Source organism: Actinacidiphila sp. DG2A-62 (assembly GCF_035825295.1).
GTDB lineage: Bacteria > Actinomycetota > Actinomycetes > Streptomycetales > Streptomycetaceae > Actinacidiphila.
The window spans coordinates 7632744-7690414 of sequence record NZ_JAYMGI010000002.1; the positions used below are offsets into that span (position 1 = coordinate 7632744).

Consider the following 57671-nt stretch of genomic DNA (forward strand, 5'->3'; position numbering starts at 1 on the left):
CCGCGACCGGCACCGCCCGCCGCGCCCGTACGCCGCGAGATCGCGCCCCGAGCACCCGCGCGGACGGCCCGGGCGCCACCAGGGACCGTTCGTCCGCTGCCAGAGACGGTTCGTCCCCCGCCCGGGACCGCCCGTCCGCCAGCCGGGAGCGCCCTCCACCGGCGGGTGAGCGGCCGAGCAGGGACGCGACCGGGCGCAGCACCAGGCGCTGCCCGGCGACCGCAAGCGGCAGCGGGACCAGGACGGCCAGGGCGCGACCCGCGGGCCCCGCCGCGGGCCACAGCGCGTCGAGCGTGACCACGACGGGCCAGTGCCAGAGGTAGAGGCCGTAGGAGTGGCGGCCGATCAGGCGCAGCGGCGCCGCGTCGAGCAGCCGGACCGGGGTGCCGGCCGCGCACCCGGCGCACACGACCGCGGTCGCCGCGGCCACCGCGGCGAACCCCCAGCCGTACATCGTCGCGTCGCCGGGCCCGGTCGCCGCGAACACCGCGAGCACGCCGAGCGCGAGGCAGAACGGCGTCAGCCCGCGCCGCGGCAGCCGGTCCGCGACCCGGCGAAGCGCCGGCAGCAGCAGGGCCGCCGCGCACCCCGCGAGCAGCGCCCCGCTGTGCGCGTCGGTGCCGAAGTACGCGCGCGACACCCCGCCCGCGCCGTGCCCGGCCAGGGCGTGCATCCGCCACAGCGAGGCCGCCGCGCCGCCCAGGGCCGCGACGCCGAGCGCCGCGGCCGGCCACGACCGCCGCCGCCCCCGGACCGGCCGGACCAGCCGCAGGCACAGCGCCAGCAGCACCGGCCACACCAGGTAGAACTGCTCCTCCACGCTCAGCGACCACAGGTGCTGGAGCAGCGGGGGAGTGCCCAGGTGGTGGAAGTAGTCGGCGCCCTGGTGGATCTGCCACCAGTTTCCGCAGAACAGCAGCGACGCCAGCGCGTCCCCGCGCAGCCCGTCGCCCAGCCCGGTGCCGCCCCCGCCGGCCAGCCGCGCGGTGACCGCGCAGGCCAGCAGCACCAGCAGCAGCTCCGGCAGCAGCCGCACCGCGCGCCGCCGCCAGAAGCCGCCCAGCGCGATCCGCCCCCGCCGCCCGTGCTCGGCGACCAGCAGATACGTGATCAGGAAGCCGCTGATGCCGAAGAAGACGTCGACCCCGAGGTAGCCGCCGGGCAGCCACGCGGCGTGCACGTGGTACGCGATCACCGCGCCGACCGCCAGTGCCCGCAGCCCGTCCAGCCCCGCGAGCCGCGCGCCCGCGCTCCCGCTCGCGCCCCGGGCCCCGCCCCCGCTCCGGCCGCCGGCCGCGGTCCCGCTCGCCTCCGCCGTCCGGTGGGCCGTCCGCGCGCGGTACGGTCGCGCGGGTCCGAGCCCGTACGCGGTCGGCGTCCCGTAACCGGTCCGGTTGCTCGTGCGATCCGCCTCAGCCACCCAAGACCTCCTCCTCGGCGCCCACGCCCCACCGTAGGAACGCGGGCTCCGGCCCCGCGCGCGGTGCTGGACCAAGCGAGTCAACGGACCGTCAGCCAGGCGGCCGGGCCGGATCGCTGCCGGGGCGTCAACCCCCCCGCCGCCGCGGACCCGTCGGCGAGCCGGACGCCGGACCCCGTGCCGGCGGGCGCGGCGGACCAGCCGGACCGCCCCCGGGGGCCGCCGGCCCGGAACCGGGTGCGCCACAGGACGTGCGGACCCCCGAGAACGGCCGGCCTCGACCGGCGCGGTCCCCGAACCGGCCGCCCCGGCGAGCTCAGCCGGCTCGCCCGCGCGGCTCGCGCAGCACCAGGTCCGCCGCGCCGGCCCCGCGGCGGATCGCCCGGCTGGTGTCCTCGTCGACGCCCTCGGTCTTGGCCCGGGCGCGCTCCGGTGCGAAGCCGTAGCGGACGTAGCGCGCGGCCAGGCGCCGGCGGCGGGCGGCGGGGTCGGCGTCGAGGAACCACGCCTCGGTGAGCAGGCCGCGGACCCGGTCCCACGGCGGGTCCTGCGCGAGCAGGAAGTTGCCGTCGACGATGACCAGGCGGTGCCGCGGCGCGACCTCGACGGCCCCCGCCACCGGCTCCTCGATCTCCCGGCGGAACTCCGGCCACCACACCGGCTGCCGCGTCTCCTCGCGGGTCCTGCGCAGCAGCGCGACGAAGCCGTGGGCGTCGAAGGTGTCGATCGCGCCCTTCGTCGCCGCCTTGCCCATGCGGTCCACGACGCGCTGCGCGAGGTGGAAGCCGTCCATGGAGACGGCCGCGGCCACGCCCGGCCGCAGCCGCTCGACCTCGGCGAGCAGCGCGTCCGCGACGGTGGACTTGCCCGCGCCCGGCTCCCCGACGACGCCGAGCACCGCCCGCCCCGACGCGGTCAGCGCCAGCGCGCGCCCGGCCAGTTCGCGCAGCGGCGGGTCCGGGTAGAGGAAGGGCGCCGCGGGGCCGGGCCCGGGGTCGGGGTCGCCCGGGCCGCTCAGGTCGCCCGGGCCGCTCAGGTCTCTCGGGCCGCCGGAGCCGCTCGGGTCGCCGGAGCCGCTTCGGCCGCCGGGGTCCGCCGCGCCGGGAAGGGTCATCGTCGGCCGCCGCGTCAGGACAGGGCGCCGACGTGCGCCAGCGCCTGCTTGAGCAGCACGCCCTGGCCGCCCGGCATCTCCTGCTGCAACTGCGCGGACGCGGCCTCGTTCGGCGTGAACCACACCAGGTCGAGCGCGTCCTGGCGGGGCCGGCAGTCCCCGGCGACCGGCACCACGTAGGCCAGCGACACGGCGTGCTGGCGCGGGTCGTGGTACGGCGTGACGCCCTGCGTCGGGAAGTACTCGGCGACGGTGAACGGCTGGAGCGAGGCGGGCACCCGCGGCAGCGCGACCGGGCCGAGGTCCTTCTCCAGGTGCCGGATCAGCGCGTCGCGCACCCGCTCGTGGTAGAGCACGCGGCCGGACACGAGCGTACGGCTGACCGTCCCGTCCGGGCCGATCCGCAGCAGCAGCCCGATGTGCGTGACCTCCCCGCTGTCGTCCACCCGCACGGGCACGGCGTCGACGTACAAGATCGGCATGTGCGCGCGGGTGCTCTCCAACTGTTCCGGGGAGAGCCAGCCGGGCGTGGTCTCGGTCATGTCAGCCATTGGCGCATCGTACGTGGCCCGCGGGTTGGGCCGGGCGGGCGATGCCGCGCCGGACCCCGCCGCACCGGCACCGGCCGCGCGGCTCACCGGCCGCCGGATTCGTACAGCGGGCCGGCCGCGGGCTTCGCGCGCATGGGCACGCCGCGCAGCGCCTGGACGAAGACGATCAGCGCGCCCGCGGACACGCACTGGTCGGCGAGGTTGAAGATGCCGGAGTGGCCGACCTGGATGAAGTCCAGCACCGCGCCGCGGCCGAAGCCCGGCGTGCGGAACAGCCGGTCGGCGAGGTTGCCCCCGGCGCCGGCGAAGATCAGCCCGAGCCCGGCGGCCCAGCCCGGCCGGGACACCGAGGGCGCCACCCGCACGATGAAGCCGAGCACCGCCAGCGCGAGCAGCGTGAACACGACGGTGGCGTGCGGCGCGAAGGAGCCGGCCGCGCCGGAGTTGCGGAACGCGGTGAAGGTCACCGCGCCGCCCAGCGCGTGGACGGGCTCGTGGCCCTCCACGCTCACCGCGGCGATCGCCTTCGTGGTCTGGTCCACCGCGAGGCCCGCGGCCGCCGTCGTCCACAGCACGTACTGGTGCCGCACTGCTCCACCTCCCCATCGCCGTCGGCCCGCCGGCCGCCGTCCGCTACGGTCCCGGTCCCGCTGTCGGTACGGCGTCCCATCCGGCCGCCCGGTCCGGCGGTCGTCCGCCCGCCGGCCCTCGTCGCCGTCCCGTATCACCGCCCGGCCACCCGTCCGGGGCGCGTCCCGGCCGGTCGTCCCGGTCACCGTTCCTGGTCACCGGGCTGATCGCAGGCCCGTTCCTCACCGAGCGTACGCGGCGCGCGGCGGCGGCGAGAGGCCGCACCGTGACAGTGCCCCGGGCGGCCCCGGATCAGTCACCGGCCGCGCGGGACCGCCGCCCGGCGGCCGGCCCCGCCCCGGACCCGGCGCGGCACTGACGTACCGCCGGACGAGGGGGGTAGCATCGCGCCGATCCCCGGTCAGGGGCCGCCGCTACCGCACAGCAGCAGGTCACCGACCGCTGCGGAGGGGGAGCATGTCCCAGCAGCCCGCCCGTCGTACCGCCCTTTCCCGCCTCACCCCGCAGCCGGACCGCACCGCGCTGAGCCGGCGCGGCGTCGTGCACGGCCTGGTCGCCGGAGTGGGGGTGATCGCGTTCGACCCGCTGACCCGGTCCTGGATCACCGCGGGCGCACGCTCGCCGCACCCGGACGCCCGCGCCGCCGACGCGCCGCGGCCGCACGACACGCCGGGCGCCTTCGCCCACGTGCCGCCGCTCGACGGGACGTTGCTGACCGACCCCGCGGCGCTGGACGCCGACGCCGACGACTTCGGCCACATCGTGCACCGCCGCCCGGCCGCCGTGCTGCGCCCCGGCTCGGTCGCCGACGTGGTCGCGATGGTCCGCTTCTGCAACGCCCACGGCATCCCGCTGGCCGCCCGCGGCCAGGGCCACGGCACCAACGGTCAGGCCCAGGTGGCCGGCGGGCTGATCATCGAGACCTCGCCGTTCGACTCCATCGGCCCGGTCACCGCGGACCCGGACGGCACCGGCAGCGTGACGGTCGGCGCCGGCGCGGTGTGGAGCGCGGTGGTCCGGGCCACCACCGGCCACGGCCTGACGCCACCGGTGTTCACCGACTACCTCGAACTGTCCGTCGGCGGCACCCTGTCGGTCGGCGGCCTCGGCGGCCAGAGCCATCTGCACGGCGCGCAGGTCGACAACGTTTCCTCGCTCACCGTCGTTACCGGCGCCGGCGACCTCGTCACCTGCTCGCCCACCCGCAGCGCCGACCTCTTCCACGCCGTGCTCGCCGGACTCGGCCAGTGCGCGGTCATCGTCTCCGCCACCCTGCGCCTGGTCACCGCGCCGGTGTCGGTGCGCCACTACCTGCTGCCGTACACCGACCTCGACGTCTTCCTCGACGACCAGCGGCGGCTGGCCGCCGACGACCGCTTCGCGTACGTGGAGGGCTCGGTCGGGACCGACGCCGGCGGCGCCTACACCGGCTACGTGCTGGAGGCGGTGGCGTACGGCCCGCCCGCCGGACCCGAGCCGGACGACGCGGCGCTGCTCAGCGGGCTGCGCTACGACGCCTCCGGCGCGGTCACCGCCGAGACGCTGCCCTACCTCGACTTCCTGGACCGGCTGGCCGCCGGTGTGGCCGCGCTCCAGCAGGCCGGCCTGTGGGCCTGGTCGCATCCGTGGCTCAACGTGCTGCTGCCCGGCGACCGGGCGGCCGCCCTGTCCCGCGGCATCCTCGACGGACTGGCCGGCCAGGAGATCGGACCCGGCGGCGTCGTGCTGCTCTACCCGCTGGTCCGCGCCCGGCTGCACGCCCCGCTGCTGCGGATGCCCGACGACCCGGTGCCGTACCTGCTCGCCGTGCTGTGGACGCTGGACCCGGCCGACCCCTCCGCGATCGCCGCGCGCACCGCCGCCAACCACCAGGTCTACGAGACGGTACGGGCGGCGGGCGGCACCCAGTACCCGGTCGGCAGCATCCCGATGAGCGCGGCCGACTGGCGGGCCCAGTACGGCCGGGCGTGGCCGTGGTTCGCCTCGGTGAAGCACCGCTACGACCCGAACGGGCTGCTCGCACCCGGGCAGAACGTCTTCCCGAGGGCCTGAGCGGGCGGGCGCGGGCGGGCGGACCGCGCGGGCCGGCGGCGCGGCTGCGGGCAGAGCCGTTCCGGGGCGGGCCTCACAGGTCGAGCGCGTGGCCCGTCGTCGCGTCGACGTGTGCCGGGACCTCGTCGTGGCGGTCGCCCACGGTGGCCGTCCCGGTGGGCTCGAACATCAGGATCGCCGCGCCGCCGGGCGCCGAGGGCCGGTGCTCGGCGCCGCGCGGCACGGTGAACACCGCGCCCGCCGGCAGCTCCACCGTGCGCTCGCCGCCGTCCGGCTCGCGCAGCGCGATGCGCAGCTCGCCGTCCAGCACCAGGAAGAACTCGTCGGTGTCGTCGTGGGCGTGCCACACGTGCTCGCCCTCCACCTTGGCGATCCGCACGTCGTAGTCGTTCACGCGGGTGACGATGCGGGGGCTCCACAGGGCGTCGAAGGAGGCCAGGGCGGCGTGGAGGGAGACGGGCTCGCGCCGCGCGCCGCCCGCGCCGGCGTTCGCTGCGGGGCGGGGTCCCGCGTCCCCTTCGGCGCGCGTGTCCGCGTCCGCCGCTGCGCCGGGGCTTTTTCCCACGCTCGCCGCGGCGCCCGGGCCCTTTCCCGCGCTCGCCCGTGCGTCCTGGCCGATGGTTTCGTGCGCGTGCGCGCGGTCGGTTTCGTGCGCGTGAGCGCGGTGTCCGGTGTCCATGACGCGATCCTCCGTGGTGGACGGGTCCCGCGGTGAGTGCTAGGAATCGCATATGGCGCAAGAATCCTCGCACGCCGCATCCGGGCCGCCGCCGCACCGGGTCGCGGTGATCGTCGACGAGAACTCCAACCCCTTCGAACTCGGCTGCGCCACCGAGGTGTTCGGCCTGCGCCGTCCCGAGATCGGCCGCGAGCTGTACGACTTCCGGCTGTGCTCGCCGGAGCCGCGCACCACGATGCGCGACGGGTTCTTCACGCTCGCCGGCGTCGCGGGCCTGGAGGCGGCCGACGCCGCGGACACCGTGATCGTGCCCAACCGGCCCGACGTCGCGACGCCCCGCCGCCCGGCCGTGCTCGACGCGGTACGGCGGGCGCACCGCCGCGGCGCCCGGCTGGTCGGCTTCTGCAGCGGCGCCTTCACCCTCGCGGAGGCCGGGGTGCTCGACGGCCGCCGGGCCACCGCGCACTGGCAGTGGGCGGACGACTTCCGGGCCCGCTTCCCCTCGGTGCGGCTGGAGGAGGACGTGCTGTTCGTGGACGACGGCGACATCCTCACCTCCGCGGGCAGCGCCGCCGCCCTCGACCTCGGCCTGCACCTCGTGCGCCGCGACCACGGCGCCGAGGTCGCCAACTCCGTCAGCCGGCGGCTGGTCTTCGCCGCTCACCGCGACGGCGGGCAGCGGCAGTTCATCGAGCGGCCGGTGCCGGACGCGCCCGACGAGTCCCTGGCCCCGCTGCTGGAGTGGGCACAGGCCCGGCTGGACACGCCGCTGGCGGTGACCGACCTCGCGGCGCGCGCCGCGGTCAGCCCCGCGACGCTGCACCGGCGCTTCCGGGCCCAGCTGGGCACCACGCCGCTGGCCTGGCTGACCGGTGAACGGCTCGCCCTGGCCTGCCGGTTGATCGAACGCGGCGAGTCCCGCTTCGAGATCGTCGCGCGCCGCAGCGGTCTCGGCACCGCGGCCAACCTCCGCGCCCTGATGCGCCGCACCACCGGCCTGACCCCCTCCGCGTACCGGGCCCGCTTCGGCGCCGGCCCCGACGCCCCGGCCGGCCGGGCGAGGTGACGGCGGGACACCGCCGCCGGGCCGGTGCGCGCCCGGCGGCGGCGCGGGCGCGCGGCACCGGCTTCCCGCGCCGGTGGGCCGCGGGTCTGGGCTAGGGTACGGACGGGTCCGGGCCTCGCGCGTGCGGGTGAGCGGACACCACGGACATCGAGGGGCGGCAGCTGTCCGTCCGGGCCTCGCGCGTGCGGGTGAGCGCGCGGTTCGGCGGATCGGACCGGCCGGCGCGGGAAACGGGGAGACACCGTGGGCGAGGACGTGGACGCGGCCGCTGCGGCCGGGCGTGCGGCAGCCGGCGCGGGCGGGTCCGGGGCGGCGGGCGGATCCGGTGACGCGGGTGCGTCGCGCGCGCCCGGCGGTTCGGGTGCCGCGGGCGGCCCGGGTTCGTCGGACGCCTCGGGTTCGTCGGGCTCGCTGGACGCGGTGGGTTCGTCGGACGCTTCGGGTTCGTCGGACGCTTCGGGTTCGTCGGGCTCGTCTGCCGCGGAGAACGCCCCGGCCCCTTCCGCGCTGACCTCCGTCGTGGTGCACGCGGCCGGCGCGGTGTGCACCCGGCGCGCCCGGGTCGACGTCCCGCCGGGGGACGGCGACGTCACCGTACGCGTCGGCGGGTTCCCCCTCACCCTGGTCGAACACTCCCTGCGCGGCCGGGTGGTGGCCGGCCCCGGCGGCTGGCACGTCGTCGGCATCCGAGCGGACCTGACCGCGACGCTGCGCCGCGCCAACCGGCTCCCCGCGGTGCGGCTCGACCTGGAGGACGCGGAGGACCGCTGCGCCGGGCTGCGCGACCGCAAGGAGCGGCTGGAGCAGGAGATCGCCGAGGTCGCCGAGCTGCGCGCCGAACCCCCGCAGTCGCGGCGCGGCGAGCCGCCGCGCTGGGCGCCGGTCGAGTCCTTCCTCGCGCTGGCCGGCTTCGTCGACAGCCGACTCGGCCTCCTGCAGGGGCGGTTGCGCGCCGTCGAGGACGAACTCGCCGACGCCGAGCACGCCGCCGACGTGCTGCGCGCCCGGCTCCACGAGGCGTCCACGGCGGTCGACACCGGCCGCGCGACGCCCGTGGTCACCGCGGTGCTCACCCTGGCCCGCACCTCCGGGGCTGCGGCCGGGGCGTCCGGGGACCGCCGGGCCCCCGAGGCCCCCTCCGGTCCCGACGCGCGGGCGCGGGACCGCACGGCGGCCGACCCCGGCGGCTCGGGCGACCCCGGGGGCTCCGGGGGTTCGAGCGGTTCCGGGGGTTCCGGCGGCGCGATCGACGTCATCGACGTCGACGTCGAGTACCACGTGCCCGGGGCGAGTTGGGTGCCCACCTACCAGCTGCGGATGGACGGGCGCAGCGGCGAGGGGACGCTGGTGCTGCGGGCGTGCGTCGCGCAGCGCACCGGCGAGGACTGGGACGGGGTGCGGCTGGGGTTGTCCACCGCCGATCTGCTGCGGCGCGCCGATCTGCCGCGGCTGCGCTCGCTGCGGATCGGGCGCAGCCAGCAGGAGCCCGCGGCTCCCGGATGGCGTGAACCGCCAGCAGGGCTCGCGGAGTTGTTCGCCGGGTACGACGCGGCCGCGCAGGACCTGCCGGCATTCGGGGCGGCGCGGGACGGCGCGCTCGGCGGTGTCGCCGAAGGCGTCGCCTCGGCCCCCTTCCCGTCGAGCGTGCCGCCGCCCGCGCCCGGCGCGGCGCCCGGCGTCGGCGACGCGGTGCACGAGCGCGCCCGCCGCAGCCGGTCCGCCGCGCCGATGGCCGCGAAGGCCATGGCCGTACGGCGGTCCGCGGCGTTCGGCGCGGCGCGGGAGGCCCCGGTGCACGACGCCCCGGCGCGAGACGTCTCCGCGCAGCCGCCGGGCCCCGCGTCCCCCGGCGCCGACCTGCTCGACTACGCGGCGCTGACCTTGGCCGGCCCCGACGCGCCCGACGCCCGCGGCACGCTGCGCCCGGCGCCCGCGGGGCTCGGCCGGGTCGGCGCGCAGCAGCGCCGCCGGGCGGCCGACGAGGTCGGCCGGCTGCCCCGGCCCGCGCACGCGGTGGACGTACGGGCCTCGGCCGGCTCGTTCGACTACCGCTTCGACACCGCCGCGCCCGCCGACGTCGCCTCCGACGGCCGGTGGCACGTCGTCCCGATCGGCGAGACGGCGGTGCTGACCGAGTCACGCCATGTGTGCGTCCCTGCCGTCGACAGCGCGGTCTTCGGCACCGTGCTGCTGACCAACACCTCGCCGCACGCGCTGCTCGCCGGACCCGTCGACGTGATGGTGGACGGGGACTTCGCGCTGACCGCGGCGCTGCCGACGCTCGCACCGGGCCAGCGCCAGTCGGTCGGCGTCGGGGTCGCGGAGAGCGTCCAGGTGGCCCGGCGCACCCGGATGCGCGAGTCGACCGCGGGGCTCAGGGGCGGCACCACCGTGCTCGACCACACGGTGGAGATCGAGGTCGCCAACCGGTTGCCGTACCCCGTCTCGCTGGAGGTCCGCGAGCGCGTCCCGGTGTCGGAGGAGAAGGACGTCCGCATCGAGGAGCACCGCGCGCAGCCGGCCTGGGAGCGCGCGGAGGAGCCGCTGGAGGGCCAGGACGGCAGGTACGTGCGCGGCGCGCGGGTCTGGCGGATCGACCTCGCGCCGGGCCGGACGGCCACCCTCACCGGGGGGTACGAGATCCGCGTCCCCGCGGGCAAGTCGCTCGTCGGCGGAAACCGGAGGAACTGAACCATGACCGTCGACACGCAGACGCCCGGCGCGCCGGACGCACCGTCCGGCGGGACCGGCGGCTCCGCCGCGGGCCCGCAGGGGTTCGGCCCCGACGGTCCGGGCTCCGGCGGCGACGCCGAGGGCGTGCCGGAGGCCCTCTTCCTGCCGGTCACCGCCGTCACCTGTCTGGAGGACCGGGCCCAGGTCGAGCGCACCGGTCCCGTCCGGCTCGCCGCGGGGGTCCAGCGGTTGCGGATCGGGCCGGTCACCGCCCTGACCGTGGACCGCTCGCTGCGCGCCGAGATCACCGCGCCGGAGGAGGCCGCCGCGCCTGACCAGATCACCGCGCCTGGCCAGATCGCCGCGTCCGACGAGACCGCCGCGCCGGACGGCGGCGACGCCCCGCGTGCCCCCGGCGCCTCCCGTGCCCGCGTGGTCGACGCCCGCGTGGTCCGCGCCTACACCCCCGCGCCGCCCGGCCGCCCCGGCCCCGACGCCTCGCGCCTGCGCCGCGAACTCGACGCGCTGGAACGCGAGTCGCGCGAGGTACGGCAACTGCGGCAGCGGGCGCAGAGCGCGCTCGCCGTGGTGCGCCAGGCCAAGGCCGACCTGCACCGGGACATCGCGCAGGGCGCGGGTGCGGGCGACGCCGACCCCGAGCGCTGGGCCGACCGGCTGGAGCGCGTCGACCGGGAGGCGGAGGCGCGCATCGCCGAACTGCACCGGCTCGGCCGCCGATCGCACGACGTGGAGGAGGAACTGGACGCCGCGCGGCTGGCGTTGGCCCGGACCGAGAACGAACCGCCGGTGCTCACCGCCTTCGTGGAACTGGTGGTGGACGCGCCGGAGGCCGGGCCGGGGCTGCTGCGCGTGGTCGGCCTCGTGCCCTGCGCGCTGTGGCGGCCCGCCTACCGGGCCCGGCTCGCCGACGACCGCGGCTCGGTGACGCTGGAGACCGACGCGTTCGTGTGGCAGCACACCGGCGAGGACTGGGACGGTGTGCGGCTGTCGCTGTCCACCGCGCGCCCGACGCTCGCCGCGTCGCCGCCCGACCTGGCCGAGGACCTCCTGGTGCTGCGCGACCGCACCGCCGAGGAGCGCCGGGTGATCGAGGTCGACCTGCGCGAGGAGGACATCGCCACCGTCGGCGGCGACTCCCCGGACGGCGCGGACGGCGCCGAGGACGGGGGCGCGGCCGGACCCGGAGCGGCCGGCGGCGCGCCGCTGCCCGGCCTGGACGACGGCGGCGCGGTGCGCGTCCTGACCGCGCCCCGGCCGGTCCGCGTCCCCTGCGACGGCCGGCCGTACCGCGTCGCGCTGTCGTCGTTCACCGCGCCCTGCGACACCGAGGACGCCTGCGCGCCGGAGCTGTCGCCGCTGGTCGTGACCACCGCGCGGTTCGCCAACTCCGCCGGGCACGTGCTGCTCGCCGGGCCGGTGGACCTGGTGCGCGGCAGCGGCAGCGCGGGCCGCGCCGCCGTGGACTTCGCCGGCGCGGGCGAGGAGGTCCGGCTCGGCTTCGGCAGCGAGGACGCCTTCCGCGTGGTCCGCCACGTCGAGGAGCGGCGCGACACCACCGGCCTGGCCGGCATCAACCAGCGCACCGTCGTCACCCGCACCGTGCGGCTGTTCGTCTCCCGGCTGGACGACCCCGGCGACGGCGCCGCGCGCGAGGTGGTGATCCGCGAACGGGTGCCCGTCTCCGAGGTCTCGGCCGTCGAGGTGCGCGTCCTCGCCGACGCCTGCCGCCCCGCACCGGACGAGATCGACGCCGACGGGATCGTGCGCTGGACCGCGCGGCTGGCGCCCGGTGAGCGCCGCGAGATCGTGCTCGTCCACGAGATGAGCGCGACGAGCGCGGTGACCGGCCTCTGACCACCGCCGCGGCCCTCGCGCGGCGGGTGAGGTGATGCGGCGTCAGAAATGCCCGGCGTCAGGAGTGTTCGGCGTCCAGTGCGTCCAGCGCGGCCATGGTGTCCGCGTCGAGCACGACCGCGCCCGCGGCGATGTTGGCCTCCAGGTGGCCCGCGTCGGCGGTCCCGGGGATGAGCAGGATGTTCGGTGCGTGGTGCAGCAGCCAGGCCAGGCCGATCTGCGCGGGGGTGCGGCCGAGCGCGCGGGCCGCCTCGGCCACCGCGGGGACCTCGGTCACCTTCGGCCAGCCCGGGAAGGCGCTGCCCAGCGGGAAGAACGGCATCCAGGCGATGCCCTCGCGCCGGCACAGCCGCAGCATGTCCTCGAACTCGCGCGAGATCACGTTGTAGGAGTTCTGCACGCAGACGATCCCGGCGGGCAGCGCCCGGCGCAGGTTCTCCGGCAGGACGCCGCTCAGCCCGATCGCGCCGATCTTGCCCTCGTCGCGCAGCGCCGTCATCACGGCGAGCTGGTCGTCGACGTCGACGATCTGGTCGCCCTCGGCCTGCAGGCCGGGCCGGGTGTCCAGCCGGCGCAGGTTCACCACCGGGATCCGGTCGAGCCCGAGGCTGCGCAGATTGGCCTCCACGCTCGCGCGCAGCTGCTCGGGCCGCTGCGCCGGCCGCAGCGGCCGCTCACCGCCGGGGTTCGGGTCGGCCCCGACCTTGCTGACCACCACCACGTCGTCCTCGGGCCGGAACGCCTCGCGGATCATCCGGTTGCAGAAGCCGTCGCCGTAGAACTCGGCGGTGTCGACGTGGTCGACGCCCAGTTCCCGGGCCCGGCGCAGGAGCGCGACCGCCGCGTCCGGATCGTCCCGCAGGCGTTCGAGCTGCATGACGCCGAACCCGACGCGGGAGACCGTGCGGTCGCCGAGCGTCCCGGCGCCGCCTGCCCGCGGGACGCCGGCGGCGGTGAGGGAGGGGGAGGGGGTGCTGCTCGTGCTCATGGGCGTGCCATCCTCGGGGGAGGGGACCGGCGGACGGCCGGCGCGGGAGCCGTGCCGAGACCGGCGACCGGTGCGGGTGGAATGCTCGTCACCGACGACGATGCCGCCCGCGTCGGGCCCGATCCAGGCACAGTCGATGCCAGGCTGGACGTGTCGCGGGCGCGGGCCCCGGTGCTCCGGCCCAGGTCACATGCCGTGGCCGGGCGCGGTGCGGCCCGCGATGCCGCCGCGGGGCGCGCGGCGGCGCAGAGAGGACGGTGGTGGGCATGGCGAGGGAGGAACTCGCGCGGTTCCTGCGCGACCGGCGGGAGCGGCTGCGCCCGGCCGACGTCGGGCTGCCGGACGGCCCGCGCCGCCGCACGCCCGGGCTGCGCCGCGAGGAGGTCGCCGCGCTGGCCGCGATGTCCCCGGAGTACTACGCACGGCTGGAGCAGGCCCGCGGCCCGCGCCCGTCGCCGCGCATCCTCGACGGCATCGGCGGCGCGCTGCGCCTCGACCGCGCCGAGCGCGGCCACCTCTTCCGGCTGGCCGGCGTGCCCCAGGCGGCGCCCGCGCGACCCGTCCGCACCCTGCGGCCCTACGTCGCCGGGCTGATGCACCGCATCCCCGACGCCGGAGTGGTCGTCACCGACGCCACGTATGACGTGATCGCCTGGAACCCGCTGGCGGGCGCGCTGATCGAGGGGCTGATCGGCGACCTCGGCGACGCGATGGGCGACGGCGGTGTGAGCGACGGCGGGAACGGCGGCGGGGACGGGGACGGCCGCGGGAACGGCCGCGGCGGGCGGCCGAACCTGGCCCGGCGGTACTTCCTGGAGTGCGGTCCACGCCGGGACGCCGGCGCCACCGCGGAGTTCGGCAGCATCGCCGTGTCCCGGCTGCGCGCCGCAGCCGCCCGCTACCCCGAGGACCCGTACCTCGCCCGGCTGCTCGCCGAACTGCGCGAGGGCAGCGAGGAGTTCGGCGACATCTGGGACACCCACCCGGTGCGGACGCCCGGACACCGCGCGAAGACCATCGACCACCCCGAGGCAGGGCCGCTGCGGGTGGACTGCGACGTGCTGGTCGTCCCCGACGACGACCAGCAGGTCGTCTTCATCACCGCCGACCCGGCCACGCCCACCGCCCGCGCCTTCCGCGAACTCGCCCGCAAGGCGGCCAGGAGCGGGGACCGCGGGTCCGACCGCGTCCCCGACCGTCCCGCCGACCGCGCGCCGGACCGCTCCCGCGGCAGGATCCGCCGGCGTACCGCCGCGGGAGCGGGACCCGCCCGCTGAGACCGCCCGGCGGGAGCGCGCAGGGCCGTCCGGGCCCCGGCGTGTGCGTCCGCCGCAGTCCAGCGCGCCCACAACGCCGCCGGCCCCGGTCCGCGCGTCCGCCGACGCGCCGCCCGGCCGGCCGCCTCCGCGCGCCTCCGGCGGCGGTGCGGCAGCGCTCACGGGCCGCGGTCGCGGTCGCGCCCCTGGTCGTCCGGGGAGCCGGACGGCGCGTGGTCCGGGCGGGACGGGGACGGCCGGGAGCGGGGGCCGGGCGCGGCCGTGCCGGCGACGCGGGTGCTCGCGCGGCGCGTGCCGGTCGTCGCGAACGGCGAGTAGCGCGGCACCCAGCGCAGCAGCGCCGCCGCCGCGACCAGGCCCACCGCGCCCATGGCCGAGATGCCGGCGGCCAGGCTGCCCAGCGCGGCGGCGGCCGAGACGACCAGCGGGCCGCCCGCCGAGCCGGAGTCCGCGCACAGCCGCCACACGCCGAGGAACTGCGAACGGGTGCGCGGCGGCGCGACGTCCGCGCCGAGCGTCATCAGGATGCCGCTGCCGATCCCGTTGCCGAAGCCCATCAGCATCGCGACCACGGTCAGTTCGACCAGCGTGTGGGTCAGCGGCAGCAGGGCCTGCGACAGGCCGAGCACCAGCATCGACGGCACGGCGATCCACAGCCGCCCGGCGCGGTCCATCACCTGGCCCGAGGGGTAGAAGGTCAGCGTGTCGACCAGCCCGGCGATGCCGAAGACCACGCTGGTCGACGACGGGCTCTGGCCGATGTGCTCGGCCCACAGCGGCAGCACCGTCTGGCGGGTGGCGCGCACCGAGCTGACCAGCAGCACCGCGACGCCGAGGGTCAAAAAGAGCCTGCGGTGTGCGCGCAGCACCGAGCGCACCGACGCGGGCTCGCGCTCGGCGGCCGAGGGCTCGGCGACCTCGGGTACGCCGAGCAGCACCGCCGCCGTGGCCGCCGTGCACAGCAGCGCCAGCCAGTAGACGTCGTGCACCGGCCGCCCGGCGAGCACCGCCGCGCCGAGGAACGGCCCGGCGAACGCGCCCACCCGCGACATGCCGCCCAGCGTCGACATCGCCCGCGCCCGCAGCCCCGGCGGCACCGCGTCGGTCAGGTACGACTGCCGGGCCAGCATGAACACCGCGTTCGACGCGCCGGTGACCGTCACGGCCGCAGCGAGCTGCCACACGCTGCGGGCGAGCGCGCACCCGGTGAGGGTGACCGCCGAGACGCCCGAGGCGACCAGCATCGCCTTGCGGTCGCCGAGCCTGGCCGCCAGCGCCCCCGCGGGCACGTCGCCGAGGATCTGTCCGACGCCCAGCAGCGCCAGCACCAGCCCGGCGGCGCCGACGCCCGCGCCGAGCGCCCGCCCGCTGAGCGCGAGCACCGGCGCGAGCGCGCCCATGCCGGTCTCGAAGATCAGCACCGGCAGGAAGACGGCGGGGATCAGGCTCGTCAGCGTGGCCGGGTGCTGCGGGCGCGGCGCGCCCGGCGGGGGCGGGGACGTCCTTCCGGCCTGCCTGCGCCGGCCCACGATCCCCACCGCTGCGTGCCTCCCTGTCCGTGCCGGCCCCCGGCCGTACCGCCTCGGACACTGTATACGTGGTGGCTTTGCGGCGAATTGCCGGGTTTGAGTGCTTTGTTGGGGGGTGGGAGTCCTCGGCGGCGCCCGTGGTCGGCGGCGGGCCGCGCGGCGGCCGGACGGGGAGCGGCCGGGCGGGGCGGTCGGACGCGGCGGGTGCGGTCAGCGGGCGTTCGCGCCCGCCGAGGCGTTGCCGGAGGACGCGGCGCCCGATGAAGCGTTGCCGGATGCGGCGCCGGAGGACGCGGTGCCGGACGGGGCGTTCGCGGACGACGCGTCGCCCGAGCCGCCGGCGCCGGTGTGCGCCGGGGCCGGGGTCGCCGGGTGCGTCGGGTGGGCCGGGCGGGTGGGGTGCGTCGGGTGCACGGGGTGGGTGGGGTCGGCGCTGGTGGTCGACCTGCCCTGCGAGGTGCTCTGCGGCGCGCCCTGCGAGGTGCTCCGCGATCCGCCTGGCGAGGCGCCCTCGGACGCGCCGGGCGTCGTCTCCCGCGCCTGGTCCTCGCGCTGCGCCCGGCAGTACGCGTCGATCCGGTCCGCGCCGCCGGCCGCCTGCGCGAGCCGGGGCAGCGCGTTCGCCGAAGGCGACCTGCCGCCGTCCACGTCCTTCAGGTACGCCTCGCACAGCCCGCGTACGCCGGGCGGCGCCGCGTTCGGCGAGACCGTTCCGGCGCCCGGCGCGGCCGGCGAGGCGTCGCCGCCCGCGGGGTGTTCCGCGCCCGGGCCGCCGGGCCGGCCGGCGGTCGCGGAGCCCGAGGCGGAGGCTGAGGGCGACGGCGTGCCGCCGCCGGAGTGGAACGGACCGGGCAGCGCGCCGTTCTGCGCGGCGATGGCGACGCCGCCCAGCGCGAAGACCGCCACCACGCCGCCGACCAGCACACCGCGGCCGACCCGCCGGGACCCCGCGCCCGGCCGGGTCCGGTCGCGGGTGCGCAGCGGACCCCGCCGCACGGTCCGGGCGGGCGCGGGCGTGCCGGCGCCGGCAAACGTCCCGGCCGTGGCCCCCGCGCTCCTGGCTCCCGCGCTCCCGGCCGCCTCCGTCGCGGCGCCCCGGCCGGTGCCGTCGGCGGTGGCGGCGCCGTCGGCGGACAAGGCGCTCCTCGCGCCGGCGGCCTGGACGCCCTCGGTGTCGAAGCCCGAGAGGGCCGCAGCGTCGGTCCTCGCGTCGGCCCTCGCGTCGGTCGCCGCCCGCGCGGCCACCGCGTTGCGGAACGCGTCGAGGATCGCCTCCTCGTCCCCGGGCCGGCCGGGCAGCGGCTCGGCCGCAGCCGCCAGCAGGCGGACCAGCGCCGCGGCACCGGGTCCGGTCGCGGACTCCGCCGGAAGCGGGACGCCGTCCAGCAACCGGTCCGCGTCCTCGCCCCCCGGCCATCCGGCGGTGTCCTCGACCGCCTGGTCGCCCTGTCCGGGCGCACCCGCGCCGTCGCGCTTTCCCCGGTCCCGGTCCGCGTCCTCGCGTCCTGGCCGGCCGGCGGTGTCGTCGACCGCCTCGTCGGCCTGTCCGGGCGCACCCGCGCCGTCGCGCTCTCCCGGGTCCCGGTCCGCGTCCTCGCGTCCTGGCCGGCCGGCCGTGTCGTCGACCGCCGGTGCGGGCTCACCGGCCGCGTCGCGCTCCTGCGCGCCCCGGTCCGCGCCGGGCTCCCCGGGCTCGCCGCGGTCCGTGCGCGCGTCGGAGCGCGGAACCGCCGCCCCGCCCGTGCCGCCCGCGGCCCGCTCCGGATCACCGGCGCCGTCGCCGTCCCGGTGCGGGCCCGGCCCGGGTGCGGGGGCCCGGCCCGGGTGCTGGTCTCGGCTCTCGCTCATCGCTTACTTCTCCTCGGCGCCGCTGAGGCGCTCCGACAGACGTTTCAGGCCGCGGTGCGCGGCGGTGCGCACCGCGCCCGGGCGCTTCCCGAGGACCTCCGCGGCCATCGGGCCGTTCAGTCCCAGGACCACCCGCAGCAGGACCGCCTCGGCCTGGTCCTGCGGCAGTTCCGCGATCAGCGCCAGCGCCCGCTCGGTGGACAGGTTCTCCAGCGCGAGCCCCTCGGAGTCCCAGCCGGAGACGGGCTCCGCGACCCGCTCGTCCAGCTCCGTGGTGCGCGGCCGGACGCTGACCCGGCGTACGTGATCCAGCGCCCGGTGCCGGGCTATGGTCGCCGCCCAGCTGCGGAAGGACAGCCCGTCGCCGCGGAACCGGCCGAGGTCCCGCACGATGTCGTGCCACGTCTCGGAGGCGATGTCGTCCGCCTCGTCGCCGATCAGACCGCGCAGGTAGCCGAGCAGCATGGGGTGGACGTCCCGGTACACGCGGCCGAACGCGCCGTGGTCGCCGGCCTGTGCCCGGGCGACCGCGTCGCCCAGCTCGGAATCGCCCATCCTGTGGTGCCGACGCAGTTCCGCCTTGCCCACTACGTCCTCTTCGTGCTCACCCGGCGGGTGCGGCCCCGCTTCCACTCCGCACCTGCGCCGGCCCGGTCTCGGCCCCTCAACCGGCGGGGGTCACACGCGTGCCTGGCCCACCACCGAGAGGTAGAACAGCCGCAGGCTGTCCTCCGGCCCGTTGCGGTATCTCTTGGCCGCCTTGCCGAGCGGGTTCCACACCCGCCCGTCGGGAGTGCGTATCCCGAACGGCTGCCCGAAGATATCGCGCTGGGCCGGGTCGAAGTCCACCCATGCGGCTCCCGCACAGCGTACGAGCACTTCGCCGAGGTAGGCGCCGAAACCGGTCAGGGTGTCCGTGAGCGCCTCGGCCGGCGGCTTCTCCCGCCGGATGCCGTCGATGATCCGGTCCACCAGGGACAGGCTGGCGGGCGTGTAGTCCAGCCGGATTCCGGACCCCTCGCGCACCATGATGACCATGTCGGCGGCGGCGCGGGAGGCCAGGACAGAGGCCAGGACACCGGCCGGCGGATTGCTCACTGCATGCGCCACCTGCTCCATACGGGGTTTCCTTCCAGTCGCCGGCGGGCCGTCGGCCGCGGATCGCGGCTGTTGAGGAAGGCGCAGCGGACCGGAAAAACATCACACCATCACACCGCGGCGGGGTGCGGGGCCGGACCCGTCTCCGGGTCCGGCCCCGCACCCCGCCGCGGAGACCGTGGTGGCCGGGCGGCGCCGGGGTCTGCGCGACCTCGTGCGCCGCCCGGGGCTCGGGCGACGGGCGGTGCCGCGTCAGAGGTGGCGACGCGCGCCCTTGCGGCGGAACCGCACCGCGACGCCGCCCGCCAGCAGGACCGCGGCCAGCGCGCTGACGCCGATCACCGAGGTGCCGGTCGAGGCGAGGCTGCCGCTGCCGGGCGTGCCGGAGGAGCCCGCGGCGGCGGCCGAGGAGGACGCGGTGGCCGTGCCGGTGTCCGTGCCCGTCGTCGGCGTGGCGCCGCCGGACGAGCCGCCGGTCACCGTGCTGCCGGCGGAGCCGCCGGAGGCGCCGGTGCCGCCCGTCGGACCGCCGGTCGCGCCGCCGCCCGTCGAACCACCGGTCGGCGAGCCGCCGTTGGAGCCGCCGTTGGAACCGCTCGTCGAACCGCCGTTGGCGCCGCCGCCGTTGGAGCCGCCCGAGGAGCCGCCGTTGGAGCCGGTCTGGCCGGAGCAGTCGACCCAGAAGACCTTCTGCTTGGCCTTGCCGTGCTCACCGTCGAAGTTCCACGTGAGCTTGTAGTGGCCGTCGGGGAGGCTGATGTCCGCGGTGCGGCCGTGGCCCTGGCCGTCGAGCGTGATGGAGCCGCTGTCGGCCTCGACGTCCTTGGGAGTGGTGGGCGCCTGGGTGTCGATCTCCCAGGCGGCCTGCTGCCGGCCGTCGAAGAAGAACGCGTCCAGATAGAACGTGCAGACGTGCGGCTCGTTCTTGACCAGCTCCTCGCCGGTCTTCGCGTCATGGATCTTGATGGTGCCGTTGTCGCCCGGGGCGTCGGCGGACGCGACAGGGGCGAGCAGGGCGGTGGCCGCCACGGCGACAGCCGTGGCCCCTACCGCGGAGAAGACGCGCATGGATAACCAACCTGGGAAAAAGGGATGGAGCGGGGGGAGGCGCTCAGCCTGCTGAGCCGCGATCGCCGTGTCAAGCAGGCGGATATACCCCCACGAACACCCCTATTGCGGTCACCCCTTGCGCTCCGGCGGCGGCCGGAGCCGCCTGGCCGCATGCCGGCGGCGGCCCCCTCCTCGGGCAACCGCCGCCGGTGGCCGGTCAGTTGGGGTTGTTCGCGTTGGTCAGCGTTTCCCAGGCGACGAACAGGCTGTTCGTGCCGGCCGGCCGGTTCTGCTCGGTGAGCGCCTGCGTGTTGGTCATCGCGACGCCCCGCCGGGTGTGCAGCGCGTTGAACCCCGGCTCGGTGACCGGGCCGAGTCCGCGGTTCACCGAGCCGCCGCACAGCCAGCTCGGCGGCGTGGTTCCCAGCTCGTACTTGGACTGGAAGCCCAGCGCCTGGCGCAGCCGTTCGCCGATGTCGGTGCCGTAGAGGTCGTCGCCCTGGATGCGGCTGGTCTCCGCGATGTGCGAGATGGACGAGATGCCGTAGCCGGTGTGCGTGAAGTCGCGGCAGGTCTCCTGCGTCACGCCGTCCACGAAGGTCGACTGGCCCTGCCAGTACGCGATGATCTTGTCGCGGGTGTCGAGGTGCTGGCTGGGCACCGTCTTGGGCAGCGAGCCGTCGGCGGAGATGTAGACGTACGCCGCGGCGCGGGTGCGGAAGGTGGCCATCGCCTTGTCGTAGTCCGCCGCGTCGTCCAGGAAGACGGAGATGCCGGTCGCCGCCTCCATCATCGTCAGCTCCCAGTTGCCGTTGGAGTTCGAGCCGTTGATGATCTCCGGGAGGTAGACGGTGCGCAGCATGGTGGCGAAGCGGGCCTGGTTCGGCCAGCCGCCGGTGTAGGTGTACTTGATCAGCTCGGCGGCCTTGGCCCAGGACGAGCCGGCCCAGCCGGTCTGCAGCGGGGCGTTGCTGTTGGTGTGCGCGGTGATCGTCGCCGACCACGCGTCCATGAGCTTGATGGACTCCTGGGCGTAGGCGCTGTTGCGGGTGATGTACCAGGCCAGCGCGTCGGTGTACGCGGCGATCGCGTCCTGGCGCTCGTCGGTGCAGCCGTAGTCGGGGTTGGAGTACGACCCGCACTCGACGGTGGCGCGCGGCTTGGGGGTACGGGACAGCGACGCGTACGAGCTGCCGATCATCTGGTCGTACGCGCTCTTCCACGGCTCGGCGTTCGCCTGCACCTTGCCGCGGACGAAGTCGAGTTGGGCGGTGTCGAGCACGACCCCGGGGTGCACGAAGGCGGCGGGGGCGGCGCTGGCCTGCCGGCCGCCGCCGGGCCAGACGAGCAGCCCGGCGACCAGGGCCGCCACCGCGCCCGCTGCCGCGGCGAGCATCGAGGGCCGCCGCCGGCGGTGCCGGGCGGCCTCGGCGCGCGACGCCGGGGGAGCCGGGGGAGCCGGGGGAGCGGGAGAGACCGTGCGGGGCGTAGCGGTCCCGGGCGGGGTCGCCGCCGCGGACGGTCCGGACAGGGGTGTGGGCGAGCCTGTCATGCGGGGGATTCCGTTCGTCAGGAGGAGTGGGGGGTGGACGTCGCGCACGGGCGGGAACACCAGTGGGGCGGTGTTCCCGTGGCACTCCGCGGCGTCCCGCGGTGTCCTGCGGCGTTCCGCCGCCTCCGGCAGGAGACACGACGGGATTCGCATACCTGAACTGTGGTCGCCAATATGACCATTGGCGTACGCGGGACCATAGGACTGGACCAATCCCCTCGTCAACCCCTCCTGTTCCGCGCGTCGTCGGCGGCCTCGCGCGCCCCGGCGGTCCGCCCGCGCCCCAGAGGCGCTTTGCGCAGGTGCGACGGGGTGGGCCGGACGGAAAGAGCCCTTCCGAGGGGGTTGACGTCCCCGGGGCGGGTGCGAAGAATGGCCGCACTTGACAACGTTGTCGCATGCGAGGGCGGCGCCGGGAGCGCCGCGGAGGAGTCATCGTGCCGGACCGCACCGTTCCGCTGAGCAGACGTCGATTCACCCAACTGGCCGCGATCACCGCCGCCTTGGCCGCCGCGCCGATCGCCGCGGCCGCCCCCGCGCGGGCCGACGCGGGCGCGGCGGGCTCCGCCGGGCAGGCCGCGAAGGACTCCCCGCACGGCGCGGCGCCCGACGCCACCGCGGCCACGTACCACCAGGTGCTGCTGCGGCACACCCGGTGGACCGAGACGCAGTGGGACGCCGCGGCCGGCCACTACACCGCCACCGACTTCGGCTTCGCCGTGGTCCTCGGCCACGCGCTGCTGCTGACCCGCGGCGGCTACGACGCCGACCTCGCCGGGATCGACGAGGACACGCTGCGCGCGCGCACGCTGGCCACGCTCAGCCACTTCGCCGCGTCCAACCGCCTGACCGGCGGCACGGAATGGGGCAAGACGCTCTTCTTCGACACCACCTTCCAGCTCTACTTCGTGCTCGCCGCCCGGCTGCTGTGGGACCAGCTGGACGAGGCCACCCGCGCCAACGTGGACACCATCGTCCGCGAACAGGCCGCCTACACCGCCTCGTTGGGCACCGGCAACGACCCGCTGTCCGGCAGCTGGACGCCCGACGGGCTCAAGGGCAACCACGTCGGCGACACCAAGCTGGAGGAGATGGGCGTCTACGCCCAGTCGCTCGCGCCCGCCCTGGCCTGGGCGCCCGACGACGCCCGGCACGCCGAGTGGTCGACGTGGTACGGCCGGTGGAGCCGCAACGAGACCGGTCTGCCGGCCGCGGACCTCGCCAACCCGGCCGTCGTGGACGGCGTCCCGATCAGCGACAACACCGCCGAGAACCTCTACGACACCTTCATCGTGGAGAACCACGGCTCGTTCGGCCCGCACTACCAGTGCGAGCTGTGGCGCACCTCGGGCCGCAACAGCGTCCACTTCCTCACCGCCGGCCGGGACCTGCCCGAGGTGCTGGCCGCGCAGCCCAACGCCGACCGGCTGTGGGACACCCTGCTGCTGGTGATGAGCGACGCCGGCGAGCCGCTGATGCCGATGGTCAACGACCGCGAGCATCTGTACGGGCGCGACGTCATCCCGGTCGCCTTCCTCGCCCAGGTCCTCGGCGACCGGGCCGCCGCCCGCGCCGAGCTGGCGCTGGCCGAGCGCCTGACGGCGTACCAGCAGTACCCGCCGGTCAACCGCATCACCAAGTTCTCCGGCGAGCCCAAGTACGAGCCCGAGGCGCGCGCCGAGGTCGCCATCAGCTATCTGCTGCACGAGTGGCGGGCCGCCCAGCGCACCCGGGTGACCGCGCTCACCGCCCAGGAGCTGTTCCAGCAGGCGTCCGGCGTGCGGGACTTCGGCACCGGCCCCGGCCTGGTCGCGCAGCAGACGCCGAACGCGTGGGCAGCCGCCGTCAGCAAGCCGGGCTTCGTGAAGTTCTGCTGGCAACCGGCCCACGACGACTGGCTGTTCGCGCTCAGCGGCGCCACCCCGATGTTCCTGCCGACCACCGCGGGCACCGTCAGGACCCGCAACGTCGCCACGTACACCGCGCTCACCGACGGCCTCGACGCGTCGGCGACGCTGCTCTCCCTGGACAGCGGCTACGCCGGCTTCACCACGCTGCCCGGCGGCGAGGTGGTCTACGCCAGCAGCGGCACCGCGGCGGGGGAGGGCCACGTCGAGGTCTTCAACCTCACCATGCCGGGCATCGACGGCCTGGACGGCAGCCGCACCTACACCGCCGCCGAGGGCGCCGCCACCGTCGCCTCCACCGACAGCGGCGCGGCCGGCCACCCGACCGGCGGGCCGCGCACCGACAAGCTCGTCTTCGCGCCCGCGCAGTACCGCTACGTGCGGATGCTCGGGCGCCGCGGCAACGCCCAGTACGGCTACTCGCTCTACTCGTTCGAGGTGCGCGACGGCGCGGACGGCGCCGACCTCGCGCTGCGCGCCGCCGTCACCGCGTCCTCCGCCGACTCCGGCAAGGGCGCCGCGCTGGCCGTCGACGGCAGCGCCACCACCCGCTGGGCGGTCTCGGTGGCCGACCGCAAGCGCGCCGACAGCTGGCTGTCGGTCGACCTCGGCGCGCCGCGCACCTTCGACCGGGTCACCCTCGACTGGGAGACCGCGGCCGGCCAGGCCTACACCGTGCAGGGCTCGGCGAACGGCACCGACTGGACCGACCTGGTCGCGTACCCGCCCGCCGACCTGACCAGCCGCGGCGGCTGGATCAGCGTCGACGGCCGGGCCGGCTTCGTGGTCCGCGGCGCCGCCAACCCGCTGTCGGTCTACGGCGACACGGTGATCCTCTCCGACGGCCCCGCGGAGCCGGTGCTCGTCGAGGGCGTGCCGGACGGGCGGCCCGCCGCGGTGCGCGCGGCTGCCGCGCGGCCCGCGCCGGCCGCCGACCACTCCGCGGTGCGCGCCTCCACCGCGGGCGGCCACCTCAGCCTGTTCAACCTCTCGGGCGCGGCGGTCACCGCGCGGGTCTCGCTGCCGCAGGACCGGCGCGCGCTCACCCTCTACGCCGGCGCGCAGACCGTGACCGCGGACGGCACCGACTACCAGGCGGAGCTGCCCGCGGCCGGCGCCGCGGTGGCCGCGGCCCGCTGCACCCTGCGGGCCGCCGGCGGCGGGCCGGTCCCGCAGGGTCTGAGCGCCGAGGTCGTGGACGCGGCGACGGTCGTGCTGCGCGGCCCGTCGGCCAAGCTGCTGCTGGCGGCGCCCGGCGGGCGCCAGGTCACGGTGAACCTGCGGGCCGGCCGCGCCCGCACGGTCACGCTGCCGGGTGTCGCGCCCTATCCGCTCGCCGATCTCGCGCTCGGCCGGGTCACCTTCCCGACCTCGCCGCTGCCGGCCGGCATGTCCGACCCCGCGGCGGCGGTCGACGGCGATCCGCGCACGTCCTGGACACCGGGCCCGGACGGGCGCATGGTCGTGGACCTCGGCGCGGTCGTGCCGCTGGCCACCGTCACCGCCGCGTGGACTGCGGGCCGCCCGCCCGCTGCGCGCGTCGAGACCAGCGCGGACGGTCTGACGTACCAGAGCGCGGGCCGCCTCGCCGCCCGTCCGAACGCGTCGCTGCGCGTCTCCGCCTCGGCGCGGTACGTCGCCCTGGCCGTCGAGGACCCGGACCCGCGGCACTCCGCGCGCCTGGTGTCCCTGGCGGTGACGGGCGCGTAGCCGACGCGCGGCACGCGAAGGGACCCGCGGGCCGGTGCACGTCACGCACCGGCCCGCGGGCCCGCGCGGTGACCGTGCCACCGGCCCGCGGCCGGCGCGGCGGCAGGACGCGGGCCCGGCCGGCGGGTCCGGCGTCCGAGAACGACGCCGTGCCCGCCGCAGCCGCGGGCACCGCCCCTCACCGCGCTCCCGCGGGCGCATCCTGCCGTGCCTGCTGCGAGGCCCAGAACGCGCAGTCGTGCGTGGTGGCGACGTCGGTCTCGGTGTGCGCGGTGGGCGGCACGAACGACTGCACCCGCTGGGCGCCGCTGGTGAACGGCCGCCAGGCCGGGGCGCCGGAAGCGGTCGGCGCCCCCCTCTTGGCGAAGTCCGTCCAGTACCCGCGCATGACCGCAGCCAGCCGCTGCTGCGGCGCGGAGAGCGAGTGCGGATAGGCGGCCTCGGGCAGACCGAACAGGTACTGCAACTCGGTCGCGTGGGCCGCGCCGTAGGGGAAGCTGGCGGACGGAAGGAAGTCCTGCGGCGCGTTCTCGTCGTCGAACTCGTAGGCGAAGGTCGGGACGTAGCGCGACGCCGACCGGTCGATGCTCAGCGCGGGACAGGCGAAGACGGCGTCGGTGCCGACCGCGCCGAGCGCGAGGGCCGGGCTGGGATAGGCCGTCGACGGATACTCGGCGGCGATGACCGCGGCCTGGGCGGGGGAGACGCCGAGAGCCGAGGAGATCATCGCCTGGTAGTTCGCCGCCGTGACGGGGCGGCCCGCGAGCGTGCCGGCGGCGACCATCAGCCGCCATTCGTCGCGGTTGGTGCCGTTGACGATCGGCACGTGCTGGAACCGGCCGGAGCGGAAAGCGTCGCCCACCGACCGGGGCAGCACCTCGGTGTCGATGTTCGGCCGGTACTCGGTCGCCTCGTCGGCCAGGATCGTGGCGACGGGCAGGCGCCGCAGGCAGGCCGCGGTCTGCTCGGCGCATCCCGCCTTCGCCGCGAAGTCCCTCCCGGAGGCCTCGGCGGCCGCGAGCGTCGCCTGCGTGGTGTCGTAGGACCCGCTCTCGGCGATCGCCCGCTGGAACAGCCCGCCGGCCCGGCGACGCGACCTGATCCAGCACGGACGCGCCGCCGGAGGACTCGCCGAAGAGTGTCACGTTGCGCGGGTCCCCGCCGAAGCCCGCGATGTTGCGCCGCACCCAGCGCAGGGCGGCCTGCTGGTCCATGAGGCCGTAGTCGCCCGACTGGCCGTGCGCGTCGGCCAGGGCCGGGTGCGCCAGGAAGCCGAGCGCGCCGACCCGGTAGTTGACGGTGACCACGGTCACGCCGTCCCGCACCAGCGCCGTGGGGTCGTAGAAGCTGCCCGCACCGCTGTGGAATCCGCCGCCGGGGATCCACACCATGACGGGGGAGCCCGGGCCGGTCCGCCCGCGGCTCGGTGCGTAGACGTTCAGGTAGAGGCAGTCCTCCGAGGTGCTGGGCCGGCCGAAGGGCCCGGCGGGCTGGGCGCAGTCGGGTGCGAAGCGGGTCGCGTCGCGCACGCCGGGCCAGCTCGCGGGCCGTCGCGGCGGCTGCCACCGCAGCGCGCCGACCGGCGGTGCGGCGTACGGAATGCCGAGGAACTCGTCGACCGGGCCCCCGGCCAGGCCACGGACCGTTCCGCCGGCCGTGTGCACCTCCGGTCCGCCGCCGCCGCCGGCGGCTTGCGCGCCGGGTGCGAAGGCGAGCACGGCGCCGAGGGCGATCCCCAGGGCGGCCGCCACCGCCGTCAGCCGGGTGCGGGCCCACCGGGCCCATCGTTCACGCATGCGGGACTCCTGTCACCGATGTCACTGAATTTCTAGAACGACTGTACGAGAAATTGGAACCGACGGCCGCCACCGGGGGCGGCGCACGCGAACGCGCGGTTCAGGCGGCCCGGGGCGGCGCCTGCGGCCTCCCGCGCGCGCAGCGGTGGCAGTGTCCGGCGCGGGCTGCTTCGCTGGAGGGGTGACCCAGTACGACGCCGCACGGATTCGAGGCTCGGCCATGGACGCGACGGACCGCACGGACGGCAGGAACGCGATGTACGGCGACCGCGAGGCGCACCGCCGGGTCAGGGAGCTGCGCGAGCGGACCCGGCGGCTGGCGGCGGACGCGGAGCGCGCCGCCGACCCGGACGAGCGCAGGCGGCTGCGGCAGGAGGCGGGGCGGCTGGAGTCCGAGTGCGAGCAGGAGAGCATGATGGCCGCCGGGGACATCTACCCCGCCGAGTGAACCGCCCCCGAGCGCGCCGCGCCCCACGGCCGCGCACGCGCAGGGCGCCGGACGTGAGGGAGAGCCATGGCCACGACGGTCGCGGACGTCATGATCGCCACGCTCAGAGCATCGGGGGTGCGCCGCGTCTACGGACTGCCCGGCGACTCGCTCAACGGCTTCACCGACGCCATGCGCCGCGATGGCGAGGTGACCTGGGCGCACGTGCGGCACGAGGAGGCCGCCGCGTTCGCCGCCGCGGGCGAGGCCGGCACCACCGGCGCCCTCGCCGTCGCCGCCGGAAGCTGCGGCCCCGGCAACCTGCACCTGATCAACGGCCTGTTCGACGCGCAGCGCAGCCGCGTCCCGGTGCTGGCGATCGCCGCCCACATCCCGCGGGTCGAGATCGGCGGCGGCTACTTCCAGGAGACGCACCCGCAGGAGCTGTTCCGCGAGTGCAGCGTCTACAGCGAGATGGCCTCGGTGCCCGAGCAGGTGCCCAGGCTGCTGGAGATCGCGATGCGCGCCGCGCTGGAGCGCAGCGGCGTCGCGGTCCTCGTCGTGCCCGGCGAGCTGTTCCTGGCGCCCGCGCCCGACGGCGCGAGGCCGCACCGCGTGGTCAGGTCCGCCTCCCACGTCCGCCCCGCCGACGCGGAGCTGGACCGCGCGGCCGCGGTGCTGGACCGCGCCGAGCGGGTCACCATCCTGGCCAGCGCCGGCTGCGAGGGCGCCCACGCGGAGACGATGGCGCTCGCCGACGCGCTGAAGGCGCCGATCGTGCACTCGCTGCGCGGCAAGGAGTTCCTCGGCTACGACAACCCGTACGACGTCGGGCTGACCGGCCTGATCGGCTACAGCTCCGGCTACCGCGCGATGGAGCACTGCGACGCGCTGCTGATGCTCGGCACCGACTTCCCGTACCGCCAGTTCTACCCGGAGAGCGCGCCGGTGGTGCAGGTCGACGTGCGCGGCGAGCAGATCGGGCGGCGGGTCGCGGTGGAGGCGCCGCTGGTCGGCACGGTGAAGGACACCGCCGCGGCACTGCTGCCGAGGCTGCGGCCGCGCACCGACACCGCCCACCTGGACCGGATGACCGCGCACTACGCCCGGGTGCGGGCACGGCTGGACCGGCTGGCCGAGCAGAAGCCGTCCGGCTCCCCGGTGCACCCGCAGTACGTGGCCGCGGCCGTCGACCGGCTGGCCGCCCAGGACACGGCGTTCACCGCGGACGTGGGCACCCCGACAGTGTGGGCGGCCCGCTACCTGACGATGAACGGCCGGCGCCGGCTCACCGGGTCGTTCAACCACGGCACGATGGCCAACGCGCTGCCGCAGGCCATCGGCATCCAGGCCGCGCACCCCGGCCGCCAGGTGGTCGCGCTGTGCGGGGACGGCGGGCTGGCCATGCTGCTCGGCGAGCTGCTGACGCTGCGCCAGCTCGACCTGCCGGTCAAGGCCGTGGTGTTCGACAACGGCTCGCTGTCCTTCGTGGAGCTGGAGATGAAGGCCGCCGGGATCGTCAACTACGGCACCGGTCTGGACAACCCCGACCTGGCCGCGGTGGCCCGCGCGGCCGGCCTCTTCGGCGCCTACGTCGAGCGCGCCGAACAGCTGGACGACGCGCTCGCCGGGGCCTTCGCGCACGACGGCCCCGCGGTGGTCGTCGTCCGCACCGCGCGGCACGAGCTGTCCATGCCGCCGAAGATCACCTACGAGCAGCTCAAGGGCTTCACCCTCTACGCCACCCGCACCATCCTGTCCGGCGGCGCCGACGAGATCGTGGAGCTGGCCCGGACCAACCTGCGCGACCTGGCCCGCGAGTGACGGGCGCCGGTGGGCCGAGGACGCCTCGGCCCACCGGACGGCCCCTCAGCGGCGCGACCCGCGCACCGCGCCGTCCTGTCCCGGCGCGGCGACCCGCGCACCGCGCCGTCCTGCCTCAGCGGCAGAGCGACTCGCGGACCGTGCCGCCGACGACCGCGCACCATGTGCTCGCGTCGACCTTGCCGTGCGGGGTCAGGCCGTGCAGGCGCTGCATGTCCTGCACCGCCTTCATGGTGCCGTGGTCGTACTCGCCGGTGACGGAGACGGTGTCGGCGTAGCCCTTGATGCCAAGGATGTACTGCACGGCCTGGACCGGCAGCCCGGTGGCGTGCTTGTCCAGGGAGGGTGCGAGCGCCTCCCAGGTCGCGGTGTCGAAGGTCGCGTCCGCGGTGACCGGGATGCCGTGCGTGGTCTGGAAGTCGGCGACGATGCCGTTCATGTCGGTGCCGAACACGCCGTCGACGGCCAGCTCGGTGTAGCCGGCGTCCACCAGGAGGTACTGCGCGACCTGCACCACCTGGCTGTCCACGAACCGCCAGATGTCCGGCCAGCGGCGGGCCGGCGCGGCCGAGGCGGGCACGCCCATGGCCCGCAGCACCCGCGAGCGCACCTGCGGGAACAGCCGGTAGAAGGCGATGCCGGGGCAGTCGGTGCCCAGCCGGAAGTCCCAGTGCCCGAAGATGTCCCAGGCGTTCAGCCGGAACTGCCGGCAGACCGCGACGCACAGCTCGACCAGCGAGTCCAGCAGGGCCGCCGGCGGGGTCTCGGTGATGTACGTGCCCTCGTTCTCGATGCCGATGGCGTTGCCGTTCTCGCCCGGACAGTGCGCGGCGATGACCTGGTGTCCGCCGGCGTCCAGCGTCTCCAGGCTGCGGTGCCGGCCCTCCAGTACGTAACCGCCGCGGCTGACCGTGAAGTGCTGGCCGGTGTCCGCCCAGCCGTTGGTGTCCATGTGCAGGTCCTGGCAGTCCCTGGCCAGTTGCAGGGCGTGCTCGCGCGAGTAGTCGGTGACGTTCGGGAACGCCATGTGGTGCAGGATGATCTTGTTGGTGGTGTTGCCGGTGATCTGGATCGGGCTGGACGGGGGTCTGGCGCCCCAGGTGTCGCAGTCGATGATCCAGGGGAACTCCGGCGAGGGCGTGGCGTCCGCGGCGCTGGGGAAGGCGAGTTCGGCGCCGACGACCGCGGCGACCGCCCCGCCCAGGCCGGCTTTGAACAGGGTGCGGCGGTCGACCTCGTGCTCATGGATGGCCATGCGTACTCCGCTGGAATCGTGGCAGCTTCTTCCGGCCGCCACTGGGCAGGGGAAGGATATTTCCAGGAGTTGACGCAGAGCCAGACGCTTTGCAAGATCATCGCGGTCGGACCCGGAGACCGCCTGACGCCGTGTGAGGGGTCCGCGGCCGGCGCCGGTGGGGGCTGCTTGACAGGTGGCCGGTGCAGGCATCTGATGGCGCCATGGAACTGGGCCTTCACCTGGCAGACATGACATTCCCCGGCGGCGCGGCCACGCTCGGCCGCGACCTGGCCGCCGCCGCCACGTCCGCGGAGGACGCCGGCTTCACCCGCGTCTCCGTCATGGACCACCTGTGGCAGATCGAGGTGGTGGGTCCGCCCGAGCACGAGATGCTGGAGGCGTACACCACCCTCGCCTACCTCGCCGCCGTCACCGAGCGGGTGGAACTGCTCGCGTGGGTCACCGCGCCGGTCTACCGCTACCCGGGCGTGCTGGCCAAGACCGTCACCACCCTCGACGTGCTCTCCGGCGGGCGTGCCATGCTCGGCATCGGCGCCGCGTGGTTCGAGGCGGAGGCCGTCGGCCTCGGCATCCCCTTCCCGCCGGTCGCCGAGCGGTTCGAGCGGCTGGAGGAGACGCTGCAGATCTGCCTCCAGATGTGGGACGAGAAGAACGAGGGCCCCTACGAGGGCGCCCATTACCGACTCGGGCGCACCCTCAACTCCCCGCAGTCGCTGCGCCGTCCGCACCCGCCGATCCTCGTCGGGGGCGGCGGCGAGAAGAAGACGCTGCGGATGGTCGCCCAGTACGCACAGGCGTGCAACCTGTTCGCCGGCCCCGAACTGCCGCACAAGCTGGACGTGTTGCGCGAGCACTGCGCCACGCTGGGCCGGGACTACGACGAGATCGAGAAGACGGTCATGATGACCCTCGACCCGGGCGAGAACGGCGAGAACGCCGACGCGCTGCTGGAGCAGCTCGGCGCACTGGCGGCGCTGGGCATCACCCACGTCCAGGGCCGCGTCCCCGACGCCGCCCGGCCGGGCCGGTTCGACGTCTTCGCCGAGCGGATCGTCCCGGAGGCCGCGCGCCTGTGATCCCCGCGCCCGTGACCGCGCGCGAAAGAGAGGTAAGCCTCACCTGACTACATTCGTGTAGACAGCGGTGTTCCGGTGTGATTAAGGTGTGCCTTCGCTAACCAAGGCAAGGCACACCGAACCCGCACGAACACCGTGAGGAGCAGCACCGCATGTGGGACGACGCGTTCCCGAGCTTCCTGATCGGGCTCAGGGAAGGGCTCGAGGCCGGGCTCGTCGTCTCCATCCTGGTCGCGACCCTGGTACGGGCCGACGCCAGGTCGCGGCTGCCGCAGGTGTGGACGGGCGTGCTCGCGGCCGTCGCGCTGTCGATGAGCTTCGGCGCGGTGCTCACCTTCACGGCGGCGAACCTCTCCACCACCGCCCAGGAGTCCTTCAGCGGCGCGCTCGGCGTCGTCGCGGTCGCGTTCGTGACCGCGATGGTCTTCTGGATGCGGCGCTCGGCCCGCAACCTGTCGGGGGAGATCCGGCAGAAGGTCACCGCGGCGCTCGCCATGGGCGGCGGCATGCTGGTGCTCACCTCCTTCCTCGCGGTCGGCCGCGAGGGACTGGAGACCGCGCTGTTCCTGTGGACCACCGGGCGGGCCGCGGGGGAGTCCTCGGGACCGCTGCTCGGCGCGGCGATCGGCCTGGTGCTGTCCGCGGGCCTGTGCTGGGGCCTGTACCGCAGGGTGCTGAAGATCAACCTGACCCGCTTCTTCACCGTCACGGGCGTGGTCCTGATCGTCATCGCCGCGGGCGTTCTCGGCTACGGCCTGCGCGACCTCCAGGAGGGCGGCGCGCTGCCGGGCCGGACGGCGTACGCCTTCGACCTCGGCTCCAGCATCGACGCCGGCTCCTGGTACGCCGCGCTGGTGCAGGGCGTGCTCAACCTGACGCCGACGATGACCTGGCTCCAGGTCGCGGCGTACGCGGTCTACCTGGCCGTGGTGATGACGCTGTTCGTGCGCGGCGTCAGGTCGTCCCCGCAACCGACGTCGCAACGGACATCGCAGCCGGAGCCGCAGCCGACGTCGCAGCCGGAGCCGCGGGCGCAAGCGACATCGCAGCCGGAGCCTGAGTCGCAGTCGCAGCCGCAGCCGCAGCCGCAGTCGCAGCCGCGGGCGCGGCGGCTGCGTCCCGCGTGGGCGGTGCCGGCCGCCGTCGTCGCCGTGCCCGCGCTGATCGCCGGCCTGGTCGTCGCCTTCAGCGGCGGCAAGCCGGCCGCCGACCAGACCGTGGCGGTCTCCGAGACCGACTGCGGCAAGGGGTTCAGCGCCCCCGCGCCCGGCCGGCAGACCTTCCGCATGCACAACACCGGGAACAAGGCGTCCGAGGTCTACCTGATCGACCCGGCGAGCAACGCGGTCTACGGCGAGATCGAGGGCCTCGCCCCCGGCACCACCCGCGACCTGGTCGCCAGCGTCGGCAGCGGCACGTACGCCTGGCGCTGCGTGCCCACCGGCGGCAGGGCCGTCACCTCCGCGTCCGTACGGGTCAGCGGCACCAGCACCACCAAGCCGGTGCTGCCGCTCGCCGAGTCCGAACTGCGGCCGCCGCTCGCGGCGTACCGGCGCTACGTGGACCGTGGTCTGGCCGCGCTCCAGGGGCAGACCGCGCGGCTGCGCGCCGACCTCGCGGCGGGCGACACCCGCGCGGCCCGCGCGGACTGGCTCACCGCGCACCTGACCTACTCCTCGCTCGGCGCGGCCTACGGCACCTTCGCCGATTACGACAGCAGGATCGACGGCCGCGATGACGGCCTGCCCGGCGGCGCGGACGACCCGGCGTTCACCGGCTTCCACCGGATCGAGCACGGGCTGTGGCACGGCGCGTCCGCCGCCGCGCTGCTGCCGTACGCCGACCGGCTGGCCGGCGATGTGACCGCGCTGCGCAAGGCGTTCCCCACGCAGGACTTCGACCCCTCGGACCTGCCGCTGCGCAGCCACGAGATCCTGGAGAACACCCTGCAGTTCGAGCTGACCGGCGACACCGACGAGGGCAGCGGCAGCAACCTCGCCACGGCCGACGCCAACCTGGCCGGCACCCGCGAACTCCTCACCGTGCTGCGCCCGTTGATCACCGCGCGGGCCCCGGCCGGCTGCCCGTCGTCGACGCGGACATCGCCCGGCTCCAGGCGCTTCTGGACGCCGCGCACAAGGGAGCGGCCTGGACGCCCGTCGAGCGGCTGGACACGATCGCCCGCGCGAGGATCGACGGCGCCACCGGCCATCTGCTGGAGGACCTCGCGCCGATCCCGGACCTGCTGGAGATCCGGAAGTCCGCCTGATGAGCCGCCCCGACCGTCCCGACCGCCCCGCGCCCGCCGTCGCCGCGCCCGCCGTCCCGCCCACCGGGGCGCCCGCGAGCCCGCGCACCGACCGCCCCGCACCGAAGGGAAACCGCTGATGTCCGCCGACCTCCCGCGTACCGAGGGCCACGACCGGCCGGCCGCGCAGGGGGCGGGGGAGCCGCAGCCGTCGCAGGGCTCCTGCCCGGTCGGCGCGGGCCGCCGCTCCTTCGTGCGGACGGCGCTCGGCGCGGGCGCCGCGGCCACCGCGCTGGCCGGCGGCGGCTTCGCCCTCGCCGAGACCGCCGGCGGTTCCACCGCGCGCGCGTCCGACACCGCCGAGCGCGGGCAGGCCCCCGCAGTGCCGTTCCACGGCGCGCACCAGGCCGGCGTGATCACCGCGGCGCCCGCCGCCGCGACGTTCGTCTCGTTCGACGTGATCGCCGACACCAGGGCGGAACTGGCCGACCTGCTGCGCACGCTGACCGAGCGGGCCCGCTTCCTCACCGCCGGCGGCGCCCCCGCCGATCTCGGCGTCGGCGCGCCGCCCTCCGACAACGGCATCCTCGGCCCGGTGGTGCCCGCCGACGCGCTGACCGTGACCGTCGGCGTCGGCGCGTCGCTGTTCGACGACCGGTACGGGCTCGCCGCCGCCCGGCCGCGTCGGCTCGCCCCGATGCGCACCTTCCCCAACGACAACCTGCGCGCCGCCGAGTGCCACGGCGACCTGAGCCTGCAGATCTGCGCCGGCAGCACCGACACCGTGCTGCACGCGCTGCGCGACATCACCCGGCACACCCGCGGCGGCATGCAGATCAAGTGGCGGATCGACGGCTTCCAGAACGCCCCGCGGCCGGCCTGCGCGCAGCGCAACCTGCTCGGTTTCAAGGACGGCATCGCCAACCCCGACGTCACCTCCGCGCGCGAGACGGACCGGCTGATCTGGGTGACCGACGGCCTGGGCGAGCCGGGCTGGGCCACCGGCGGCAGCTACCAGGTGATCAGGATCATCCGGATGCTGGTGGAGTTCTGGGACCGGGTGTCGCTGACCGAGCAGGAGAAGATGTTCGGCCGCCGCAAGGACACCGGCGCGCCGCTGGACGGCGCCCTGGAGACCGACGCGCCGCAGTACGCCAAGGACCCGCACGGCGACGCGATCCCGCTGGACGCGCACATCAGGCTCGCCAACCCGCGCACCGCGAAGACCGACGACTCGCGGCTGCTGCGCCGCGGCTACAACTACGACCGCGGCGTGGACGCGGTCGGCAACCTCGACATGGGCCTGGTCTTCTGCTGCTACCAGCAGGACGTGCTGCGGCAGTTCGAGGCGGTGCAGACCCGGCTGATCGACGAGCCGCTGGTCGACTACATCTCTCCGACCGGCGGCGGCTACTTCTTCGTCCTGCCCGGCGTGCGCGACGCCCGCGACTACCTGGGCCGCGGCCTGCTCGCCTCGGTCTGAGCCCCGACGCTTTCTGACCCTCCGTCAACAGTTGGAGGCGGCGGCCCGACCGCGCTGCGGCGCGCCCTCGACCGTGTTCAAGAAGTGAAGGCGTGGTGGCGTCGGGCCGCACCGCGCAAACGGAGCGCCGTCCGGTGCCGCTCATGCTGGTACAGACCTTGACCGCGCCCCTGAAGGCGAGTTCAATCACACCCGCACCACGGGTCAACGGCCCGCTGGAGCGCTCGCGGACTCCGTCGAGGCCGGTTCCGGCACTCCCCCCACGGAAGGACGTGCGTCCATGTTCCGAAGCCCGAACTCGCGAAGTCCCCACCTCCCGGCCACCCCACGCGGCCGGGGCGGCGGCCGGCGGCGGCGCACGGCGTACCTCGCCGTGGCCGCGCTGGTCGCCTCCGGCGCGTACCTGGCCGGCGCGGGCGCGCCCGCCGCCGACGCGCGGGCCCGCACCGACGCCGCCGCCTCCTGCCCCTGGGTGCACTCGACCGCGCCGGTCGCCCAGCGCGTCGCGCAGGTGCTCGGCCAGATGACCACGGCTCAGAAGGTGTCGCTCGCCACCGGCTCCGGCGGTTCGAGCTACGTCGGCTTCACCCCCGCGATCCCCTCGCTGTGCGTCCCGGCGATGACGCTGGAGGACGGTCCCGCGGGCGTCGCCGACGGCATGACCGGCGTCACCCAGCTGCCCGCCCCCGTCAGCCTCGCCGCCACCTGGGACACCGCCGCGGAGCAGAGCTACGGCAGGATCATCGGCGAGGAGCAGGCCGCCAAGGGCACCGTCGTCGACCTCGGCCCGACCATCAACATCGACCGCGACCCGCGCTGGGGACGCGCCTTCGAGTCCGTCGGCGAGGACCCGTACCTCAACGGGCAGCTGGGCGCGGCCGACATCCGCGGCGTCCAGTCCACCGGCGTGATGGCCCAGGTCAAGCACCTGGCGGTGTACAACCAGGAGACCAACCGCAACACCCCCTCGGACAACGCGGTGATCGGCGACAAGGCGCTCCAGGAGATCTACCTCCCGGCCTTCCGCGCCTCGGTGCAGCAGGGCGCGGCCTCCTCGGTGATGTGCTCCTACAGCACGGTCAACGGCACCTACGCCTGCCAGAACCCGGCGCTGCTGACCACCGCGCTGCGCGGCCGGTTCGGCTTCCAGGGCTTCGTCACCTCCGACTGGGGCGCCACCCACGCCACCGCGGCCTCCGCCAACGCCGGCCTGGACCAGGACATGCCCGGCAACGACGGCTACTACGGCACGGCTCTCACCGCCGCCGTCAACTCCGGCCAGGTCAGCCAGGCCACGCTGGACACGATGACCGGCCGGATCCTCACCGAGATGTTCGCCTTCGGCCTCTTCGACAAGGCGCCGAGCGGCTCGCCGGGTCAGACCGCCACCACCGCCGAGCACCAGGCGACCGCGACGAAGCTCGCCGCCGAGGGCACCGTGCTGCTGAAGAACAGCGGCGGTGTGCTGCCGCTCGGCTCCGCGGACACCTCCATCGCGGTCATCGGCGCCGACGCCTCGACCAGCCCGCAGACCGCCGGCGGCGGCAGCGCGGCGGTCAACTCCAGCGGCACCGTCACCCCGTTGCAGGGCATCACCGCCCGCGCCGGCAGCGGCACCACGGTCCGCTACGACAGCGGCTCCAGCACCTCGTCCGCCGCCTCGCTCGCCGCGTCCTCCTCGGTCGCGGTGGTCTTCGTCAGCGACTTCGAGAGCGAGGGCAGCGACCTCGGCGGCATCGACCTGCCGTCGTCCGCGAACAACCTCGTCTCCGCGGTCGCCGCCGCCAACCCGAACACCGTGGTGGTGCTCAACACCGGCTCGGCGGTGACCATGCCGTGGCTCAGCTCGGTCAAGGGCGTGCTGGAGGCGTGGTACCCGGGCCAGGGCGACGGCACCGCCATCGCCTCGCTGCTGTTCGGCGACACCGACCCCTCCGGCCACCTCCCGGTGACCTTCCCCGCCTCGCTGTCGCAGGTCCCCGCGCACACCGCGCAGCAGTGGCCGGGCACCGGCGGCACCGTCCAGTACAGCGAGGGCGTCGGCGTCGGCTACCGCGGCTACGACGCTTCCGGCCTCACCCCGCTCTTCCCGTTCGGCCACGGGCTGTCCTACACCTCGTTCGCCTTCAGCGACCTGCACGTCGGCGCCCTGCCGGCGGGCGGCGCGGCCACCGTGACCGCCACCGTCACCAACACCGGCACCCGGGCCGGCGCGGACGTCGCGCAGCTGTACGTCACCCAGCCGGCCGCGTCCGGCGAACCGCCGCGCCAGCTGGAGGGGTTCGCCCGCGTCGACCTCCAGCCGGGCGCGCACACCACGGTCTCCTTCCCGCTCACCCAGGACCGGTTGTCGTACTGGAACACCTCGGCCGGCGCCTGGGCGACCAGCACCGGCGACTACGGCATCGCCGTCGGCGACAGCGACGGCCACCTGCCGCTGACCGGGACCCTCACGGTCACCGCGGCGCAGCTCGGCACACCGCTCACCGTCGCCCCGCCCGGCCCGCAGGAGGGCCTGACCGGCGCCGCGGTCTCGCTGAACATCGCCGCGCAGGACACCACCGCGGGCCAGACGCCGACCTTCACCGCGACCGGGCTGCCGGCCGGCCTGACGATCTCCTCCGCCGGGCAGATCACCGGCACCCCGACGCAAGGAGGCACCACCACCGTGGACGTCACCGCGCACGACGGCGCGGGCGCGCAGTCCACGGTGTCCTTCGTCTGGACGGTGGTGCCGGCCGACGCGCAGCTCGCCGGGCCGGTGGTCGGCTACCAGGGGCTCTGCCTGGATGTGGCCGGCGCGAACAGCGCGGACCGCACCAAGGTCGACGTCTACACCTGCAACGGCACCTCGGCCCAGCAGTGGACGCTCGGCGCCGACCAGACGGTCCGCGCGCTCGGCAAGTGCCTCGACGTGAACGGCGCGGGCACCGTGAACGGAACCCTGGTGCAGCTCTACACCTGCAACGGCACCGGCGCGCAGGTCTGGCAGCACCGCGGCGACGGCTCGCTGTTCAACCCCAACTCCGGCAAGTGCCTCGACGACACCGGCTCGTCGACCACCCCCGGCACGCAGGTGCAGATCTGGGACTGCACCGGCGCCGCCAACCAGAAGTGGACCACGGCGTGATCACGCCCCCGACCTGAGCACGTCCCGGCCCGTGCGCTGCGCCAGCCGTTCACGAGCAGGCCGACCCGTTCACGAGCAGGCCGACCCGTTCACGAGCAGGCCGGTCCGGCCCCCGAGCCCCCATGGCAGACAGGCCCGATGCCCCGCGCACCGGGCCTGTCTGTCGTACGGGCCGCGTGCGCACGGGCGCTGGCACGGGCCGCCGCGCGCGGGGGATCAGTGCTCGGTGAGCGTGGGCCGCACTCCCGTCACGCAGCACACCGCGAAGTAGAGCAGGATCGGGTGGGTGTACGGCACCGGCGGCTCGCGACGCGCTCCCGGCGCGGTCCTGCGGCCGTCCGGGCTCAGGCCGTCCGGCCCAGCCGTCAGGTCCGGGCCGCCCGTCAGGTCCGGGCCGTACCCGCCGTCCGGCTCCACGGACGCCGCCGGCGCCAGCACCGCGGCGTTCGCCCGGTACCGCACCTGCGGCGGCCACGCCACGCCGATGTCCGAGCCCGAGGGGACGATCCACGACCAGCGGTCGCCGTGCACCAGCACGCTGCCGGAGGCCGCCAGGCAGCCCAGCACCCGCATCCCGTGCTCGGCGGAGGTCTCCACCACATCGCACGCGGCTCCGGCGGGGAAGCCCGGTGGTACCGGGACGCGGATCATCCTCCGGCGCGCCGAGCGGCTGTGCGTCCCCTGTCCCCTGGACGGCTCAGCCGGCGCCCCGCGTCCGGTCAGTGATAGCGGGGTCATGGAAGTCGCCTCTCTCCGCGGCGGGTGGTCGTGCCGCCACGGGGCGGTTCGTGCTCGATGTGAGGGATGTGTGCTGGGTGTGCGGAACGGTACGGGTGTGCTTGAGTGGGCGGTGCGTGTGAGAGAAGTGTGCAGGAGATGTCGCAGCCGGCTCACCACATGTGTCGAGCGCGTGCGTGGTCGGGCCCTGACAACGTCGTCACCGTCTCAGTGGTCCCGGCCGTCCCACCGCCTCAACTATCGTGCTGCCGCAGTCAACTCGCAAGCTGTAAAGTGAAATTCGCAGTTTGAACAGCGATACGGACACGAGGGCGTGCCGGCGCCCGGCGGAGCCTCGCGTGCGACCGTGCCGTGGCCCTGCGGCGGGCAGGGAGAGGCGTCCGTGGGAGGTGGCCCGTGAGGAGCACCCGCGCCGGGTGGGACGACACACCGCCGACGGTCCTGCGGATGATCCTGGGACGCCAGTTGGAGGATCTGCGCACGCGCGCCGGCGTCACCTTCGGCCAGGCCGGCGAGGCCATCGGCATGAGCCACTCGACCATCCGCAGGATGGAGCAGGCCAAGGTGGCCCGGCTGCGGCTGTCCGACGTCGAACGGCTGCTGCGCACCTACGGGGTCGCCGACCCGGCCGAGATCGAGACCTTCCTCGCGCTGACCCGCGAGGCCAACAAGCAGGGTTGGTGGCACAGTTACCGCGACGTGGTGCCCGACTGGTTCGGCGCCTACCTCAGCCTGGAACAGGCCGCCCTGCACATCCGCACCTACGAGGCCCAGGTCGTGCCCGGCCTGCTGCAGACCGAGGAGTACGCGCACGCGCTGCTGCGCGCCGGCCACCCGCAGGCCACCGACGAGGAGATCGACCGCCGGGTCGCGCTGCGCCTGGCCCGGCAGGACATCCTCGCCAGGGACCGCCCGCCGCTGCTGTGGACGGTGATGGACGAGACCGCGCTGCGCTGGCCGGTGGGCGGCCCCGCGGTGCTGCGCGCGCAGATCGACCACCTGCTGCAGATCGGCGAACAGCGGCACGTCCGCGTCCAGTTGATGCCCTTCGCGCGCGGCCCGCACCCGGCCACCCGGGCCGGCTCGTTCCAGGTCTTCCGCTTCGAGGCGGCCGAGCTGCCCGACGTGGTGTACCTCGACGGACTCGTCGGCTCGGCGTACCTGGACAAGCAGGACGAGGTCTCGGCGTACCGGGAGGCGATGGACCGGCTGGCCGCGCAGGCCGCGTCGGAGAAGCACACCAGGACGCTGCTCGGCGCCCTGCGCAAGGAGCTGTGACGACACCCCCGGAGGAGTCCGTGCCCGACAACGGCTGGCCGGCCGACCGCATCGACACCCGCAACCCGCACCCGGCGCGGGTCTACGACTACATCCTGGGCGGCAAGGACTTCTACCCGCCCGACAAGGAGGCCGCCGAGGCGATGGTCGAGGTGTGGCCGTCGATCGTGCCGCACATGCGGGAGAACCGGAAGTTCATGCACCGGGTGACCCGCTTCCTGGCCGAGGAGGCCGGCGTCCGCCAGTTCCTCGACATCGGCACCGGCATCCCCACCCGGCCCAACGTCCACGAGGTCGCGCAGGACGTCGACCCGGCCGCGCGGGTGGTCTACGTGGACAACGACCCGATCGTGCTCACCCTGTCCGAGGGGCTGTCCTCCAGCACGCCGGAGGGCCGCACCGAGTACATCGAGGCCGACATGCGCGACCCGGCGGCGATCCTGTCCTCGCCCGCGTTCGCCGCGACCGTCGACCTGGACCGGCCGGTCGCGCTCACCATCATCGCCATGGTGCACCTGGTGATGGACGAGGACGACCCGGTCGGCATCGTCCGCCGGCTGCTGGACCCGCTGCCCTCCGGCAGCTACCTGGCGATGTCGATCGGCACCGCCGACTTCGCGCCCGAGGAGGTCGGCCGGGTCGGCCGCGAGTATGCCGCGCGCGGCATGCCGATGCGGCTGCGCACCCGCGCCGAGGCCGCCGCGTACTTCGAGGGCCTGGAGATGGTCGACCCCGGCATCGTCCAGGTCCACCGCTGGCGGCCGGACGGCGGCGTCGACCCGCAGGTGACCGACGAGCAGATCGCGATGTACGGGGCGGTGGCCCGCAAGCCCTGACCCGCGGGTCGGCCGGGTCGGCCGGGTCGGCCGGCCGTCGCGCCGACCCCGCACCGCGTTTGTACGGCGCGCGCACCGCGCCCGACCCCGATCCCGGCGGCACCGGCCCGCCCGGTCAACTCCCCTGCGGCGGGCCCGAGATGCCATGCACGATGAACGCGGTGAGGGTGTCCACCGCCTCCTCGTCGCTGAGCGAGCGGTCCTCCGGGGGCCGCCCGGTCAGCCACACGGCCGCGAACTGGTTCATCAGCGACATCATCGCGGACGCCACCACCAGCGGGTCGCCGGGCAGCCTGCCGCTGGCCGCCCGGATGTGCTCCAGGTGGCTCGCCAGGTCGCGCAGATCGGAGTCGACCAGCTGCCGCAGCCGGTCGGCGAACCGCGGGTCGACCAGCGCGGCCTGGTGCAGCGCCGCCACCACCGAGCGGTTCGCGCTGAAGAACCGCCAGTACATCTCGACGTGCCAGCGCACCGCCGCGGGATCGGTGAAGTCCGGGCTGTGCTCGGGCTCCTCCACCCGTACGTCGTTCGCGTCGACCATGTCCACCAGCAACGCCTCCAGCAGGTCCTCCTTGCTGCCGAAGTGGCTGTAGAACGAGCCGGCCGCGCGGCCCGCCTCCGCCGTGATGTCGGTGATCTTGGCCTTGAGGTAGCCGGTGCGGGCGAAGACCCGTTTGGCCGCGTCCTTCAGCGCCGCCTCGGTCTCCGCAGACCGCGCCTTGCGCGTGCTCGCCGTCGTCCCCGCGCCGCCCATGTCCCTCGCCTTCCCTCGCCTTTCCCGGCCTTCCCCGGTCTTTCCCGGCCCGCGCCGCCCGGCCCCGCCCGCCGCGCGTCCCGTCGCGGCCCGCGGCACGGCGCCGCCTTGTCCCGGACGGTAGCAGCCGCTATGGTGAATGCAGATTCAGTGAAAACCTATTCAGTGAATCCTGATTTCATGTTTCCCGCAGCCATCGGAGGCGACCGTCATGACCAGGCAGAACATCCGCGGCGAGCGGCCGTCGCACACCGGCGTGCTGATCGCCGGAGCCGGACCGGCGGGCCTCGTGCTCGCCTGCGAGCTGGCCCGGCGCGGCGTCGCGCACCGCATCGTGGAGAAGGACGCGGCGTACTTCGCCGGCGGCCGGGGCAAGGGCCTGCAGCCGCGCACCCGGGAGGTCTTCGAGGACCTCGGCATCGGCGAGCGGGTGAGCGCGCTCGGCGGCCCCTACCCGCCGCTGCGTGCCTACCGGGACGGCGAGGTGGTCTGGGAGGGCAGGCTCGCCGAGGAGCGCGAGCCCACGCCCGACGTGCCGTACCCCGGCCCGTGGATGCTGCCGCAGTGGCGCACCGGCGAGCTGCTGCGCGAGCGGCTGGCCGAACTCGGCGGCGGGGGAGTGGAGCTGGACACGGAGCTGGTCTCCTTCGAGCAGCACCGGGACGGCGTCACCGCGGTGCTGCGGCGGGCCGGGCGCGAGGAGCGGATCACCGCGGACCACCTGGTGGGCGCGGACGGCGGGCACAGCACGGTGCGCCGCCTGCTGGGCGTCGGCTTCGCCGGCGAGACCCGGGAGGAGCAGCGGATGTTCCTCGCCGACGTGCGGGCCGAGGGCCTGGACCGCGACCACTGGCACAGCTGGCCGGGCGAGCAACCGGGCCAGGCCGGCGCGCCGCTGGCGATGTGCCCGCTGGCCGGCACCGACACCTTCCAGCTCACCAAGGTGCTGCGGCCGGGCGAGGAGGTCCCCGAGGGGACGCCGCAGGCGGTCCAGCGGATCGTGGACTCCTCCACGGGCCCGGGCAGGGTGCGGGTGACCGAGGTCGTCTGGCACTCGCTGTTCCGGGCCAACATCCGGATGGCCGAGCGGTTCCGCGACGGGCGGGTCTTCCTCGTCGGCGACGCCGCGCACATCCACTCGCCGGCCGGCGGCCAGGGCCTGAACACCAGCGTGCAGGACGCGTACAACCTCGGCTGGAAGCTCGCCGCGGTCGCGGCCGGCGCCCCGGCCGCGCTGCTCGACAGCTACGAGGAGGAGCGGCTGCCGGTCGCCGCCACCGTGCTCGGGGTCAGCACCCGGCTGCACGACAAGAACTGGCGGGGCGCCGCCGACGCCCACCGCCGCGACGACCCGGTGCTCCAGCAGCTGGGCCTGGGCTACCGCGACAGCGCGCTGAGCGCCGAGGAGCGGGCCCGCCCGGGCGCGGTGCGGGCCGGCGACCGGGCGCCCGACGCGCCCGGCAAGGCCGCGGACGGCACGCCGGTGCGGCTGTTCGACCTGTTCGCCGGGCCGCACGCCACGCTGCTCGCGTTCGGCCCGCGGGCCGTGCGCGCCGCGGCCCTGCTCGCCGGACGCCCGGGGCTGCGCGCCGTCGCGGTGCTCGACCCGCGGGACCCGGACCCCGCGGACGCGCCTGCCGCCGCCGGGGCGCCCGCGGGCCCGTACGCCTTCCTCGACGCGGAGGGGCACGCGCGCCGCGGCTACGGCCTCGCCGGCGAGGACGGCGAGGTCGGCGAGGGCGGCGGGGACGGTCGACTCGGACAGGACGGACAGGGCGACCACGGCAGCCAGCGCAGCCAGGACGGGCAGGAGGAGCGCGAGGAGCGCGGGCAGCGGGCCGCGCCGGACACGCTGCTGCTGGTGCGTCCCGACGGCTACGTGGGGCTCGCCCTCGACGCGGGCGACGCGGGCGACGGCGAGGCCGCCGCGGCCCGGGTGGCGGACTACCTCGCGGGCCTCACCGGGACGGGCACGCCGGACATCTCATCGTCACAAGCGACACAGCTTTAACAACACTGCAAGGCTCTCACTCTTACATCCCGTCACATCCCTCCCTAGCGTGGTAGCGGCGCCCCACCCGGGCGCCGAACCCCCACATGGAGGAGCTTCGTGACACTCCGTAGGAAACTCCTGGCGGTCACCGCCGCCCCGGCCCTGCTCGTGGCGGCGGTACCCGCCGCCTACGCCGCGACGGCGCACCCGCAGGCCGCCCGCACCACGCTGGCCGGGAACGTCCTGCCCGGACTCGGCGCCCACGCCGTCCGCACCGGCGACCTCGCGTCGAGCGACCGCATATCCGTCGCCGTCAGCCTGGCGCCCCGCGACGCCAAGGGCCTGGACGCCTTCGTCGCCCAGGTGAGCGACCCGCACTCGGCGCAGTACGGCCACTACCTGACGAAGGCCCAGTTCGCCGCGCGCTACGGCCGCAGCGACGCCGACGTCAAGAAGGTCACCGACTACCTGCGCGGACACGGCTTGACCGTCGGCACCGCACACTCCGGCAACCTGCTGGTGGACGCCCACGGCACCGCCGCACAGGTCCAACGCGCTTTCGGCGCCCACCTGTCGACGTGGAAGGACTCCTCCACCGGCCGCTCCTTCTACGCCAACGACGCCGCCCCCACCCTGCCCACCGGCATCGCGTCCCTGGTCACCGCCGTCTCCGGACTCGACAACCGGGCCCAGCTGCACCACCAGGCGCCCGCCTCGGTCACCCCGCACAACGGCCCCGGCGGCGGCTACACCCCGGCCCAGATCAAGGGCGGCTACAACGTCGGCGGCACCTACACCGGCAGCGGCCAGAAGGTCGCCCTACTGGAGTTCGACGGCTTCCAGCAGTCGAACATCACCACGTACGACAGCCACTACGGCCTGTCCTCGGCCGCGCCCACCGTACAGAAGGTGGACGGCGGGTCCGGCCCGCTCGGCGGCGGCCAGGTCGAGGTGGAACTCGACATCGAGGTGATCAACGCCGTCGCCCCCGGCGCGGCGATCACCGTCTTCGAAGGCCCCAACTCCGACGCCGGCGAGGTCGAGACCTACCAGGCCATCGTCGACAGCGGCATCCCGGTGACCTCCATCAGCTGGGGCCTGGCCGAGACCGAGCGCACCTCCGCCAACATCAGCGCGGTGGACGCGGTCTTCAAGCAGGGCGCGGCCGAGGGCCTGAGCTTCTTCGCCGCCTCCGGCGACAGCGGCTCCGACGACGCCGGCACCGGCGGCACCTCGGTGGACTACCCGGCCAGCGACCCGTACGTCACGGGCGTCGGCGGCACCACGCTCACGGTCACCTCCGCCAACGCGTGGAGCAGGGAGACCGCCTGGTCCGGCGGCGGCGGTGGCAAGTCCAGCGTCTTCGCCATCCCGAGCTGGCAGACCCCGGTGCAGAAGAGCCAGGGCGGCGGCAAGCGCCAGGTCCCGGACGTCGCGGCGCTCGCCAACCCGTCGCCCGGCGTGTCGATCTACTCGCAGGGCAGCTGGGGACAGGTCGGCGGCACCAGCGCCGCCGCACCCGAGTGGGCCGCCTTCGCCGCGGTGTACAACCAGCAGGCCGCCGCGGCCGGCCACGCCCGCCTCGGCGCCGCCGACCCGGCGCTGTACGCCGCGTCCGGCACCGGTTTCCACGACATCACCAGCGGGAGCAACGGCGCGTACTCCGCGGGCACCGGCTGGGACTTCACCACCGGCTGGGGCTCGTACAACGCGGCGACCCTCGCCGCCAAGCTCCTCTCCCAGTGACCGGCGGGCGTCCGACATGATCTGACGCCCCGCCACTCCACCGTCCCCGGCCGTCCGTCACCCCCGGCGGCCGGGGACGGCGCGCACCCCCGGGCCGGGCACGGCGGGTACCCGCGCGAAACGGCTCCCCGCACTCGCCCCGCGGTCCTACGCTGGGACCGGGGGCGGGCCGAACGGCGGGCCGGGGGTAGGCGTTGTGCTGCGGGTACCGCTGCACCGGGAGTTCCGGTACATCCACGAGCCGCTGCCGGCCGGGGACCCCGCGATCCCGCCGCTCGGCCACGAACGGCTCGTCGACGCGCTGCGCGAGCGGCTGACGTACTCCCACGGCGGCGCGTTCCTGGTCAGCGGGTTCCGCGGGGTCGGCAAGTCCACCCTGGTGCTGCGCGCGCTGGCCGCCACCGGCGCCGGCTGGGGCGACCGCGACGCCATGCTCGTGGTGCACCTCAACGTCGCCCGGTCCATGACCACCGACCAGCTGCTGTTCGCCGTCGTCCGCCGGATCTTCGAGTCGCTCGACGACCGCGACCTGCTGGGGCGGCTGCCGCGCGAGGTGCAGCGCTCGCTGCTGCTGGCCTACTCGCGCACCTCGCTGTCCTTCACCCAGACCCAGTCCGAGAGCAGCGAGCGCGGCACCAGCCTCGGCGTCGCCCCGAAGAGCCGGCTCGCGCCCACGGTCAACTTCAGCGGCCGCAGGACCCGTTCGCAGGCCACCGAGGCGGCCTTCCTCGCGTACTCCGAGACCGACGTCGAGCACGACCTGATCCGGATCGTGCACCTGCTGGCCGGCATCGAGGGCCGCCCCGAGCCGGCGCAGCGGCTCCGGCTGCGGACCCGGGTCGCCCGGCGGCTGCGCCCCGCGCCCGGCCGCGGCCGGGCCGACGGCGCGCAGCGGCTGCGCGTGCACCCCGTGGTGGTGCTGGACGAGGTCGACAAGCTCACCGACAACCGCGACGACGCGATCGCCCACTTCGAGGCCCTGCTCGGCCGGATCAAGAACGTGCTCACCGCGCGCGGCGCGCACTTCGTCGTGGTGGCCGGGCCCGACCTGCACGACCGCGCCGTCCAGGACGCCGACCGCGGCAACGGCGTCTACGAGAGCGTCTTCGGCTGGCGGATGTACGTACCGTGCCTGTGGGACGCGCCCGAACGGCTGGTGCGCGGCCTGGCCGAGGCCGGCCGCGCGGAGCTGGACCGCACCGGCCCGCAGGCGCGATTCGCCCGGTACCTCCCGCCCCCGCCGCCGACTGTCGCGCCGTACGCCCCGCCGACCTTCGCGCCGTACGCCCCGTCCGGCTCCTGGTCCTACGCCCCGCCGACCTTCCCGCCCTACCTGCCGCCGCCCGCGCACGGCCCGTACGCCGATTCCGGGCCGGGCGAGGATTTCGGGGCCGCGGGTTCGCCCGACGCGCCTGTGCCGCCCGGGCCGCCGGCCGAGGCGCCCCACGTGCCCGAGCCGTCCGCGCCGCCCGAAGCGCCCGGCGAGCCTGGCGCGCCCGCCGAGCCGGAGGCGCCTGACGCTTCTGCCGCGCCTGACGCTTCTGCCGCGCCCGACGCGCCCGACGCGCCCGACGCGCCCGACGCGCCCGACGCGCCGGACGCGTCCGACGAGTCGGCGCCGCCCGCCGAGCCTGCCGCGCCTGCCGCGCCCGACGCGCCGGACGCGTCCGACGAGTCGGCGCCGCCCGCCGAGCCTGCCGCGCCTGCCGCGCCGGAGGCGCCTGATGCGCCTGCCGCGCCTGAGCCTCCGACCCCGCCCGACGCGCCGGACGCGTCCCGGCGGCCCGTCGGCGCGGGTCCGCCCGCCGGCTCGGCCGGGAGCCACCGGCCGCCGGCCTCCGCCGACCCCTCCGCCGACCCCTCCGCCGGGCCGCCGGCCGCCCGCCGCGTCCCGGCGGACGACGCCGCCGCGTTGGACCGCCTGATCGGCTACCTCCGCTTCAAGGCGCGCGGCGTGCCCCGGCGGCTGCTGCAGGAGTTCAACGCGCTGGTGGTGTGGGAGGCCGGGCAGCCGTCGCTGCTGGTGGACGACGCCGAGTGGGAGCGGATCTCCTTCTACGCCGACCTGGAGGAGGTCGTCTCCCGCGCGACGCGTGCGGGGGAGCGCGGCGCCTCCGGGCGGGTCGCGGTCGACGACGACCGGGCGCTGCTAGGCGGCTACCACGTTGTGGACTGGGCGCTGCGCAGCCGGGGCCGTCCCTTCACCTCCGCCGACGTGACCGGCGCGGACGGCATCGACCCGCTGCTGCGCATGGCCCAGTCCGCCGTGGAGCGGATGCTGCGCCGCCTGGCCCGCGCCGGAGTCCTCGACGTGGTCAGCGAGTCCGGCCGCCCCGACGCCACCCGGTACGGCAGGGCCGGCTCCGCCCTCGCGTACTACAAGCTCTCCGACGCCTACCGGCGGCAGCTCGCCGGCTTCGCGCGGGCCGGCGAGAGCGAACACGCCGACCTCGGCGCGCTCGACCCGCGGCGCGGCGAGCCCGACACGCTCGTCGGCCGGCTCCCCGCAGGCTCCCCCGCCGCGCCCGACGCGGCCCCGGCGTTCGGCACCGCGGACGCCGCGCCGTACCCGCGCACCCCGTTCCCGGGGACCGCCGTGCCGGCCGCCTGGAGGCCGTCCGCCGAACCACCCGACCGCCGGCCCGTCCCGACCCCGACGCCCGCCGTGGGCGTGCTCGCCGACCGTTACGAGATGACCGAGCTGCTCGGCCAGGGCGGCATGGGCGCGGTCTACCGCGGCCGGGACGTGCTCACCGGGCAGCCGGTGGCCGTCAAGGTGATGCACAGCGCCCTGCGCGACGACGTGGAGATGCGCGCGCGGTTCGAACGGGAGGTACGGATCAGCGCCGCGCTCACCCACCCGCACATCGTGCACACCCTCGACACGCTGACCGGTCCCGACGTGGAACCCGCGCTGATCATGGAGCTGATCGACGGCCCGTCCCTGGGCGACGTCCTGGAACGGCACGGCGGACTGCCCGCGCCCCTGGTGGCGCGCCTGGCCCGGCAGCTCGGCGAGGCGCTCGCGTTCATCGACGGGGTGGGCGTGTCGCGGATCGACCTCAAGCCGGGCAACGTCCTGCTGCACCCGCGGCGCGGCGCGGTCATCATCGACCTGGGCATCGCGCGCCCGCGTCTGGACGCGGACTCCGTGACCCAGGTCGGGATGGTGATCGGCACGCCCGGCTACATGGCTCCCGAACAGGTCAACGGCGCCCCGGCGGACATCAGGGCGGACCTGTTCACCCTGGGCCTGATCCTGCACCAGAGCCTGACCGGACGCCCGGTGTGGCCGGTCGCGACGGCCGCCGAGCTGTTCTTCCACATCATCAACGACGACGTGCCGGTGGACGCGCTGCCCGCGTCGCGGGCGCTGCGCGAGGCGATCGGCCGGCTGCTGGCCCGCGTCCCGGACGAGCGCCCGCGGGACCCGGAGGAGTTCCTCGCGCTGCTCGCCGAGACCCCGGAGGCCCGGGAGGACCCCGGCGACGACGACCTGCTGTCCGCGCTCCCGCAGGACGGCCCTTCGCCGGACGCGGACCCGGACCCGCCGCGGCCCGGGGCCACGCCGCCGGCCCCGACGACGATCGTCGTGGACGGCTGAGCGGCCCGCGCCCCTGACGTGGCCCGCCCGGGCCGGCCGTTCCCGGCGCACGCGCCCGCCGTCCCCGGTTCACGTCCGGCGGAGGTCGGCGAGCCGGTCGAGGAAGACGCGCTGCGCGGCGACGATCTTCTCCCGCGCGGCGGCCAGATCCAGCCAGGCCGCCCGGTCCAGCTCGGGGAACTCCCGCAACCGCCCCGAGCCGCGCGGCCACTCCATGGTGAAGGTCCCGAAGACCGCCCGCGCCGGGTCGAGATCCCCCTCGACGGCCCATACGGTCACGGTCTTGCCGCCGGACTGGCGGGTCTCGCCCAGCGGGAGCAGCGCGCCCGCGGGCACCGGCAGACCCAGCTCCTCGGTGAACTCCCGCCGCGCCGCCGCCTCCGGCGTCTCGCCGGGCTCGTACTCGCCCTTGACCACCGTCCACGCGCCGGCGTCCCGCCGCGCCCAGAACGGCCCGCCCATGTGCCCGAGCAGCACCTCGATCCCGTGGCCGGGAGCGTCCCCCGGATCGCCGCCGGGACCGCTGCCGGGACGTCCGCCTGGGCCGCCGCCGGGATCGCCCGCACCGGGCCGCCGTCCGGCCGTGCGGAACGGCAGGATGCCCGCGCTGCGCCTCTCCGCCATGCCGCCAGTCTGCCCCCGCCGGCGCGCAGGACGCGACCGCACCCCCTGCACGTACGGGCGGACCACCCGCGTCCCGACACCGCGTCCGCGTCCCGACGAACCGCGTCCCGCGTACCGACGGACGGCATCCGCGTACGGGCGGACGGCATCCGCGTATCGACGGACCGCATTCGCGTATCGACGGACCGCATTCGCGTACGGCGGACCCGGCGCCGTACGGACGGCGGGGCATACGCGGGTCAGCCGGTGAACGCCCAGCCCGTCCAGGCGCGTACCTCGATCGCCACGACCGGACCGCGCGGCGGGGCCTCCGCGTACTGCGGGTACTTCCGGCGCAGCAGCGCGAGCCCGGCGTCCCGGACCGCGCCGTCCGGCACGACGCGCGCCACGCCGTCCGCGCGGGCCCACCACAACCGCGCCCAGTCGTCGGCGTAGTGGTCGGCGAGCAGCGACACGCGCGGCTCGGCCGCGATGTTGCGCAGCCGCCGCAGGTCGGTGGAGCGCTTCGGCTTATGGTCCACGGCGAAGTACAGCGTGTCCGGGTACGGCGCGGCGCGCGTGGCCGGGTCGCCGGGGAGGCGGCCGGGGACGTCGCCGGGGACGTCGCCGAGCGGTTCGCCGCCGGGGCCGCCGGACGCGTGGCCGATCCGGTCGCCGGGCGTGCCGGTGGACGCGTGGCCGGGCGCGTCGCCGGGCACGTCGCCGAGCGCGAACGTCACCGGCACCAGGTGGGGCGCCCCGTCCGCGCCGACGGTGGCCAGCCGGGCCACGCGCGCGGCGGCGAAGCGGGTACGGGCCTGCGCCGCGGTCAGGTTCACCCGCCCGACCCTACCGAGCGCGGGCCCGCGACGCCCCGACCGGAGCGCCCGTGGCGTCGCAAGGGGAGCGCCCCCCCGGCGGCCCCGACCGCGCCCTGCCGACGACTCGGTCCCGCACCCCCGTTCCCGCCGGGGGCGCGCGGTCCCTCGCACGCCCCCGCGCCCCCCCCGCGCGGTCCCCACCGTCGCCCCCCCGCGGGGGGCCGCCACCCGTCGCTGCCGTCGGAACCGGTCGCCGTCCCCTCGCGGCGGGCGGCGACAGCTGCCCGCCCGGCCGCCGGTGCCAGCCGAGGACACCCCCCGCGCGGGGCCGCGACCCCTCAGCCCGCATGGCGCCGGACCGGCCCGTGCGGGGCGCGTGTTCCGCCCCCCGCCCGGCACGTTCGGGGGTCCGAACGCCGTTCCCCGCGCGGACCGTTTCCTCCGGGCGTGAACACGTCACGGCGCCAAACCGCCAGGGACCCGCATTGACCCGCGGATCACCCCGGCTGGATTTTTGTGCTGGTCACTCCCCCCACTCCCTCCTCGCCGACAACGACGCCGGCGGTTCGCCGCCCGCCCCTCTCGGGAGTCCCCTTGTCCCACAGATCCCCCGGCTCACCCACCGGCCGGCCGCCGCTGCGCCTGCCGTGGCGGCTGCCCGCCGCCGCGACCGCCGCGATCCTCGCGGTGCTCGGCGTCCTGGCGGTCCTGCTGCCGCAGCAGGCCACCGCGGCGCCCGCCGCCCCGACCGCGGCGAGCACGACCGCCGCCACGGACGCGAGCGCGAGCGCCGCCACGAAGGCCGGCACCGGCACCGGCACCGGCGCGACGACCGGCACCAGCACCGGCACCAGCCCGCAGACCAACACCAGCACCGACGCCGGCACGAGCACCGGCGCCGCGCCGGTCTGCGGCGCTCCGCAGCCCGGTCACTTCAGCTGCTTCGCCCTGCGCCGCACCGCCCCGAGCGCCGCCGCGGGCGAGCGCCGCACCCTCGGCGGCGCGCCCGCCCCGGCCGCGTCCCCCGCGACCCCCGAGGGCTACGCGCCCGCCGACCTGCGGTCCGCCTACGCGCTGCCCGACGACGGCGGCGCGGGGGCGACGATCGCCATCGTCGACGCCTACGACGACCCGGACGCCGAGTCCGACCTCGCGGTCTACCGCGCCCAGTACGGACTGCCCGCCTGCACCACCGACAACGGCTGCTTCCGCAAGACCGACCAGCGCGGCGGCGCGGGCTACCCCGGCGCCGACGAGGGCTGGGCCTCGGAGATCTCGCTGGACCTCGACATGGTCTCCGCCGTCGCCCCGCAGGCCCACATCCTGCTGGTCGAGGCCGACTCCTCGCTCTCCGAGGACCTCGGCGCCGCGGAGAACACCGCGGTCGCCCTCGGCGCCCGGTACGTCTCCAACTCCTGGGGCGGCTACGGCGACAGCACCGACGACCTGGCCTACGACCAGGCGTACTTCGACCACCCCGGCACGGCGGTGGTGTTCAGCTCCGGCGACGACGGCTACGGCGTCAGCTACCCGGCCTCCTCGCCGTACGTGACCGCGGTCGGCGGCACCTCGCTGACCCGCGACGGCAGCGCCCGCGGCTGGGACGAGTCGGTGTGGAACGGCATCACCCAGGGCCCCGACGGCCCGCACTGGGGCGCCACCGGCTCCGGCTGCTCGGCCGCCGAGCCCAAGCCCGCCTTCCAGTCCGCCGTCGACTGCGCCGGCCGCTCGGTCGCCGACGTCAGCGCCGTGGCCGACCCGGCCACCGGCGTCGCGGTTTACAACTCCTACTCCGACGCGGGCTGGAACGTCTACGGCGGCACCAGCGCCTCCGCGCCGATCATCGCCGGCGTCTACGCCCTGGCCGGCGCGCCCGTCGCCGGCACGTACCCGGCCTCCTACCCGTACCAGCAGCCCGGCGCGCTCAACGACGTCACCCGCGGCGACGACGCGAGCTGCGCCGACGCCTCGCTCTGCGGCTACGGCACCACCCCCGACTGCACGCCGGCGTACACCTGCCAGGCCCAGCCCGGCTACGACGGCCCCACCGGCCTCGGCACGCCGAACGGCGTCGCCGGCTTCAAGCCCGGCCCGCACGGCGCGCTGTCCGGCGCGGTCACCGACGCCGCGACGAAGGCCCCGGTGCCCGGCGCGACCGTCGCGCTCGGCGACTACCGCGCCACCACGGACGCGCAGGGCCGCTACCGCCTCGACGTCCCGGCCGGCTCCTACCCGCTCACCGTCAGCGCCTTCGGCTACGCCGACGACGACGCCGGCACCGTGACCATCGCCGACGGCGCCGCGCTGACCAGGGACGCCGCGCTGACCGCGGTGGCCACGCAGACCGTGTCCGGCACCGTCCGCGACGGCGGCGGGCACGGCTGGGGGCTGTACGCGAAGATCACCCTCGACGGCGTTCCCGGCGCGGTCTTCACCGACCCCGCCACCGGCCGCTACACGGTGAAGGTCCCGGCCGGCCACAGCTACACCCTGCACGCCGCCGCGCTGTACGCCGGCTACGCCACCGCGTCCGCCACCGTCGACGTCGGCTCCGGCCCGCGCACCGCCGACCTCTCCCTGCCGCTGGCCGGAACCGGCGTGCTGCCGCCCGGCTACGTCATGACGTACCACGGCGGCGGCCTGGAGACCTTCGCCGACGCCGCGACGCCGGCCGGCTGGACGGTGAAGAACAACACCGCCGCGGGCGGCTGGCAGTTCGACGACCCGCTCAACCGCGGCAACCAGACCGGCGGTTCGGGACGCTTCGCCGAGGTCGACGACTTCGCCCTCGGCTGGGCCGCCGCCGACACCGAACTGATCAGCCCCGCCTACGACTTCAGCGCCGAACAGCAGCCCGAGCTGCAGTTCGACACCGCGCTGCCGCCGCTGTACCGGCTGGGCGACCTGACCGCGGCGGTCGACGCCAGCACCGACGGCGGAGCCACCTGGACCACCCTGTGGCAGCACACCGACGTCGTCGGCGGACCCGCCCACGAGACCGTCCCGCTCACCCGCTACGCCGGCCGGTCGTCGGTGCGGCTGCGGTTCCACTTCACCGGCTCCCTCACCGGGATCTGGCAGATCGACAATGTCGCCGTCGGCACCCCGCGCCTGGTCACCGAGCGCGGCGGCATGCTCGTCGGCCAGGTCACCGACGCCAACACCGGGGCCGGCGTGCTCGGCGCCACCGTCGCCCCGGTCGCCGCGCCCGCCGACTCCGGCCGCGCCGTCGCCACCCCCGACGACCCCGCCACCGGCGACGGGCTCTACTGGCTGTTCACCGGCAGCACCGGCAAGCAGCATGTCACCGCCGGGCTGCCGGACTTCGGATATCCGCAGACCACCCAGCAGGCGGACGTGCGGCAAGGCGCCGTCACCCGAGCCGACTTCGCGCTGCACCCGGCCCAACTGCGCTACAGCGTCTCCTCGGTGGCGGCGAACGTGCCCTGGGGCGACAGCCGCACCGTGCAGGTGAAGGTGAAGAACACCGGCGGCTCGCCGGCCACCTTCTCGCTCGGCGAGCAGGATCTCGGCGGCCCCGCGGCGTCCGGCGCCGAGCCCACCGTCCACCGCGTGCCGTCGGCGATCACCCCGCGCACGCTCCAGGACGCCGGCGCGGCCCCCACGGGACCGGCCCCGTCCACCACGTCCGGCGCGGGCGGGGCGCATGCGAGCGCCTCGGCCGACGGCGGGACATGGCAGCCGCTCGCCGACCTGCCCGCTCCCGTCTACGGCGGCCTCGCCGCCACCGGCCCCGACGGCACTGTCTACACCGGCTTCGGCGAGGAGCCCGGCGGCGTGTGGAGCAAGTCCTTCTCCTCCTACGACCCGGCCACCGGCGGCTGGCACGCCCTCACCGGACCCACCACCACCCGCTTCGCCCCGGCCTACGGCGTCATCCGCGGCAAGCTCTACGTCACCGCGGGCCGGGACGCCGCCGGCATGCCCATCGCGGGCGGCGAGGTCTACGACCCGGCGACCGACCGCTGGTCGCAGATCGCCGACCTGCCCACCCCGTACGGCGGTTCCGGCTTCGCGGCGGCCGGGGACAAGCTCTACGTGATCGGCGGCTGCGACCTGTTCAACTGCGGGTTCAACACCGTCGAGGTGTACGACCCGGCGACCGACACCTGGTCGGCCGGCGCGCCGTACCCCGAGCCCATCGGGTTCCCGGTCTGCGGCACGGTCGACGACGAGGTCGTCTGCACCGGCGGCGTCTACCAGCCCAACGGCGCGGCCGAGAAGGACACGACGCACACCTACGTCCTCGACCCGCACACCGGCTCCTGGCGCCGCGTCGCCGACGCCCCGACCGACGTGTGGGGCGCCACCGGCACCGCGGCCGACGGCCAACTCCTCGTCGCCGGCGGCTTCCAGGTCAGCGCGGACGGCGTCACCGACGCCGCGCACGCCTACGACCCGGGCACCGACACCTGGCGCGCCCTGCCCAGCCTGCCGCAACCGGTCATGGAGGCCGCGTCCGCGCCCGGCTGGTACGCCCTCGGCGGCATCACGGCCACCGGAGGGCCGCAGGCCACCGCGCTGAAACTGCCCGGCTACGACCACGCCCACGGCGACGTGCCCTGGCTCACCGCCTCCGCGAAGAAGGTCACGGTCAAGGCGGGCGGCACGGTCACGGTCCGACTCACCCTGGACGCCGAGGCGTTGACGTCCGCGGACGCCGGAAGCCACCGCGCCGCGCTGATCGTGGACAGCGACACCCCCTACGGCTCGCCGTCCCTGCCCGTCACCATGACGGTCGTGCCGCCGGCCGGCTGGGGACTGCTCACCGGCACGGTCACCGGCCGCCCGGCGGACGGCGGCGCGCCCGCGCCGCTGGCCGGCGCGGTGGTCGAAGTCGACACCAAGAACGGCGACGTCACCCTCACCACCGGCGCCGACGGACGCTACTCGCTGTGGCTGCCGGCCAAGGACAACCCCGTCACCGTCATCGTGGCCGCCACCGGCTACCGCCCGGCCACCGCCACCGTCCGCATCGTCAAGGAGGGGTCGGTGAGCGCGGACTTCGCCCTGAGACACCTGTGAGGCCCTGACCCACCCGGCGAGGTGGGCGGGCGCCACGAGTGAGGCTCCCGTGTGCGGGGCCATCTCCCGCGCACGGGAGGGCCGGTCGACCTCGGACGAGGTCGACCGGCCCGCATCCGTGCCCCGATCCGCCCGTGCGGAAGCGCTGTTGACGGATCGTCACGTTTCTGCGGTATGCGACGGTCAGGACTCCGGGCGCCACCAGCCGCGGCTGGCCGCCAGCACGCCGGCCTGGAAGCGGCTCGCCGCGCCCAGCCGGGTGAGCAGCGTCTGCACCCGGCGCTGCACCGTGCGGTGCCCGATGCCCAGCTGGCGGGCGATCGTCTCGTCCGGCATGCCCATCGCCAGCATCGAGATGATCCGCCGCTCCTCCTCGCTGACGAACTCGTTGCCGCCCACCGCCGCCGACCGACCCGGCATGTACGGCTGGGCCTGCGCCCACAGCGACTCGAAGAGCGTGCACAGCGCGTCCAGCAGCGCCGACGGGTGCACCAGGATGCACGAGTCCAGCACCTGCGGGGTGGCCAGCAGCGGGATCAGGGCGGCCTGGTCGTCGGCGATGATCAGCTTCATCGGCGCCTCGGGCAGGAAGCGGACCTCCTCGCCGGCCGCGATGTCCAGCTCCACCCGCTCCATCGCACCGGGCACGTTCAGCGCGTCACGCGCGTGGATGAACCGGCTGCGCACCTCCCGGCCGGCCACCACCGCGGCGGAGTTGACCCGCGCGCCGTCGCGCGCCTCGGCGTACGGCGGTGCGTCGATGCCGCGGATCTCCTTCTCCGCCCTGTTGAACAACTGCTGCCCGCACCGGGCCACCCCGTCCCGGCCGGTGATCACCTCCACGAGCGAGGCCGCGTGGCGGTCCCGGCGGGCGTCGTGGTGGCGCTCGGCCAGCCGGTCGGTCATCGCCCGCACCCGCTGGATGTCGCGCTCCCGGGCCAGCAGCAGCACCTCCAGCGCGTGGCCCGGCGGCAGCGCGGTGTAGCGGACCGGGCTGCCCGGCAGCCGCGAGACCAGTCCGCCGTCCTCCAGCAGCACCAGCGCGTCGGCCGCCACGTCGGGCTCGATCCCGGTCCTGCGGGCCAACTCCGCCAGGGGCAGCGGCAGGTTGTCGATCAGGGCGAAATACAGCGCCTCGGCGGGCTGGTCGAGACCGAGAACCTCAAGCAACGTCGCCACCTCCGGCTCCATGGGCCTCCGCGGTTCGGGCGGTTGAACACGATACCTTCATGGGAGCGCTCCAATTCGATCACGGAACCGACGGAGTTCGTTCGCGCGGCGGTGGTGGCGGCGACGGCGGTGGCGTGGCGGTGGCGTGACGGCGGCTGGGGCGGCGCGGCGCGTTCGGCGGCCGGGCGGGCGCCGGGAGGCGGCGGTCAGGCGGGGTCGGCGCACCGGGGCGGTCAGGCGGGGGCGGCCTCCTCGCGTTCCAGGGCGCGGGTGAGCGCGGCCAGACCCGCGTCGACCCCGGTGGTATCACCGCTGGTCAGCCAGTGGACCAGGAAGCCGCGCAGCGCGGCGAGCACCATCTGCGCGACCTCCAGGCGGCGCCGCTCCGGCCAGTGCGGCGGGCACAGCGACACCAGCGTCGGCAGGTACTGCTCGGACGCGTCGCGCACCAGGTCGCCGTAGCGCGCGGGATCGTACAGCGCCAGCCCGATCGCCTGGTCCAGCACCCGCAGGCCGGTGCCGGCGTCCATCAGCACCGCCCAGATCGCCCGTACCCTTCCGGCCAGCCCCGCGGGCGGCGCGCCGGCGCCGGGCGGGTCGCCGAACGCGGCGGCCAGCGCGTTGTCGATCCGGCGGGCGCGCAGTCGCAGCGTCGCCTGCCGCAGCAGGTCCTCCGTGCCGTCGAAGTGGTAGAGCAGCACCTTGTGCGTGGTCCCGGCGGCCCGCGCGGCCCGGCGCAGCGAGAACCCCACCAGCCCGTTCGCGGCGAGGTCGTCGCTGACCCGTTCCAGCAGCTCCCGCCGCCGCGCCTCGCCCCGCGGCGAGCGCGTCGACCTCCGGTACCCTGCCCGTACGGAGTC

36 protein-coding genes and 2 pseudogenes (2 of these 38 cut by a window edge) are annotated in these 57671 nt (G+C 75.8%); 18 read left to right on the forward strand and 20 right to left on the reverse strand.

What is annotated here, in order from left to right; all coding sequences use genetic code 11:
* The 4 genes from VSR01_RS33805 to VSR01_RS33820 all read right to left on the reverse strand — a co-directional run.
* Positions 1-1420 carry the 5' portion of an acyltransferase family protein gene (locus VSR01_RS33805; RefSeq protein WP_326452793.1) on the reverse strand. 776 nt of this gene lie to the left of the window's left edge, so 1420 of the gene's 2196 nt are visible here — the first part of the coding sequence; the start codon lies at positions 1418-1420; its stop codon lies beyond the left edge, outside the window.
* Positions 1421-1736: 316 nt separating this feature from the next.
* Entirely contained in the window at positions 1737-2534 is a 798-nt protein-coding gene (locus VSR01_RS33810) for a nucleoside/nucleotide kinase family protein (protein WP_326452794.1), read from the reverse strand.
* A gap of 14 nt (positions 2535-2548) precedes the next feature.
* Positions 2549-3076: an NUDIX hydrolase family protein gene (locus VSR01_RS33815; protein WP_326453960.1), complete on the reverse strand. Its 528-nt coding sequence runs from the start codon at positions 3074-3076 to the stop codon at positions 2549-2551.
* 92 nt (positions 3077-3168) lie between these two features.
* The gene (locus tag VSR01_RS33820; RefSeq protein WP_326452795.1) at positions 3169-3675 is read right to left on the reverse strand and encodes a signal peptidase II; all 507 of its coding nucleotides are present in this window, start codon (positions 3673-3675) and stop codon (positions 3169-3171) included.
* Between the two features lie 457 nt (positions 3676-4132).
* Here VSR01_RS33820 and VSR01_RS33825 point away from each other — a divergent pair, with 457 nt between their 5' ends.
* On the forward strand, positions 4133-5728 hold the full coding sequence (locus tag VSR01_RS33825; RefSeq protein ID WP_326452796.1) for an FAD-binding protein: 1596 nt from the start codon (positions 4133-4135) through the stop codon (positions 5726-5728).
* Between the two features lie 73 nt (positions 5729-5801).
* On the opposite strand, the gene VSR01_RS33830 is transcribed toward VSR01_RS33825, so the two are convergent.
* A complete protein-coding gene (locus tag VSR01_RS33830) occupies positions 5802-6167 on the reverse strand; it encodes a cupin domain-containing protein (RefSeq protein WP_326453961.1) in 366 nt (121 codons plus the stop codon).
* 292 nt (positions 6168-6459) lie between these two features.
* On the opposite strand from VSR01_RS33830, the gene VSR01_RS33835 reads away from it, so the two are divergent.
* From VSR01_RS33835 to VSR01_RS33845, 3 genes are all read left to right on the forward strand, one after another.
* Positions 6460-7473: a GlxA family transcriptional regulator gene (locus VSR01_RS33835; RefSeq protein ID WP_326452797.1), complete on the forward strand. Its 1014-nt coding sequence runs from the start codon at positions 6460-6462 to the stop codon at positions 7471-7473.
* 243 nt (positions 7474-7716) lie between these two features.
* On the forward strand, positions 7717-10164 hold the full coding sequence (locus VSR01_RS33840) for a DUF4139 domain-containing protein (protein ID WP_326452798.1): 2448 nt from the start codon (positions 7717-7719) through the stop codon (positions 10162-10164).
* A 3-nt stretch (positions 10165-10167) separates the two neighbouring features.
* The gene (locus tag VSR01_RS33845; protein WP_326452799.1) at positions 10168-12021 is read left to right on the forward strand and encodes a DUF4139 domain-containing protein; all 1854 of its coding nucleotides are present in this window, start codon (positions 10168-10170) and stop codon (positions 12019-12021) included.
* A gap of 58 nt (positions 12022-12079) precedes the next feature.
* On the opposite strand, the gene VSR01_RS33850 is transcribed toward VSR01_RS33845, so the two are convergent.
* Positions 12080-13009, reverse strand: a complete 930-nt coding sequence (locus tag VSR01_RS33850) for an aldo/keto reductase (RefSeq protein ID WP_326452800.1) — start codon at positions 13007-13009, stop codon at positions 12080-12082.
* Positions 13010-13275: 266 nt separating this feature from the next.
* Between VSR01_RS33850 and VSR01_RS33855 the strand changes: the two genes are divergently transcribed.
* Positions 13276-14286, forward strand: a complete 1011-nt coding sequence (locus tag VSR01_RS33855; protein WP_326452801.1) for a helix-turn-helix transcriptional regulator — start codon at positions 13276-13278, stop codon at positions 14284-14286.
* A 158-nt stretch (positions 14287-14444) separates the two neighbouring features.
* On the opposite strand, the gene VSR01_RS33860 is transcribed toward VSR01_RS33855, so the two are convergent.
* The 6 genes from VSR01_RS33860 to VSR01_RS33885 form a co-directional block, all read right to left on the reverse strand.
* Positions 14445-15824 carry an MFS transporter gene (locus tag VSR01_RS33860; protein WP_326452802.1) on the reverse strand — a complete coding sequence of 460 codons (1380 nt, stop codon included), beginning with the start codon at positions 15822-15824 and terminating at the stop codon, positions 14445-14447.
* A gap of 201 nt (positions 15825-16025) precedes the next feature.
* A complete protein-coding gene (locus tag VSR01_RS33865; RefSeq protein ID WP_326452803.1) occupies positions 16026-17663 on the reverse strand; it encodes a hypothetical protein in 1638 nt (545 codons plus the stop codon).
* A gap of 3 nt (positions 17664-17666) precedes the next feature.
* On the reverse strand, positions 17667-18218 hold the full coding sequence (locus VSR01_RS33870; RefSeq protein WP_326452804.1) for an RNA polymerase sigma factor: 552 nt from the start codon (positions 18216-18218) through the stop codon (positions 17667-17669).
* Between the two features lie 123 nt (positions 18219-18341).
* On the reverse strand, positions 18342-18782 hold the full coding sequence (locus VSR01_RS33875; RefSeq protein WP_326452805.1) for a hypothetical protein: 441 nt from the start codon (positions 18780-18782) through the stop codon (positions 18342-18344).
* 231 nt (positions 18783-19013) lie between these two features.
* A complete protein-coding gene (locus VSR01_RS33880; protein WP_326452806.1) occupies positions 19014-19829 on the reverse strand; it encodes a hypothetical protein in 816 nt (271 codons plus the stop codon).
* 199 nt (positions 19830-20028) lie between these two features.
* Positions 20029-21207 carry an alginate lyase family protein gene (locus VSR01_RS33885; RefSeq protein ID WP_326452807.1) on the reverse strand — a complete coding sequence of 393 codons (1179 nt, stop codon included), beginning with the start codon at positions 21205-21207 and terminating at the stop codon, positions 20029-20031.
* Positions 21208-21800: 593 nt separating this feature from the next.
* Between VSR01_RS33885 and VSR01_RS33890 the strand changes: the two genes are divergently transcribed.
* Positions 21801-24980, forward strand: a complete 3180-nt coding sequence (locus tag VSR01_RS33890; RefSeq protein ID WP_326452808.1) for a discoidin domain-containing protein — start codon at positions 21801-21803, stop codon at positions 24978-24980.
* Positions 24981-25158: 178 nt separating this feature from the next.
* Here the strand turns inward: VSR01_RS33890 and VSR01_RS38090 are convergent.
* A pseudogene (locus VSR01_RS38090) lies at positions 25159-26776 on the reverse strand (carboxylesterase/lipase family protein).
* Positions 26777-26957: 181 nt separating this feature from the next.
* Here VSR01_RS38090 and VSR01_RS33900 point away from each other — a divergent pair.
* Positions 26958-27224 carry a DUF6381 family protein gene (locus VSR01_RS33900; protein ID WP_326452809.1) on the forward strand — a complete coding sequence of 89 codons (267 nt, stop codon included), beginning with the start codon at positions 26958-26960 and terminating at the stop codon, positions 27222-27224.
* A gap of 66 nt (positions 27225-27290) precedes the next feature.
* On the forward strand, positions 27291-29027 hold the full coding sequence (gene poxB, locus VSR01_RS33905; protein ID WP_326452810.1) for a ubiquinone-dependent pyruvate dehydrogenase: 1737 nt from the start codon (positions 27291-27293) through the stop codon (positions 29025-29027).
* 115 nt (positions 29028-29142) lie between these two features.
* Here poxB and VSR01_RS33910 read toward each other — a convergent pair whose 3' ends face one another.
* Complete coding sequence (locus tag VSR01_RS33910) at positions 29143-30282, reverse strand: peptidoglycan recognition protein family protein (protein WP_326452811.1); 1140 nt, start codon at positions 30280-30282, stop codon at positions 29143-29145.
* Positions 30283-30485: 203 nt separating this feature from the next.
* Between VSR01_RS33910 and VSR01_RS33915 the strand changes: the two genes are divergently transcribed.
* From VSR01_RS33915 to VSR01_RS33930, 4 genes and pseudogenes are all read left to right on the forward strand, one after another.
* Positions 30486-31361, forward strand: coding sequence for an LLM class F420-dependent oxidoreductase (locus tag VSR01_RS33915; RefSeq protein WP_326452812.1), 876 nt, complete (start codon positions 30486-30488; stop codon positions 31359-31361).
* Between the two features lie 152 nt (positions 31362-31513).
* Positions 31514-33630: pseudogene (gene efeU / locus VSR01_RS33920) on the forward strand (iron uptake transporter permease EfeU).
* Positions 33631-33748: 118 nt separating this feature from the next.
* Positions 33749-35092, forward strand: coding sequence for an iron uptake transporter deferrochelatase/peroxidase subunit (gene efeB, locus VSR01_RS33925; protein WP_442785601.1), 1344 nt, complete (start codon positions 33749-33751; stop codon positions 35090-35092).
* Positions 35093-35372: 280 nt separating this feature from the next.
* Positions 35373-38222, forward strand: a complete 2850-nt coding sequence (locus VSR01_RS33930; RefSeq protein WP_326452813.1) for a glycoside hydrolase family 3 C-terminal domain-containing protein — start codon at positions 35373-35375, stop codon at positions 38220-38222.
* A 216-nt stretch (positions 38223-38438) separates the two neighbouring features.
* Here VSR01_RS33930 and VSR01_RS33935 read toward each other — a convergent pair whose 3' ends face one another.
* The gene (locus VSR01_RS33935; protein ID WP_326452814.1) at positions 38439-38822 is read right to left on the reverse strand and encodes a hypothetical protein; all 384 of its coding nucleotides are present in this window, start codon (positions 38820-38822) and stop codon (positions 38439-38441) included.
* A gap of 585 nt (positions 38823-39407) precedes the next feature.
* On the opposite strand from VSR01_RS33935, the gene VSR01_RS33940 reads away from it, so the two are divergent.
* A complete protein-coding gene (locus tag VSR01_RS33940; protein WP_326453963.1) occupies positions 39408-40238 on the forward strand; it encodes a helix-turn-helix domain-containing protein in 831 nt (276 codons plus the stop codon).
* 20 nt (positions 40239-40258) lie between these two features.
* Positions 40259-41074, forward strand: coding sequence for an SAM-dependent methyltransferase (locus tag VSR01_RS33945; RefSeq protein WP_326453964.1), 816 nt, complete (start codon positions 40259-40261; stop codon positions 41072-41074).
* Between the two features lie 115 nt (positions 41075-41189).
* Here VSR01_RS33945 and VSR01_RS33950 read toward each other — a convergent pair whose 3' ends face one another.
* Positions 41190-41828, reverse strand: coding sequence for a TetR/AcrR family transcriptional regulator (locus VSR01_RS33950; protein WP_326452815.1), 639 nt, complete (start codon positions 41826-41828; stop codon positions 41190-41192).
* Between the two features lie 211 nt (positions 41829-42039).
* Between VSR01_RS33950 and VSR01_RS33955 the strand changes: the two genes are divergently transcribed.
* The 3 genes from VSR01_RS33955 to VSR01_RS33965 all read left to right on the forward strand — a co-directional run bounded on the left by VSR01_RS33955 (position 42040) and on the right by VSR01_RS33965 (position 49171).
* The gene (locus tag VSR01_RS33955) at positions 42040-43839 is read left to right on the forward strand and encodes an FAD-dependent monooxygenase (protein WP_326452816.1); all 1800 of its coding nucleotides are present in this window, start codon (positions 42040-42042) and stop codon (positions 43837-43839) included.
* A 99-nt stretch (positions 43840-43938) separates the two neighbouring features.
* On the forward strand, positions 43939-45567 hold the full coding sequence (locus VSR01_RS33960) for a S53 family peptidase (RefSeq protein WP_326452817.1): 1629 nt from the start codon (positions 43939-43941) through the stop codon (positions 45565-45567).
* 196 nt (positions 45568-45763) lie between these two features.
* Positions 45764-49171: a protein kinase domain-containing protein gene (locus VSR01_RS33965; protein ID WP_326452818.1), complete on the forward strand. Its 3408-nt coding sequence runs from the start codon at positions 45764-45766 to the stop codon at positions 49169-49171.
* A gap of 69 nt (positions 49172-49240) precedes the next feature.
* On the opposite strand, the gene VSR01_RS33970 is transcribed toward VSR01_RS33965, so the two are convergent.
* A complete protein-coding gene (locus tag VSR01_RS33970; protein ID WP_326452819.1) occupies positions 49241-49795 on the reverse strand; it encodes an NUDIX domain-containing protein in 555 nt (184 codons plus the stop codon).
* A 239-nt stretch (positions 49796-50034) separates the two neighbouring features.
* Positions 50035-50607, reverse strand: coding sequence for a TIGR03668 family PPOX class F420-dependent oxidoreductase (locus VSR01_RS33975; RefSeq protein ID WP_442785736.1), 573 nt, complete (start codon positions 50605-50607; stop codon positions 50035-50037).
* A gap of 582 nt (positions 50608-51189) precedes the next feature.
* Between VSR01_RS33975 and VSR01_RS33985 the strand changes: the two genes are divergently transcribed.
* Positions 51190-55641, forward strand: coding sequence for a carboxypeptidase regulatory-like domain-containing protein (locus VSR01_RS33985; RefSeq protein WP_326452820.1), 4452 nt, complete (start codon positions 51190-51192; stop codon positions 55639-55641).
* A gap of 183 nt (positions 55642-55824) precedes the next feature.
* Here the strand turns inward: VSR01_RS33985 and VSR01_RS33990 are convergent, their stop codons facing one another.
* Both VSR01_RS33990 and VSR01_RS33995 read right to left on the reverse strand, forming a co-directional pair.
* A complete protein-coding gene (locus VSR01_RS33990) occupies positions 55825-56820 on the reverse strand; it encodes a LuxR C-terminal-related transcriptional regulator (protein ID WP_326452821.1) in 996 nt (331 codons plus the stop codon).
* Between the two features lie 224 nt (positions 56821-57044).
* A protein-coding gene (locus tag VSR01_RS33995) for a TetR/AcrR family transcriptional regulator (RefSeq protein WP_326452822.1) crosses the window boundary here: on the reverse strand, positions 57045-57671 show its 3' portion. The gene runs 123 nt beyond the window's last position; only the last 627 of its 750 coding nucleotides appear in the window; its start codon lies off the right edge, out of view; the stop codon is at positions 57045-57047.

Coding starts and splice junctions, on each gene's coding strand:
- VSR01_RS33845 (WP_326452799.1), top strand. CDS start 10,168: ATGACCGTCGACACGCAGACGCCCGGCGCGCCGGACGCACCGTCCGGC.
- VSR01_RS33855 (WP_326452801.1), top strand. CDS start 13,276: ATGGCGAGGGAGGAACTCGCGCGGTTCCTGCGCGACCGGCGGGAGCGG.
- VSR01_RS33930 (WP_326452813.1), top strand. CDS start 35,373: ATGTTCCGAAGCCCGAACTCGCGAAGTCCCCACCTCCCGGCCACCCCA.
- VSR01_RS33970 (WP_326452819.1), bottom strand. CDS start 49,795: ATGGCGGAGAGGCGCAGCGCGGGCATCCTGCCGTTCCGCACGGCCGGA.
- VSR01_RS33865 (WP_326452803.1), bottom strand. CDS start 17,663: ATGAGCGAGAGCCGAGACCAGCACCCGGGCCGGGCCCCCGCACCCGGG.
- VSR01_RS33875 (WP_326452805.1), bottom strand. CDS start 18,782: ATGGAGCAGGTGGCGCATGCAGTGAGCAATCCGCCGGCCGGTGTCCTG.
- VSR01_RS33955 (WP_326452816.1), top strand. CDS start 42,040: ATGACCAGGCAGAACATCCGCGGCGAGCGGCCGTCGCACACCGGCGTG.
- efeB (WP_442785601.1), top strand. CDS start 33,749: ATGTCCGCCGACCTCCCGCGTACCGAGGGCCACGACCGGCCGGCCGCG.
- poxB (WP_326452810.1), top strand. CDS start 27,291: ATGGCCACGACGGTCGCGGACGTCATGATCGCCACGCTCAGAGCATCG.
- VSR01_RS33870 (WP_326452804.1), bottom strand. CDS start 18,218: ATGGGCGATTCCGAGCTGGGCGACGCGGTCGCCCGGGCACAGGCCGGC.
- VSR01_RS33950 (WP_326452815.1), bottom strand. CDS start 41,828: ATGGGCGGCGCGGGGACGACGGCGAGCACGCGCAAGGCGCGGTCTGCG.
- VSR01_RS33835 (WP_326452797.1), top strand. CDS start 6,460: ATGGCGCAAGAATCCTCGCACGCCGCATCCGGGCCGCCGCCGCACCGG.
- VSR01_RS33910 (WP_326452811.1), bottom strand. CDS start 30,282: ATGGCCATCCATGAGCACGAGGTCGACCGCCGCACCCTGTTCAAAGCC.
- VSR01_RS33810 (WP_326452794.1), bottom strand. CDS start 2,534: ATGACCCTTCCCGGCGCGGCGGACCCCGGCGGCCGAAGCGGCTCCGGC.
- VSR01_RS33880 (WP_326452806.1), bottom strand. CDS start 19,829: ATGCGCGTCTTCTCCGCGGTAGGGGCCACGGCTGTCGCCGTGGCGGCC.
- VSR01_RS33815 (WP_326453960.1), bottom strand. CDS start 3,076: ATGACCGAGACCACGCCCGGCTGGCTCTCCCCGGAACAGTTGGAGAGC.
- VSR01_RS33850 (WP_326452800.1), bottom strand. CDS start 13,009: ATGAGCACGAGCAGCACCCCCTCCCCCTCCCTCACCGCCGCCGGCGTC.
- VSR01_RS33825 (WP_326452796.1), top strand. CDS start 4,133: ATGTCCCAGCAGCCCGCCCGTCGTACCGCCCTTTCCCGCCTCACCCCG.
- VSR01_RS33940 (WP_326453963.1), top strand. CDS start 39,408: ATGATCCTGGGACGCCAGTTGGAGGATCTGCGCACGCGCGCCGGCGTC.
- VSR01_RS33885 (WP_326452807.1), bottom strand. CDS start 21,207: ATGCTCGCCGCGGCAGCGGGCGCGGTGGCGGCCCTGGTCGCCGGGCTG.
- VSR01_RS33915 (WP_326452812.1), top strand. CDS start 30,486: ATGGAACTGGGCCTTCACCTGGCAGACATGACATTCCCCGGCGGCGCG.